Below are 57,671 nucleotides of genomic sequence, written 5' to 3'. Positions count from 1 at the left end.
TGCACCCTTGACTTCTTCAAGGGCTGCAATCGCAACATTGATGACTTCTTCACTGCTCATTTTTTGCTTTGTCATATAAAACTCATTCAGCTCGTATGTGTGGGACCGTTCAAACGCTTATCGATCAAAGCAGTTTCAGGACGACCCATCAGTGTTCGGCGCGCGGTAAAGTCCGCGTGCATCGATATAGGCCAGTACCGCGTCTGGCACCAGAAAACGTACCGACTTACCGCTGGCCAGCAGTTGACGGATCTGGGTGGCAGACACCGATAAAGGCGTCTGCCAGACGAATGTAATGTGTCCACCCGGCCCTTTCAGGGCCTTGGGGTCGCTGACCGCGCGTGCCGCCAGCAGATTGCGCATGGCATCCGGCGACTCGCTGTCCGCGTCCGGGCGTTGCAGCACCACGATATGGCAGTGCTCCAGCAGTTCTTCCCACCTGTGCCAGGTCGGCAGCCCGCAAAAGGCATCCCAACCCAGCAACAGGAACAGCTGGTCCTGAGGCGCCAGTTCGGCGCGCATCGACTCCAGTGTGTCGAGGGTATACGACGGTTTGTCCCGTTTCAGTTCACGGTCATCCACCGTCAAGGGCGACACGCCCGCAACCGCGCTCTGAACCATCGCCAGACGGTCCTCGGCGGTGACACTCGGCATGTCACGATGCGGAGGCCTGGCGCTGGGCGTCAGGCGCAACTCATCGAGTTCCAGCAGTTCGGCCACTTCAAGCGCACCGCGCAAGTGACCGATATGAACCGGGTCAAACGTACCCCCAAGCATACCGATACGTCTGGGCAGCGCTGTCGTGGGGTTGTTCAAGTCAGGCTTGTCCGCGCAATTGACCATCACCGATCACGATGTACTTCTCGCAGGTCAACCCTTCAAGCCCGACTGGACCGCGGGCGTGCAGCTTATCAGTAGAAATGCCGATCTCGGCACCCAATCCGTATTCGAACCCGTCCGCAAAGCTGGTCGGTGCATTGACCATGACCGAACTGGAATCGACCTCGGCCATGAACCGGCGAATCTGACTTTGATGGTCGGAAACGATGGCATCGCTGTGATGCGAACCATAATGGTTGATGTGCTCGATGGCTTCGTCCAGCCCTGAAACGACGCGAATCGACAGGATTGCAGCCAGGTATTCGGTGTGCCAGTCGTCTTCGGTGGACGGAATTACGTCGATCAGGTCACGGGTGCGCTCGCAACCGCGCAACTCGACGCCCTTCTCGCGAAACTGCGCGGCCATGGCGGGCAGGAAATCGGCGGCGATGGTTTGATCGACCAGCAGGGTTTCCATCGCGCCGCAGATCCCGTAGCGGTACGTCTTGGCATTGAAGGCAATCTTCTGCGCCTTGGCCAGATCGGCGTGGGCACTGACATACACATGGCAGATGCCGTCCAGATGCTTGATGACCGGCACGCGCGCATCGCGGCTGACCCGCTCGATCAGGCCCTTGCCCCCACGCGGAACGATGACGTCAACGTACTCGGGCATGGTGATCAATGCGCCAACCGCTGCACGGTCGGTGGTTTCAACCACCTGCACCACAGCAGCAGGCAGCCCGGCCTCGGCCAGACCACGCTCGATGCAGGCGGCAATGGCACGATTGGAATGAATGGCTTCGGAACCGCCACGCAGGATAGTCGCGTTACCGGACTTCAAGCACAGACTGGCCGCATCGATGGTCACATTCGGACGCGACTCGTAGATGATTCCCACAACACCCAGCGGCACACGCATCTTGCCGACCTGAATACCCGACGGCCGATAGCTCATGTCGCGGATCGCACCGACCGGGTCTGCCAGACCTGCTACCTGACGCAACCCGACGATCATGCTGTCGATACGCGCGGGGGTCAGGGCCAGTCGTTCCAGCATTGCCGGCTCAAGGCCATTGGCCTGACCATTGGCCAGGTCCAGCGCATTGGCGGCAGACAGCTCGGCGCGCGCTTCATCCAGAGCAGCGGCAGTGGCTTGCAGGGCGCGGTTCTTCTGCGCAGTGCTGGCACGACCGATCACTCGCGAGGCTTCGCGGGCGGCGCGACCCAGGCGGGTCATGTAGTCAAGAACGGACTCAGTCATGGTCTCAGAGGTCTTGGCAAAGAGGAAAGCGGCTGATTATAGCTGTCGTGCCGCACGAACGACAGCGCAGACAGGCGGATGGTCGATATCAGTGCGCAGATTTATTGCGCAGACCGATGCCTATCCCCCTCAGCCCTCATCGTTACATACAAAGTCCGCTTTTGATTCTGGCCGAAAGCCATAGGAGCGGACTTGTCCGCGAAGGGGCCGTGACATCCGCAGGAGGTGTATCGCCCGAAATAAAGCTTTCGCGAACAAGTTCGCTCCCACGCCCTGCGGGCAGAAGCCTGAACGCCACCATTTATCACGCTCAGCCCTCATCGTTATACGCAAGTCCGCTTTTGATTCTGGCCGAAAGCCGTAGGAGCAGACTTGTCCGCGAAGGGGCCGTGACATCCGCAGGAGATGTGTCGCCCGAAATAAAGCTTTCGCGAACAAGTTCGCTCCCACGCCCTGCGGGCAGAAGCCTGAACGCCACCATTTATCACGCTCAGCCCTCATCGTTATACGCAAGTCCGCTTTTGATTCTGGCCGAAAGCCGTAGGAGCGGACTTATCCGCGAAGGGGCCGTGACATCCGCAGGAGGTGTATCGCCCGAAATAAAGCTTTCGCGAACAAGTTCGCTCCCACGCCCTGTGGGCAGAAGCCTGAACGCCACCATTTATCACGCTCAGCCTTCATCGTTATAAACAAGTCCGCTTTTGATTCTGGCCGAAAGCCGTAGGAGCGGACTTGTCCGCGAAAGGGCCGTGAAATCCGCAGGAGATGTGTCGCCCGAAATAAAGCTTTCGCGAACAAGTTCGCTCCCACGCCCTGCGGGCAGAAGCCTGAACGCCACCGTTTATCACCCTCAGCCCTCATCGTTATACACAAGTCCGCTTTTGATTCTGGCCGAAAGCCGTAGGAGCGGACTTGTCCGCGAAAGGGCCGTGACATCCGCAGGAGATGTATCGCCCGAAATAAAGCTTTCGCGAACAAGTTCGCTCCCACGCCCTGCGGGCAGAAGCCTGAACACCCCCATCTATCACGCTCAGCCCTCATCGTTATACACAAGTCCGCTTTTGATTCTGGCCGAAAGCCGTAGGAGCGGACTTGTCCGCGAAGGGGCCGTGACATCCGCAGGAGGTGTATCGCCCGAAATAAAGCTTTCGCGAACAAGTTCGCTCCCACGCCCTGCGGGCAGAAGCCTGAACACCCCCATTTTCCGGGCTCTTCAGGATTTGTGCATAACGATGAGCGCTCAGCCTGCGCGCCCTCTCGACCAGCGTCGCAGGGAAACGCACGCACAAAACGCTCTTATGGGTTAACCGGTTTATCATGCCTCAGTCACTTTCAGAAACAACAAAGCCGCTAATCCAGACACATTCAGCTGCAATTAAAGTTGCGCTTGTTATTATCGGGCACCTTCTCAACGTACCTGCCTGACTATGCCTGCTGCTCTTCCGGATCATTTCTTCCATCGCGATGCCCAGTTACTGGCCCGCGATCTGCTGGGCAAGGTCATTCGGCATAAAGTGGGCGAGCTGTGGCTGGCCGCCCGCATCATCGAAACAGAAGCGTACTACTGCGCTGAAAAAGGCAGCCATGCTTCGCTGGGCTATACCGAAAAGCGCAAAGCGCTGTTCCTCGACGGCGGGCACATCTATATGTACTACGCGCGCGGCGGTGACTCGCTGAATTTCAGCGCCGAGGGGCCGGGCAATGCGGTGCTGATCAAATCGGCATTTCCCTGGACCGACGCAACCAGCGACGAAAACGCCCTGGCGCAGATGCAGTTGAACAACCCCGACGCCAGCGGCGCAATCCGCCCGCCGCAACGGCTCTGCGCTGGCCAGACGCTACTGTGCAAGGCACTTGGCTTGAAAGTACCGGAGTGGGACGCCAGACGCTTCGACCCACAGAGGTTGCTGGTCGAAGACATCGGCCAGGCACCCGAGCGCATTATCCAGACCACCCGTCTGGGCATTCCTGCCGGGCGCGATGAGCACTTGATGTATCGCTTCGTGGATGCCGGTTACGCCCGTTTCTGCACACGGAACCCTCTCAGACGCGGTCAGGTCGAAGGCCGCGACTACTTATTTCTCGATCAAGGAAACTGACCGATGGGCGATCTGCTCAATGGCATGACCGGCTGGCTGACAGCGAATCCTTCCTGGGTGGCTGTCGCGATCTTTTTGGTGGCCTTCACTGAATGCGTCGCGATCGTCGGGATCGTCGTGCCGGGCACGGTCATCATGTTTGCCATCGCCGCCTTGGCGGGCAGCGGCATACTGCCGTTGAGCGAAGTGCTGTTACTGGGTTTTCTCGGCGGGCTGTTGGGGGACGCAGTGTCGTACTTCATAGGCCGGCGCTTTCATCAGAATATCCGTCAGTTGCCCGGCTTGCGCACGCACCCGGAGTGGATGGAAGGTGCGGAAAAATACTTCCACCGTTACGGCATCGCCAGTTTGCTGGTCGGGCGCTTCATCGGACCGCTACGCCCGATGCTGCCAATGATTGCCGGCATGTGCGACATGCCGCTCCCGCGCTTTGCGGCCGTCAGTGTACTGGCCGCGGCAGGCTGGTCGATTGCCTACCTGATGCCGGGCTGGGCGGCGGGCGCGGCCATTCGCCTGCCGCTGCCGGAAGGCTTCTGGCCTGAGGCGGCAGTGGTCGGTGCCGGTCTGGCGATTCTGTTCGGGCTGAGTATTCAGAGCAGCATTCGCCAGAAGCGCTATGCAACCAAACTTATTTCCGTGCTCAGCCTGACGCTGGTCGCGGCGCTGTTCATCGGCTGGCCTTATCTGGCGGACTTCGACAACGGCCTGATGACGCTCATTCAGGAGCATCGCAGCGAGGCCGCACAGAACATCGTGATCTTCGTCACCAGCATCGGCGACTTCAAGGCCCAGTTGCTGGCGGCCTCCCTGCTGATCATCGTGCTGGCCGTTGCCAGACAATGGCGTCACGCAGCTTTTGCCCTGACCGCAACACTGGGTACCGCGATTGCCAATGGCACCCTGAAAACGTTCTTCGCCCGCACTCGCCCGGACGTTCTGGTAGAGCCGCTGACCACTTACAGCATGCCCAGTGGCCACAGTTCTGCGGCCTTTGCGCTGTTCATGACGCTGGCGGTGCTGGCCGGACGCGGCCAGCCCGTGCGCCTGCGCCTGAGCTGGATGCTGGTCGGTGGCATTCCGGCACTGGCCATCGCGTTTTCCAGGGTTTACCTCGGCGTTCACTGGCCAACCGACATCCTCGCTGGAATGCTCCTGGCGTTCTGTGTCTGCGCCGCCAGCCTGGCGTTCATTCAGCGCAACGCCCCCTTGCCCGCCATGTCGGTCCGGGTATGGTGGCTCATCGTCCCGGCAATGACCGCGCTGCTCGGCATTTTTGCGGTGCGCGCCCTCTCGCACGCAGTACTGCGTTACCAGTACTGATCGGCATACCTGATCGCGCCCGTACAAATCGGGTGCGACACTTCTCAAATCTGGCACCTTGCCAGTGCTCTTTCGAGGCGTTGACTACACTCCCCTGAAGCAGGTGAGTGAGCAACGGCGTGGCCGAAGGAGTGCTGATGTCCCCACTGGATGGTTATACGGCAATGCCCGCCCGGCAACGCGGCGCCATAGGCATGATGGCCGCGCTCACATTGGGATTGGCGCTGCTGTGCACACTGATAGTGGTCGACAGCGGCAGGCTGTATCTGGAGAAACGCTCGTTGCAGCGGGTTGCGGACATCGCCGCCCTGGAAGCTGCGGGGCGCAGGGGAACGTGCAGCGGGGCGGCCACCGCCCCCGGTTTCGCCACACAAAGTGCCACGCGTAACGGCTTTACCCCGAATACCGGAGGTCGAACGCTAACCACCCTCTGCGGCACCCTTACAGTGGGCCTGCAGAGCCAGCGCGTATTTGTCGCGGACTCCACCCAGGCACTGGCCATTCAAGTGGTCGCGGCGCATCCGGTGCCACGAAGTATTGCTGCCGGTATTGTTGCCCTGTTCGAAAAAACTCCCTCCCCTGCGAACATCACGATCAGCGCCACAGCCGTGGCTGCCAGTGCCGCGCCACTGGCGGCACTGACCATTCGCAGTGCGGCCGTAACAATGGACAGCACTCGGGCGGCCATTCTGAACCCGCTCATCGGCAGCCTGCTCGGAGGCACACTCAACCTGAGCGTAGCGAACTGGCAGGGCCTCGCCAGCACCGACCTCAGCCTGTTGAGCTATCTGAACCGACTCAAGACCGACCTTAACCTGACTGCGGTCGGTTACAGCGAGGTGCTCAACACATCGGTTTCTGTCAGCCAGTTGATCCAGAGTGCTATCAATGTGCTCGACCCCGGCGCGACCTTGAACGGCACGGCCACCATCGCGGGCCTGCAGGCATTGAAGCTGGCGGCTGGCGCAACCACTGTGTTGCTCGGCGACTTGCTGTCAATCCAAGGCAGTTCGGACCTCGCTGCATTGAATACCAACCTGCGCCTTCTGGACCTGGTTCAAGGCCTTGCGCAACTGGCCAACGACAAGACCGGCATATCGACATCTGCGCAGATAAATGTAGGCACCCTGGCACAGGTCACCACTCGATTTCAGGTCGTTGAGCCGCCTCAGTTATCGGCCATCGGCGACCCGAGCAAGATCGACCCACTCAATCCCAAAACCGGTGCCAACCGGATCTACGTGCGCACCGCGCAGATGCGTGCGCTGGTGTCGATCAATCTGCCGGTGCTGGGCACCATCACGTCATTGGCCAACACTGCGGGCTCGGTGGTCGGCAGCCTGACACCGATCCTCAATAGCGCGTTGAGCCTGAACATCGCGGGCCTGGTGACATCAGCCACCTGCGCCGTAGGGCTAAACAGTTGCATGGTCACCGATTTCAAGTTTCTGACCTCGGACTCTTCTGCCAGCGCCGGCCCCAGGATAGATCTGAGCCTGTCGCTGGCCAGCGCCGACACCTATGTCACCGGCTACACCTGTACCAGCAATACCAGCAAAACCTTGAGTGTCAAAACAGATGCAGGATTGCTCAGCGCCAAGGTTGGCTGGATTGACAGCACGGCAGCGTTTCCTGCCAGCACTGACCCCTCGGCAATCACCGCACTGCCTCTACCGGTGCTGGATATAGGCACCAAGACCTGCCAGAAGATAGCGGGACTGTTGGGCAACTGCACCGCCCGTACCCCCTTCGGCGGTGGCGGCATAGGTCTCACGTTCGACACGGTAAGCCAGTCGCCGCTGGGCAGCTCACCGGTCGTCAGTACAACCTTCAGCTCGCCCAATCTGCCGGAAATCAACAGCGCGCCTTATTTCCTGACGAGCGTTGCGCACACCAAACCCAGTACGTTGCTGAACGGCACGGTTTCCAGCGTAAAGGTGAATGTCTATAAACCTGCGACCAGCAATGTGCTAGGCAACGTCATTACTGGAGCAGCTGCAACGCTGAACAGCCTGACCGTTGCGCTGGACGCTATTGTGGAGAACACGCTGACCGGCTTGCTGACATCAGTCGTCGACCCGCTGTTCGAGTCACTTGGCCTGAGTCTGGGTGCCACCGATGTGGGTGCCAATTTAAGCTGCAACATCGGTCAGGCGACGCTGATTATCTAACCGGCGTTGAATATCGGCAGCTCGATCTGGAAACGAGCGCCCTCCCCGACGTTTCCGACGCTGAGCTGGCCGCCCATCTGGTCGACGATGCCGTAGCTGACAGACAAGCCCAGTCCGGTGCCGACACCGACAGGCTTGGTGGTGAAGAAAGGCTCGAAAATGCGCTCCAGCAAACGCGGATCAATCCCCCCGCCGTTGTCCTGAACCGCCAGCCGGATGATATTTTCGTCCCGCTCGGCCTCGACGCTGATCCACGGTTCGAAATCCCGGTCTTTTTCCCGACGTGACAACAACGCATCACGGGCGTTGACCATCAGGTTGATCAGCACCTGCTCAAGCTGATCGACATGCCCGCGAACCTGCACGTCTTCGATCATGGTGCCGACCCGCAACTGCACACCCTTGCCTTTCATGCCTTCGGCCAGCATCGAGAGGGTGCCTTCCACCGCCTGCGCCGGATCGAACAGCCGCTCCTCCACTTCGGAGCGCCGCCCGAATACCCTCATGTGGTCCACCACGCGGGCAGCGCGCTGTACCTGCGTGTCGATACGGTTGAGCTTTTCGGTGAGGTATTCGATGTCCACGTCCCCGCGCCCAAGACGCTTGAGGACGTTGACCACCGCCATGCGCATAACATTGAGGGGCTGATTTATCTCATGGGCGAGGCCTGTGGACATTTCGCCAAGCGTGGCCATTTTCGCGCTCTGGTTCAATTGCATCCTGGAGCGGCGCACATCCGTGTTATCACGGCCCACGGCCTGAACCTCGACCAGCGTGCCGTGCTCGTCGAATATTCCCCGGTCGGCCCAGACCCACCAGGCATACTCACGGCCGGGCAGCTCGATACAGATTTCTTCGGTGCTCACCGGCGCTTGCGGGGTGAGTTGACCAATGCGCCGAATGAACGCCTCGCGCTGCTCGTCCGAAAGCCAGTCCCCCAGATTGATCCCGGTCAGTTGTTCCGGCGTGCATTCCATGTAATTGGCCAGTGGACGGTTGCCGAAACTCAGTACCAGATCCGGAGAATAGCGGCAGATCATGGCCGGTGAGTCTTCGACCAGAATGCGGTATCGCTCTTCGCTCTGGCGCACGTGCTCGGCCGCCAGAGTGGCTTCGGTCACGTCCAGCCACAGGCCGACCGCCTCCACGGGCATGCCGAGGTCGTCACGCAGCAATCGCGCTTCGTCCAGCAACCAATGGTAGTGGCCGTTCTTGTTGCGCAACCTGTAACGCCGACTGACAACGCCTCCGCGCAACAGCTGCCGGTTACGCTCGAACCAGATGTCGCGGTCTTCGGGGTGAATGTATTCCGCCAGCTGGCCGTCTACGCAGTCAGCCAGCGTCCAGCCCAGCAAGGGCGTGAGACTGTCACTGAAAAAGGTTGGCTCAAGGTTGCCGTGATCGTAGCGCTGCACGTAAATCACGGCCGGCGAGCTGGCAATGAGGTTATCCAGCCGGGCGTGAGCGGCCGCTGCTTCGGTTTCCTGATTCTTGATATCACTGACATCGAGCATGAAACCCAACACTCGCTGAACCTGACCACTGATCAGCGCCTGGCCCTGAATACGGTACCAGAGGGTTTCCTGGGCGGGATCGCTCTGTGCCAGACGCACGCAAAGCAGCAGCGGCGTGCCTTTGTCACGTAACTGCGCCAGACGACTGGAAAGCTCTTGTCGATCAGCCGGATGAATCAACGCCAGCCAGTCTTGACGCGACAGACTTTCGACCCGGTCACCCAGACGCAGACTGCGCGCCAGTTGCGGTGCCAGCAGGATTTCGTCACGAGCAGGCATCAGCTCCCACCAACCGGTGCCCAGTAGATCCTGAAGCACCGCCAGGCGCTCTACATGGTGACGGTTGTGCTGCTCGGACAAGCGAAAAAGCACCGGCCCGGCCAGCGCCGAACACAGGTTGAGCCACTCGCGCTCACCAAGATCCGGAGCCTGCTGTTGCGGGTTATAGAAACCGAACATCAGCCATGCTTTAGCAACGTTGTCACGGCTGTGGGGGATCAGAAAACCGTCCGCGTTGCCGAAGGCACTCTGCAACGGCCCTTGGTCGACGCCGCCGCCAAACCTGAGTTGATGGGTGATATTGGCATCGAATCGATCCAGCGCATTGCCCAGTCGCTGCCCAACCTGCCATAACTCCGGCGCGGTGTGGGCGCTGTACTGGCAGTAGACACGCCAGCCAGCGCCGCTGACTTCCGGCAGTACCAGCGCCAGACAGGGAACGCGCCATAGCTGCGCCAGTTCCTCGAGTTGCTCGGTCACCACGGCAGTCAGCCGGTCCACGTTGCACACGCGCAAACGCTCGGCCATTTGCCCGGCAAAGCGCAGGCATTGCTGGCGGCTGCGGGCGGCACTGGCCTCCTCCATCAAGTCGCTGATATCCAGCAGCTGCAACAGCCAGCCCTTGCCATGCGCCTGCACCCAGCCACGGGCGTGCAAGGTATGCGCATCGGCACTCTTGAAATCCAGATCCAGCATGTGCCCCAGCCAGTCATGCGGCACGCCTTCAATGACCAGCGCGCTGTTTGGCAGCAACAGGTTCATCAAACGCTGCGCAGCTGACAGCGGAGCGGCAATGCCCAACCGCGCAAGCAACTGCGGGCTGATGCTCTGTATCCGTCCTTCGTCATCGAGCAGCACATAAAGGTCGACCCCGACCGGTCCCGGCTCGCTCGAAACGGGCACAGCCTGGGATACCGGCGGCGCTTCACCACGGCCCAGCCAACGGCTCAGACGATTTTTTTCAAGGGGCAAGTTGCAGACTCGCTTGTGCAGTAAGGTTGGTCGGCAAGCGCGGGACCTCGCCGATGCCAGGGAGCGTCAATAACGGGAGTACCTGGGTCAATCGGGTCTTGGGGTACTGGATGGTCACCGTCAGAACACCGGCGGTGTAGGTCACGTTGGTATAACTGGCGTTGAAACCCAGCGCAGGCGGCATCCATGACAGCTGATTCATGACGACACTTTGCGCCTGGCTGACCAACAGAGTGTTATAGCCACTCACTGTCGGGCTAAGGGCGACACTTCGGCGCACGGCTTCACTGGCCGCCGCATTGAAAGACTGCATCATAAGCAACGGCAGGCTATAACTCACCACGCCATAGAACACGGCAAAGAAAACAACGAACACCGCAGCGAACTCAATAGCGGCGGCACCTTGCTGCCGATGAGGCAAGGCATGCTGCAGAACGGTTTTCATATCAACGTCTACCCTGACATTTACGGCTTCAACAGAGCATAGATTCTTTCCGGAAAACAGGATGTTTTTTGCTTGATGAAATTATTTCTTCTGCTTGTCTGGTTTGTAATTTGCGCCGAACAGGATGCGCGACGCAAGCACATTTCAAACGGGCTGACACTGGGCGCAGCAGCACTGGCGGCCGCCTGGCTGGCAGGCACCGGAACGACCTGGCTAGGCGCCCCGCCACTGGAAGCCGCGCTGGCACTGGCGCTGGCACTGGGCTTGACATTGCCTGGTTATGCGCTCGGCAAGCTGGGCGCCGGAGACGTCAAGCTGATGGCCGCACTCGCGCTCGCCTCCGACAGCGTCTATTTACTGTGCACATTTATCGGCGCAGGCATCGCCGTGCTGACCTGGGTGTTGCTCGCCAGGAAAGTGCAGCATCATATAAACCAACGAGTTGCGCGGCGTTACGCCTATATGTTCCCTGACGCGCCAGATAAATATCCTTTTTCACCTTTTTTATTGGCGGGCTTGCTGCTGACAGTAGCGTTGCTCCATTAGTCGACTCTCGGCCAATTGAAAGTTTAATGCTATGTACATAGTCGGAAAGTACGACTACGGTTAACACATCGCTGTGACGTACTGTCATTGAACTACCCGAAACGGGTCATACAACGCTTAATCATGTTTTGCTGAATGGATAAAGGTTCCGGTCTGCCGGCCTTAACAGCATGGAGTTGCATGTGGATAACTACCCGGTCACGAAAGTTCTGGTGGTCGACGACCAGCCTCTTATTGTTGAAGAACTCTGTGAGTTTCTGGAGAGCAACGGCTATGCGTGCGTGCGCTGCCATTCAAGCCTTGAGGCCATCGAGCATTTCAGCAGCGACAGCGCTATTGGCATCGTACTCTGCGACCTGGAAATGCCAGGCATGAATGGGATCGAGATGGTCGAAGCCATGAAGATGGCTGGCGGCAAGACGCATCTGTTCGAGGCTATCATGCTGACCGGACAAGCCGAGAAAAAGGACGTCATCAAGGCTCTGCGAGCCGGCATCGCCGATTACTACCAGAAGCCGGTCAACCTTGAAGAGTTGCTTGAGGGTGTCCAGTTGCAGGTGGAAGCGCTGCACGAACGGCAGAAAAACCGTCAGCAATTGGGCCTGCTCAACGAGAAACTTCAGTTTCTGGCCGCATCCATAGACGACCCCTATCAAAATCTGGATAACGTTCAGAACAGGGCGCAGTCCGAGCGCAAAACCAGCTTCGAGAGTGATGCACAGATGCCCGTATCGCTGGCCAAATTGTCACCCCGCCAGCTTGACGTCGCGCGCCTGGTCAGCAAGGGGCTGACCAATTACCAGATTGCCTGCGAACTGGGCATTACCGAAAACACTGTCAAACTCTACGTGTCCCAAGTGCTGCGCTTGACCCACATGCATAACCGCACCCAACTGGCCTTGGCATTTTCACCCGGCAAATCGGCAGAGCGGCAAAAGCTGATCGAAAGCCAGGACTGAAACCGAATCAGGCCTCGATTTCCGTCAACACGACGTGATAGGGCACATCCACCAGGGCCGAATGCACCTGATTGCGACCCGCGTGCTTGGCGCAGTACAACGCAGTATCCGCCTGTGACGCAAGGCTCAGACTGTCGTCATTAGCCCCCAGAGAAACGACCCCGGCGCTGAAAGTGCAAAACAGATCGGTCGGCTGCGCGGGGTAATGGATCTCCGCAAAGCGATGGCGGATCTCATCAAGCACTTTATGGGCACTTTGAATGTCGGTATCCGGCATGACGATGGCAAACTCCTCACCACCGTAACGACCGATGAAGTCGGTCTTGCGCAGGCGCTGCTTGAGAAACAGCGCCAGGCTTTTGATGACGCGATCTCCCATCGGGTGACCGTGGCTGTCGTTGACCTTCTTGAAGTGGTCGATATCGAGCATGGCAAAACACAGCGGCTTACCCTCGCGTCGCGAGCGAAAGCTGCAATCTTCCAGCAGTTGCAGGATGTGCGTGTGATTGTAGAGCCCGGTCAGGCTGTCACGAACCATGCGCGCCTTGAGGCTGCGGGCTCTGGCGGCGCGATTGCGAACCGTGGTGATCAGGTGGCGTGGCTTGATCGGCTTGGTGAGGAAGTCATCGCCGCCCTCGCTCATGGCGTCAAGCTGCTTGTCCTGGTCATCCTCGGCCGACAGGTAAATGATCGGCACGCTGACATAGCGGTCATTATGGCGAATGACCTTGGCCAGCTCAGTGCCGGTGCAACCAGGCATGTACATGTCGAGAATGATCAGGTCCGGCTGAAACTCCGCCAGTTCGGACATTGCCTGAATCGGGTCGAGCAGAACCCGCGTAACAATTCCGGCTGCATTCAGAATGCGTTCGGTGTGCATTGCCTGAGCGCGGGAATCGTCGATGATCAGCACTTTATAGGGTTCGTATTGAGCGACGCAGGTCAGAACTTCGATTTTTTCCAGCAGACTCGACGCTTCCAGCGCGCCGGTCAAAAACTCTTCGCCACCGGCCCGCACTGCTGCGAGGCGGGTGGGCGTATCGGTTTCGTTAAGGCTGAAAAACAATAGCGGAAGCTTCTGCTCCAGGCCTTCCTGAGCCTGTGAGGCCAGCTTCAGACCCTGACCGGCCCCGCTGAAATCGACATCCATGACAATCGCCGCCGGATGCCGTTGCGCCATTGCGCGCTGAAACTCGGCAACACTGTGCAACGACAGGGCTGCCAGACCGAAAAACTCCAGCTGCTTGGCCAGACGCTCGGCCCGCTCATGATCCTGAAGCACCACATAGACCGGCTTGCGCAGCGGAGGCAGCGACGTTTGCTCAAGCTGGTCGCCATGCCGCAGCCCGGTGCGGGAGAGACGTTGCATCAGACGATTGAGGTCAGTGATGACGCTGCTGTTGAGGCGACCGCGATTGGCTTCGACAGCCTCAAGTGCCTGGTTGATGTCATGCGCCAGTGAAATGTGTTCAACCTGCTCGAAGCGCTCGGCAAAGCGCAGTAACCGCAATGTCGATTCCTTGAGCTCAGCCATGTCGCCAGCCGACCACTCGGCTTTCTGCAGACGTTGCCACGTCTCCAGAATCTGGCGTGCCTGGTGGATGACCCTTTGGGCAAAATGATGCTTCAGGCGATCTCGGCTAGGGTCTTCTGGCTCGGTCATATTGAGACTACTGTGGTTTTACTGAGCGATACGGCTGATGGCGCTATGCTAGCACCTCCGTTACAACAGAACAGTGCCGTAAGTCACTTATTTGACAACATTTTGATGGCTCTTAGCCATTACTCAAAATCAATCGACTGATAGAGCCTGGCTATAGGCCTTGAGTTGCACCTGGAAGTTGAAAGCAATTCGCTTTTGGCTTGAAGCTCGAAGCTTGCAGCTGCCCCGATCGCACCTTAGGGTAAGGTTGCGGTCGAACCCCACGTGAAGCATTCAACTCAAGATCGAAAGGACCCTACCATGCTGGATTGGAAGAACCGCGCAGGCAGCGCGGGTGAGCGCACCGCTGACACTTCATCGGTCAAACGCCGCGGTTACCTGGGTAGCCTGTTCTATAGCCGCGCTCTGGGCGCCTTGATCTTGATTTACCTGCTGGTTGCACTGGTAGTCGGCTGGTACTGGAGCAAAGAGCCTGCACTGTTCCCGGTACAACAGAACGCTCAAGCCGCCGCCGAGCGCGAAGGCAAGCCAATGGTTATCGGCTACACGACGGTTGAAACGCTCAAGACCGTGGCTGGCACCCTGCTCAACAAGCGCGGTGGATATCTGTCCAACGACCGCATGCCACCGGGCTTGTGGCTGGACAACATTCCAAGCTGGGAATACGGCGTACTGGTGCAGGTGCGCGACTTGAGTCGTGCGCTGCGCAAGGACTTTGCCCGTTCCCAGTCTCAATCTGCCGAAGATGGCGATCTGGCTCGCGCCGAGCCGCTGTTCAACTTCAACAATCGCAGCTGGATCCTGCCTTCCAGCGAGTCGCAATACGCCGAAGGTATCAACTCTCTGAGTCGCTACCAGGCACGTTTGTCCGACCCGAACCAGAAAGGCGCGCTGTTCTATGCCCGCGCCGACAACTTGAACAACTGGCTGGGTGATGTCGGCACCCGCCTGGGCTCGCTGTCGCAACGCCTTTCGGCCAGTGTCGGTCGGGTCAAACTCAACAGCACGCTGAAAACCGAGGCCGCTGTTTCGGTCAAGCCTGGCGAAGTACCGCAGGTAGACGAGGAAATCGTCGAGACCCCGTGGCTGGAAGTGGACAACGTGTTCTATGAAGCGCGCGGTCAGGCCTGGGCTCTGTCGCATCTGCTGCGCGCCATCGAGGTCGACTTCGCCGATGTACTGGCCAAGAAGAATGCGACCGTCAGCGTGCGTCAGATCATTCGTGAGCTGGAAGCGTCCCAGGAACCGCTGTGGAGCCCGATGATTCTGAATGGCAGCCCGTTCGGTGTGTTCGCCAACCACTCGCTGGTCATGGCCAACTACATCTCGCGTGCCAACGCCGCGGTCATCGACCTGCGCCAGTTGCTGAATCAAGGCTGATGTCTATTCCTGCCAACGAGGCCGCGCACCGCGCCGCCTCGGATGCCGAGCAGATCGCCTGGGTCGACGAGCAGGACCGACTGCTCGGCTCGCGGGTCCGCGCCGATTTGCGTGAACGCGGATTGATCGGGCGCGGCACCTATATCCTGCTGTTCAACAGTGCCGGTGAGCTGTGCGTGCACCGGCGCACACTGAGCAAAGCGATTTATCCCGGTTATTGGGATGTCGCGGCGGGCGACATGGTGCAGGCGGATGAAAGCTATGACGAGTCCGCTGCCCGGGAGCTGGAAGAAGAGCTGGGCGTCAGTGGCGTACCGTTGCAGGCCCACGAAAGGTTTTTCTTCGATCAGCCGGGCAACCGGCTCTGGTGCGCCGTGTTTTCGGCCGTGTGGGACGGGCCCTTGAGACTGCAGCCCGAAGAAGTACTGGAAGCGCGCTTCATGCCCATCGCCGACGTTCTGCATCAGGCTGAAAAAATCCCTTACTGCCCGGACTCGCTCGCGGCGCTGAAACGCTACCTGCAGCAGATAGAGAATGCTCAGTAAGCCAGTGTTCAGAAATTGGCGCATCCAGCCCCTTAGCAACCGGTCTGTTTGCCGTTACACTGCGCGACCTTTTCAAACTGGACCGGCCCTGCCGTTTCAGTAGCGCTGCCCCTGCCAGAGTGGGGCTTCGCGGTCGATGGCTCGTGTGAGCCCGACCCATCTTCAGTCCTCAACAAGAGGATTTTTGCGTGGCTAAAAAAGCCGCTTCTCTCGCCGCCCTCGGTGGCCTGGTGTTTTCAACCGACGCAGGGCGTCACTGCCCGGATTGTCGTCAGCCCGTTGCCGACTGCACCTGCAAACAGACCGCCATCCCCGAAGGAGACGGTATTGCCCGCGTGCGCCGGGAAAGCAAAGGCCGTGGCGGCAAGACCGTCACCACCATCAGTGGTGTCCCGCTGGCCGAAGAGCCGCTCAAAGACCTCGCCAAGGCCCTCAAACAGCGCTGCGGCACTGGCGGATCGCTCAAGGACGGCGTGATCGAGATTCAGGGCGATCACGTCGAACTGCTATTGGCAGAGCTGATCAAAAAAGGCTTCAAGGCTAAAAAGTCCGGCGGCTGAACCCGCGTAGCGGGCAGCGAATCAAATCGTCATTTCAACTCATTACACTGCGCCCAGCTGGCTATTGGCTGGCGCAACGACTTCTTTATAGGGGACTTCGATGTCCGTACGACGCACACGCAAAGACGATGGCAGCCAATGGACAGTTGCGGACAGCCGCAGCGTTTATGGTATTCGCCATTGGGGCGCGGGTTATTTTGCAATCAACGAAGCAGGTCGCGTTGAAGTCCGTCCCAATGGGCCGGACAGCTCGCCCATCGACCTTTATGAACAGGTCGACAACCTGCGCAAGAGCGGTCTGTCGCTGCCCTTGCTGGTGCGCTTCCCCGACATTCTGCAAGACCGTGTGCGTCAACTGACCGGTGCATTCGACAGCAACATCGCGCGCCTGGAATACCAGAGCCAATACACCGCGCTGTACCCGATCAAGGTCAACCAGCAGGAAGCGGTGGTGGAAAACATCATCGCCACGCAGAACGTCTCCATCGGTCTGGAAGCGGGTTCCAAACCGGAGCTGATGGCCGTGCTGGCATTGGCGCCCAAAGGCGGCACCATCGTCTGCAACGGTTACAAGGACCGTGAGTTCATCCGTCTGGCGCTGATGGGCCAGAAGCTGGGCCACAACGTATTCATCGTCATCGAGAAAGAATCCGAAGTCGAGCTGGTGATCGAAGAAGCCGCCGAGCTGAAAGTCGCCCCTCAGGTAGGCCTGCGCGTGCGTCTGTCTTCCCTGGCGTCGAGCAAATGGGCGGACACCGGCGGCGAGAAATCCAAGTTCGGTCTGTCGGCCGCACAATTGCTGTCGGTGGTCGAGCGCTTCCGCAAGGCCGGGCTCGATCAGGGCATCCGCCTGCTGCACTTCCACATGGGCTCGCAGATCGCCAACCTGGCTGATTACCAGCACGGCTTCAAAGAGGCTATCCGCTATTACGGTGAGCTGCGCAAACTCGGCCTGCCGGTGGATTACATCGATGTCGGCGGCGGTCTGGGCGTCGACTACGACGGCACCCACTCACGCAACGCCAGCTCGATCAACTACGACATGGACGATTACGCAGGTGTGGTGGTCGGCATGCTCAAGGAGTTCTGCGATGCGCAAAGCCTGCCGCACCCGCATATCTTCTCGGAAAGCGGCCGCTCGCTGACCGCCCACCACGCCATGCTGGTGGTCCAGGTGACCGACGTCGAGAAGCATAACGACGAAGTGCCGGAAATCTCCGACAAGGAAAGCCTGCCGGAAACCGTGCAGTGGCTGGTGGACCTGCTGGGTCCGACCGACATAGAAATGGTCACCGAAACCTACTGGCGCGCCACGCACTACATGAGCGACATCGCTACCCAGTACGCCGATGGCAAAATCAGCCTGGCGGAGAAAGCACTCGGCGAACAATGCTACTTCGCCGTCTGCCGCCGCCTGTACAACTCGCTGAAGGCACGTCAACGCTCACACCGTCAGGTGCTCGACGAACTCAACGACAAGCTGGCCGACAAGTACATCTGCAACTTCTCGGTGTTCCAGAGCCTGCCCGATACCTGGGCCATCGGCCAGGTGCTGCCGATTCTGCCCTTGCACCGTCTGGACGAAGAGCCGGTGCGCCGCGCCGTGCTTCAGGACCTGACCTGCGATTCCGACGGCAAGATCAAGCAGTACGTCGATGAGCAGAGCATAGAGACCAGCATGCCGGTGCACTCGTTGAACGAAGGCGAAGACTATCTGCTGGGGATCTTCCTGGTAGGCGCCTATCAGGAAATTCTGGGGGACATGCACAACCTGTTCGGTGATACCGACTCGGTGAACATCTACCAGAACCCGGACGGCAGCGTTTACCACGCGGGCATCGAAACCCACGACACCATCGAAGACATGCTGCGCTACGTGCATTTGTCGCCGGAAGAACTGATGACCCATTACCGGGACAAGGTCGCCAGCGCCAAGATTACCCCGCGCGAGCGTACCTACTTCCTCGACGCCCTGCGCCTGGGGCTGACACGCTCTTCGTACCTGTCGTCCTGATTCCAGGATTTGCGATGGGGCCTGCAATTGGGGCCCCATCTACTGTGACTGTGGTGCCAATGCTGTGCGTTGGCGCGATGGTCATGCGCACATCGTAAGCCGCTACCAACATTCCTTGTAGGCAATGTCCTGTTCTACCTGCAGCCCTCTACCCTGCCCGTTTTCTGCGCCAGAATTCTCGGTCGCATTCCCGGTAGAGAAGCACTCCATCATGCCCGACCCCACCAGCGCGCCGCTCTTTCGTCTGGAAATTGCCCGCCTGCACCGCTGCTTCACTGTCATATCGTTCAGCGCAAGCGAGGCGATCAGCCAGCCTTTTACATTTGAACTGGACATTCTTGGCGACGGCCTGGATCTGGACCTGACCAGCCTGATGTACAAACCTGCCTCGCTGAGCTTCGGAAACCGGAAGAACTTTCACGGTCAGATTCAAGGCGCGACACGCAAGCATTACCAACCCGGCCCGGCGTGTTACACGCTGATAATGGGGCCTCGACTGGCCTGTCTCGGGTTACGCCACCAGTCGCGCATCTTTCAGCACATGACCGCCACCCGGATCATCCCCCAGGTGCTCGAAGAACATGGCCTGAAGAACTGTTTCCGTTTTGACCTGCCGACCGAGTGCCGCGAACGCGACTGTTGCGTGCAGTATCAGGAATCCGACCTGCAACTGGTCCAGCGCCTGTGCGCAGAAGAAGGCATTCACTACCACTTTGTCCATTCACGGCATCGCCACGAACTGGTGTTCGGCGCCAACCTGCACGGGTTTGCGCGCAGCCCTGTCGCACGCTGGCGTCAATTCGCGCAGCAGTCCGGGGTGACCCGGTTTGCCGTCACCGAGCATGCAACGGATCTGCCCGGCAGCCGCGCAGCCCAGCACGCGACAGGCGAGAGTACCTTGCCGTTCGTGACTTGCGCAGAACTGCTGCCGCTGGCCGACCATCCCGAGAAGAACTGGAACCACATGTGGCTGATCACCGAAGTCCGGCATCGCTTTGGCATCGTTGATGGCAATGACCGCGGTGCATCGGAACGCTACTCGAACCAGTTCAAGGCCATACCATGGGAAGTCGGCTTCAGAACGCCTGCCCCGGCACCGCGCGCGCCCGTTGCGCAACTTCAGCGAGGCTGGATCATCGGCATCAGCGGCGAACCGGCAAGGCTTGATGCGTCAGGCCGGGTGCACGTCCGGCTGGAGTGGGAATGGCAACACCCGAATGATCCCGGTGGTGGCTGCTGGCTGCATCTGGCACCGGGGCTGGATATCGAATGTCGCGCCGGCATGTCAGTGGCGGTGAGCTTTTCTGTGGATGACACACACCCACCACTGATCATCGGCGGTCTGCCGTCTCAGGAGGTGCGCCGCGAGAATGATCCAGCGCCTGTCGATAACGTCCTAATGCACCTCGACCGACAAATATTCATCGGGCCTGACCGACTGCTGCAACTCGCAGACGGGGTCTGCCTATACCTTGGCAAAGGCAGCAAAGTCACGCTGGATGCGGGGCCCAGCACGGTGCAGATCGACGATGATGGCCTGACACTGAGCAGCCCGCGCATCGGCTTTGCCAGCAAGGCGAATGGCCGCTCTTCGGGTGATCCGGACGCTATTGAATGAAATAGCACCAACCATGCGGCACTTGGGCGAATCGCGACGGTCCAAGGCGTGTCCGAATCATCTGCCAGAGCACTTCCCTTATGATACGAGTGATTTTCCTGACTCTGATGACGGGTGCCGTACTGGCGGCATTGTCCGGCTGCTCTCCCCTGAAGCTGCTCAACACGTTGAATCCGACCGGCCCTGTCGATCATGTCTACGGGCTGGCCTACGGGCAGGATCCACGCAACACGCTGGACGTTTACACCCCACAGACTAAACCGGCCAATGCGCCAGTCGTATTGTTTTTCTATGGCGGCAGCTGGAACACCGGTTCGAAAGCCAATTACGCCTTCATCGGCGAAGCATTGGCTGCGCGTGGCATGGTCGTCGTGATTGCCGACTACAGGCTCTATCCGCAAGTGCGCTATCCAAGCTTTCTGGAAGATTCGGCCAAAGCGCTGGCCTGGGCGCACAAACATGCAAAAACCTACGGTGGCGATCCTGACCGCTTGTACGTGATGGGCCACAGCGCAGGTGCCTATAACGCTGCGATGCTGGCGCTCGACCCGCGCTGGCTGGCCCGTGAAGGCTTATCGCCGTCCATTCTCAGCGGCTGGATCGGGCTGGCCGGGCCGTACGACTTTCTGCCTATCGAGGAGGCCGATGTGAAACCGGTATTCTTTTACCCCGACTCACCGCCTGACTCGCAACCCATCAACCACGTCAGTTCCAGCGCACCTCCTGCGTTGCTGATGGCATCGCGTACGGACTCGGTGGTCAACCCCGAACGCAACACCGGTGGCCTGGCGCGGGTATTGCGCGAGGCAGGTGTGCCAGTACGCGATCTGTACTTCTCGCGCACTAACCACGGCACGCTGGTCGGTGTATTTGCCAAGCTGTTAAGCGGCCTGGCACCGGTGGTCGACGAGGTCGACATGTTCGTCAATCACACCCCGCCAAGGCTCGCGGAAAAGAACCGTGCGGCCTTGAAGACTCAGTGAACGAACCAGCCGTCCCGGCGCGTCAATCGCCAGGCAATGGCGCCAAGGCTCAGGCCGCGCAGCAGGGTAAAAGCCAGAAACGTCAGCCATAGCGCGTGATTGCCGTGGCTGGAAGCCACATAAGCCACCGGCGCGATGCCTGCTGCGCTGAACAGCATCGCGTTGCGCATTTCACGGGCACGGGTGGCACCGATGAACAGCCCGTCCAGCAGGTAACTCCAGACGGCCAGCAGTGGCATCAGCGCCAGATATGGCAGATAGGTCATGGCCGTTGCGCGAACCTCGGGAATATCGGTCTGCACGCTGACGAACCCATGCCCGCCCACCAGAAACAACAGCGCAAATGCCACGCTGGCAATCAGTGACCAGCCTCCCGCGACCACCAGCGAGCGCCGCAGCGTATCCCGGTCACGCGCACCAATGGCATGGCCGCACAGCGCCTCGACCGCATGCGCCAGCCCGTCCAGTGCATGGGCAGTCAACAGCAGGCCGTTGAGCAGCAACGCGTTGGCGGCAACCGTTGCGTCACCCAGACGAGCGCCCTGCACGGTGATCAGGAACATCACCGATTGCAGCGCCAGTGTGCGCAGAAAGATGTCTCGATTGACCGCCAGCAAGGGTCTCCAGTTGCTCCATAGCCTCAGGGCTGACCAGACGATCTGCCCCGGCCAGGCGCGTAAGGTCTTGCGGGCCAGCAGCAGACCGAGCACTACGCCGGTCCACTCTGCCAACACCGAGGCACGCGCCGAACCGACTACGCCCCAGTCCAGGCCGATGACAAACCATAGGTTGAGCGCGATATTGACCAGATTGGTGATGAGCAGAATGGCCAGTGGCGCTCTGGCGTTTTGCGCGCCGAGAAACCAGCCGACCAGCGCATAACTGGCCAGCGCCGCAGGCAGGCCGAACAGCCGGGTGTGAAAGAAATCCAGGGTCATTTGCTGCAGATCGGCAGACGGCTGCATCATCGCCAGCGCCAGATGGCTGAACGGCAAGGCGATCACACCCAGCAACAACGCCAGCCCGATGGCCAGCAACAGCCCCTGCAACAGGATCCGGCGCAGCGCAGCACTGTCATTGCGCCCCGCCGCCTGCGCAGCAAAACCGGTGGTGCCCATGCGTAGAAAACCCATGGCCCAGGCAAGGAAGGTATAAAGCGTCGACCCGACCGCGACGGAACCCAACTGATGCGCGTGCGGCAGATGACCGATCACTGCGCTGTCGACCAGCGCTACCAGCGGAACGGAAATATTCGACAGAATCATCGGCGCAGCCAGCGCCCAGACACGACGATGGGTTGAGCGATGACGCCAATCGTTGAGCAACGTGGACATGAGAACTCCCGGCAAGGCGAGCATTGTAGCCAGAGCGCCAAGGCTTTGCTGTGCAGATGATGGTGGCAAGGTCGTGAATGTGCGGCGCGGCGAACATTTGTGACGCGGAGCGTCACCCAAGGCATTCCCACGCTGGAGCGTGAGGAACGATAGCCATGCCCTACGTCCTGCGCTGGCATGTGAGGAATGCCAGGGACTACCTGTTCAATCTGACAGTAATACTTGTCATCACGACTGTTATATAGTCGCACCCTCTCTACCGTTGCCGATGAGTGCCACTATGTTCAACAAAGGATTGTTTCTGGCTTGCGCGCTTGCGTTGCTGAGCGCCTGCGATTCCTCCTCCCCGGATAAACCCGCGCCAGCCGCGGCAGCAACGACCCAGGCAGCGGTTACCGATACAAAGCCCAAACCCGCAGTCGACCTCGCCGCGCTGAGCAAGCGCTACGCAGGGCGCGAACTGACCGTCATCGACGTGTCGGAAATCCAGATCGACGGCGCAAGCGCTTTGTCGGTGAGCTTTTCCGTGCCGCTCGACCCGGAGCAGAAGTTCGGCGAAAAACTTCATCTGGTGGACAGCAAGAACGGCAAGGTCGACGGTGCCTGGGAGCTGTCGGACAACCTCATGGAACTGCGCCTGCGCCACCTTGAGCCGCAGCGCAAACTGGTGCTGGCCGTCGATGCCGGTCTGCAGGCCGTCAACAAGGCCACGCTCGCGGCCGAATACATCAGCCGTCTGGAAACCCGTGACCTGCAAGCCACCGTCGGCTTCGCCAGCCGTGGCAGCCTTTTGCCGACGCGGCTGGCCGAGGGCTTGCCGGTCATAGCCCTGAACGTCGACAAGGTGGATGTCGAATTCTTCCGCGTCAAACCCGACTCGATGCCCAACTTCCTCGCCCAGTGGGACGGCGCGTCGAGCCTGTCCAGCTACAGCTCCGAAGAACTGCTGCCCATGGCCGAACTGGTCTACAGCGGTCGTTTCAACCTCAAGCCTGCGCGCAATACCCGTGAAACCCTGCTGCTGCCGATTGCCGGTATCAAACCTCTGCAACAGCCGGGTGTTTATCTGGCAGTCATGCGCGCGTCGGGGACCTACAGCTACTCGCAGCCAGCTACCCTGTTCACCCTCAGTGATATCGGTCTGTCGGTACACCGTTACAGCAACCGTCTGGACGTCTTCACTCAGGCGCTCGAGGGCGGCAAGGCCCTGAGCGATGTGAGCATCGACGTGTACGACGACAGCGGCAAGGTTGTCGCCCAGGGCAAGACCGACAGCGACGGCCATACTCAACTGCCGCTGCCAGCCAAGGCCGCAGTGGTGCTGGCGCACAAGGACGAACAGACCAGCATGCTGCGCCTGAACAGCTCGGCGCTGGACCTGGCCGAGTTCGACATCTCCGGCCCGCAGGCTCACCCGCTGCAATTCTTCATTTTCGGCCCGCGTGACCTGTATCGCCCCGGTGAAACCGTGCTGCTCAACGGCCTGCTGCGTGACAGCGACGGCAAGAACGTCAAGCCACAACCCATCACCGTCGAAGTGCGCCGCCCTGATGATCAGGTCAGCCGCAAATTCGTCTGGGAAGCCGACGGCAGCGGTTTCTACCAGTATCAATTGCAACTCGCCGACGAAGCGCCCACCGGTCGCTGGCAACTGGTGTTCGACCTGGGCGACGGCAAACCGCAGCTTTATGAATTCAAGGTTGAAGACTTCCTGCCCGAGCGCCTGGCTCTGGAACTCAAGGGCAGCGACACACCGGTTGCGCCTGCTGACAACCCCGAGTTCGATATCACTGGCCGCTACCTGTACGGCGCGCCCGCCTCGGGCAATACCCTGACCGGTCAGGTCTACGTGCGTCCGCTGCGCGAAGCCGTGCCGAAACTGCCGGGCTATCAGTTCGGTTCGATCACCGAAGAAGACCTCAAGCATGACCTGGAGCTTGAGCCAGTTACGCTCGACGCCGAAGGCCACTCGACGCTCGCCGTGCAGAGCGAATGGGCGCAAGCCAAATCGCCACTGCAACTGATTCTGCAAGCCAGCCTGCAAGAGTCCGGCGGACGTCCGATCACCCGTCGTCTGGTGCAGCCGATCTGGCCTACCGAGCATTTGCCCGGCGTGCGTGCGTTGTTCGGCAGCAGTACCGGCAGCGATGACTACGACGACGAAGCCGACAAGGGCGAGGCGCAGACCAACGGCGACGGCCCGGCCGAATTTGAAATCGTGATGGCCGATGCCGCTGGCAACAAACTGGCTGCTGATAACGTAAAAGTCCGGTTGATTCGTGAGCGCCGCGACTACTACTGGAATTATTCGGCCAACGATGGCTGGAGCTACCACTTCAACGAGAAATTCCTCAACCTGAACGAGGAAACCCTCAACATCACCAAGGACTCGACGGCCAAAATCAGCTTCCCGGTCGAGTGGGGTCCGTACCGTGTCGAAGTGGAAGACCCGTCCACCGGCATGGTCAGCAGCCTGCGCTTCTGGGCGGGCTATCGTTGGCAGGACAACACCGATGGCGGCGCGGTCAGGCCGGACCAGGTCAAGCTGGCGCTGGACAAACCGGCCTACAACGACGGCGACACCGCCACGGTGACCGTCACGCCACCCGCAGCGGGCAAGGGCTATCTGCTGGTCGAGTCCAGCGAAGGCCCATTGTGGTGGAAGGAAATCGACGTGCCGGCCGAGGGCAAATCGTATGAAATCCCGCTGGACAAAAAGTGGGCGCGCCACGATCTGTACGTCACTGCTCTGGTCATACGGCCCGGCGAGCGCAAGGCCAACGTCACGCCGAAGCGCGCCGTGGGTGTACTGCACCTACCGCTGGACCGTGCGCAACGCAAATTGGCGCTGACGGTCACCGCACCAGAGAAAATGCGCCCCAAACAGCCGCTTAAACTCAAGATTGTCGCCAAAAATGCTGATGGCAGCGTGCCAAGGCAGGTGCAAGTGCTGGTGTCGGCAGTGGACGTCGGCATTCTCAACATCACCCGCTACGCCACGCCTGACCCGTTTGCCAGCCTGTTTGGCCGCAAGCAGTATGGCGCGGACCAACTGGATATCTATGGTCAGTTGATCGAAGCCGGTCAGGGACGCCTGGCCAGCATGGCGTTCGGTGGCGATGCGCTGGCCAAAGGCGGCAAGCGTCCGGACACCAGCGTGACCATCGTGGCACTGCAAAGCGCACCGGTTACCCTGAACGACGCGGGTGAAGGCGAGGCGAGTGTCGACATTCCAGACTTCAACGGCGAACTGCGGGTCATGGCTCAGGCCTGGACCGACGACCGCTATGGCATGGCCGAGGCAAAAACAATCGTTGCTGCGCCGATCATCGCCGAGCTGTCGACGCCGCGCTTCCTCGCAGGTGGCGACCAGACCAGCGTCGCGCTGGATGTCTTCAACCTGTCGGGCAAAGCGCAAAAGCTGGACGTGAAGATCAGCGCTGAAGGCCAGTTGAGCATTCCTGGCGGCGATCAGAGCAAACCCTTGCAACTCAAAGAGGGTCAGCGCGTCACCCTTAAAGTGCCGGTACTGGCGCAGGGTGGACTGGGTCAGGGCAAAATCAAAGTGCTGATCGAAGGTCTGGACCTGCCCGGTGAAACCCTGCCCGCCTTCACTCGCGAGTGGAACATCGGTGTACGCCCAGCCTACCCGGCGATGCTCAGGCATTATCGCGCCACTCTCAACGAGCAAAGCTGGAGCCTGCCGGACGGTGCACTTGAAGCCTTCGAGCCTGCCGGTCGCGAAGCCATGCTGTCGCTGTCGAGCCGTCCGCCGCTGAACATCGGTGAACAGATTCGGGCACTGAAAGCCTACCCTTACGGTTGTCTGGAGCAGACCGCCAGCGGCCTGTATCCATCGCTGTATGCCGACGCGGCGACCCTCAAGCGCCTGGGCCTGACCGGCGAACCGGATGCCGAACGCAAGCGCAAGGTCGAAATCGGCATCGAGCGCCTGCTGGGCATGCAACGTTACAACGGCAGCTTTGGCCTTTGGGGTTCGGACAGCGACGAGGAATACTGGCTGACTGCCTATGTCACCGACTTCCTGCTGCGCGCCCGCGATCAGGGCTTTGCCGTACCACCGGACGCGCTGAAGAAAGCCAGTGAACGTCTGCTGCGTTATTTGCAGGATGCCAATTACAGCCAGAACGCCGAACATACGCGCTTTGCCGTGCAAGCCTACGCGGGGCTGGTGCTGTCACGCAGCCAACAGGCTCCGCTGGCGGCCTTGCGCAGCCTGTTCGACCGACGCAGTGACGCCCGCTCCGGGCTGCCGCTGGTACAACTGGCGGTCGCATTGGAGAAGATGGGCGACAAACCGCGTGCCGATCTGGCCCTGAGCGCCGGCCTGGCAGTCAGCCGCAAAAATGAATGGCTGGCCGACTACGGCAGCTCGCTGCGTGATCAGGCACTGATTCTGGCCTTGCTGGAAGAAAATGATCTCGCCAGGGAAAGGCGTGACGAGCGCCTGTTTGCCCTGGCAGATGAAGTGGCCGCCAATCGCTACCTGTCCACTCAGGAAAGCAACTCGCTGTTCCTTGCCGGTCGTAACCTGCTGGGTAAAGCGGAGAAGGACTGGACCGCCAGCCTCACCAGCGGCACTCAAACCCGCGAGTTGAGCAACAAACAGCCGGGCCTCAAGCTGGACGGTGCGCTGCTGGCCTCGCCGCTTTCAGTACACAATCAAGGCAGCGAACCGCTTTATCAGCAACTGACCGTCTCCGGTTATCCAACCCAGACGCCTGCAGCCGGTGGCGAAAACCTGAGCATTCGTCGCGAATACCTGAGCCTGAGCGGCGCGCCACTGAACGTCGGAGCCCTGAAAACCGGGCAGCTGGTGCTGGTACATCTGGAGATTGGTGCCAAACAGCGCGTACCGGATGCGTTGGTGGTGGACTTGCTGCCTGCGGGCCTGGAGCTGGAAAACCAGAACCTGGCGCAAAGCTCGGCAAGCCTGGAAGACGCCAGTGAAGAAGTAAAGACGATCCGCGAGTCGATGGAAAACGCCGGGATCAAGCATCAGGAATACCGCGGTGATCGTTACGTGGCGGCGCTGGATATCGACGGCAGCAGCACCGTGCACCTGCTCTACCTGGCCCGCGCAGTCACGCCGGGAACATACCGCGTGCCGCCGCCGCAGGTCGAATCGATGTACCGCCCGAACTGGCAGGCGCTGGGTGATGCACCCGCGCAGATGGTGGTAAAGGGCAAATGATCGCTGACTGACTGATTGGTTGGTTGGAATGCGTACCTGTGGGAGCGACCGGGGCGGCGATCCGCATTGTTCGCGAAGGGGACGATACATCCGCTGAAGATGTATCGTCAGGAATAAAGCCTTCGCGAACAAGTTCGCTCCCACAAAGAGTGCGCGTTATCTCAAAAGATTCCGGTCGCTCCCAAATATGGATGCGCAGTGGTGGTGAAGGGCAAATGCTTGACTGGAATGCGTACCCGTGGGATCGACCGGGGCGGCGATCCGCATTGTTCGCGAAGGGGACGATACATCCACTGAGGATGTATCTTCAGGAACAAAGCCTTCGCGAACAAGTTCGCTCCCACAAAGGCACGCGCTTAAGGCGTGGAGGCGGAGTTAGCGCATCAATGAATGATCCAGCTCAGCAACCACAGGCCCAGCGCCAGCCAGATGATCCCGAGGATGATCGAGGCGCGCATGAATGCCCGGACAGCCGAGTAAAGCAGCATCAGGCCGATGATCAGTGCGACGATGCTGATCAGTGAAGTGTCCATGCCCAGCGTGCGGGACAGGCCATCGACAAAATTTCCTCCAGCATGGGTAAACCCGTTGAACAACCACGCCAGACCGTCGACGAAGAAGCGAATCACCGCGCCGATGGCCTGCCCGAGCCATTCAAAAAAGCCTTCTACCTGCATATGTACGTCCTGATTGGAGTCGTGAAGAAAATGATCTGTCCGCTTTGGCCGTCGCAAGGCGTGTCAGGTTCCGTGGATCATAAAGGCTCTTTGCGTTGAAACCTGAATTTCTTCTGCGCCTGCGGCAAAAACTCAAGTGGCTGGCAGGCGCGATCATGCTGCTGATCGCCCTGCTTTGGCTGGCGGATCGCCTGTGGCCGTTGCCACTGCCCAAAGACGATCTGGCCCGCGTCGTGCTGGCCGAGGACGGCACACCGCTGTGGCGCTTTGCCGATGCCAATGGCGTGTGGCGCTATCCGGTCAGCAACGAGCAGGTTTCGCCTTATTACCTTGAAGCCCTGCTGACCTACGAAGACCGCTGGTTCTACAGCCATCCTGGCGTAAACCCGCTGGCGCTGGTGCGCGCCACCTGGCAAAACCTCAATGGCGCGCGCGTGGTCTCCGGTGGCAGTACGCTGTCAATGCAGGTGGCGCGGCTACTCGACCCGCACTCGCGAACCTTATCCGGCAAGTTTCGCCAGTTGTGGCGCACCTTGCAGCTTGAGTGGCACCTGTCCAAGGATGAAATCCTCAGCCTGTACCTCAATCGCGCGCCGTTTGGCGGCACGTTGCAAGGGGTGGCGGCCGCCAGTTGGGCATATCTGGGCAAATCCCCACACAATCTGACTCGCGCTGAGGCTGCATTGCTGGCGGTGCTGCCACAGGCGCCCAGCCGTCTGCGTCCGGACCGTCATCCACAACGGGCGCAAGCTGCGCGCGACAAAGTGCTGAGGCGTCTCGCCGAGTTTCAGGTATGGCCGCAAGCCAGCGTGGACGAGGCTCTGGAAGAGCCGTTATGGCTGGCACCGCGACAGGAACCCAGCCTTGCGCCGCTGCTGGCCCGACGCCTTAATCGCCCCAACAGCCCGCCGCTGATCCGCACCACGCTGGATGCCTCACTGCAACGGCGCATGGAAGACCTGCTGATGGGCTGGCGCGCGCGCCTTCCGGAACGGACCTCGGCAGCGATTCTGGTGGTCGAGGCAGAAAACATGGCCGTGCGCGCTTATGTGGGTTCAGTGGACATCAACGACGCCAAACGTTTCGGGCATGTGGACATGGTGACGGCGCTGCGTTCGCCCGGCTCCACCCTCAAGCCATTCCTGTACGGCATGGCATTGGATGCCGGACTGATTCACTCCGAATCACTGATGCAGGACGTCCCGCGTCGCTATGGCGACTACCGGCCGGGCAACTTTTCGACCGGTTTCGGCGGGCCGGTGGCAGCCAGCTCGGCGCTGTCGATGTCGCTCAACCTGCCTGCCGTGCAGTTACTGGAGGTCTATGGACCGAAACGCTTCGCCGCCGAACTGCGCAATGGCGGCGTACCGCTGACCCTGCCGCCGCTGGCCGAGCCGAATCTGGCGCTGATTCTGGGAGGTGCGGGCAGTCGGCTGGAGGATTTGGTGACGGGATACAGCGCCTTCGCTCGTGGCGGGCGAAGCGCCGATGTTCGCTTGCAACCGCAGGACCGATTGCGCGAACGGCAGATGATATCGCCAGGGGCCGCGTGGATCATCCGGCGCATCCTCAGCGGCCAGTCGCGTCCGGACATAGACCCGCGCGCCGAGCTGGTGCAGCGCCCGCAACTGGCCTGGAAGACCGGCACCAGCTATGGCTTCCGCGATGCGTGGGCGATTGGTGTGGGGCCGCGTTTTCTGGTCGGTGTATGGATCGGTCGCCCGGACGGCACACCGGTGCCGGGGCAGTTCGGGCTGGCGTCGGCAGCGCCACTGATGCTTCAGGTTCATGATGTGCTGGTCAATCGCGACAGCCAGCGCGGGATCGCTGCGCCGGTGCAACCGGTGCCGCTGAATGTCGGCGTGGCAGCGATCTGCTGGCCGCTGGGGCAACCGATGAGCAAAAGCGACCCGAACTGCCGTCGACAGCGCTTCGCCTGGACACTGGACGGCACCACGCCGCCAACCTTGCAGGCGGCCGATCAACCGCTCGGCCTGGGCTTGCAGGAACGTGTCTGGATCAACGCCAAGGGGTTACGCGTGGCTGCCGGTTGCCCGGACGCTCAAGCACAGGACATTGCGCTTTGGCCTGCCCCTCTGGAACCCTGGCTGCCCAGGGCCGAACGACGCGAAGCCCGCCTGCCACCCGCCGACCCGGACTGTCCACCACAGAACCTCAACCTGGCACCGCCGCTTAGCATCGTCGGCGTGCGCGAAGGCGATAACCTGCGCCTGCCAGAGAGCAGCCGTCAGGCGCTGCGCCTCAGACTCTCGGTCCTGGGCGGCAGCGGACATCGCTGGTGGTTCATTGACGGCGCGCCACTGGCGGACACCGACACCCGGCAAGACTTCACCCCGACCCTGAGCAAGCCGGGCCGTTATCAATTAAGCGTACTGGACGAAAGCGGCCAGACCGCGAGGGTTGAATTCAGCGTGGTGGAGTGAAGGGTACGAAAACGCTGTGGTCACTGAACCTGAAAGATTTTCGGCTCGGGGAACAGGTTATTGAGCGTTTCCAGCAGACGAACGTGGTAGATGGGTTTGCGGAACAGGTCCAGCACATGCAGGCGCAACAGGTCGCTGACGTCGTCCATGTCGGCGTGCCCTGAGGTCACGATGACAGGCAGGTGTTGACGCGATGTGTGCTCGCGCAGGTGGCGGATCAACTGGATACCGCTTTCCTCCGGCATCCGCAGATCGGTAATCACCAGCGCGATGTCCGGATGGGCTGTCAGCTGGTGCAGGGCCATTTTCACGGACGACGCCGTGAAACAGCAGAACCCCTCGCCTTCGAGCAGTTCTGCAAGCTCCTCGTTCGCGTCCTCTTCGTCATCAACCAACAGCAGCTGTTGGCGGGTAGGATGGACAGCCATTTTGACACCTTTAAACGTGAATAAATGCGATCAGGATATCCAGATTACTCCTGTTGAAAAAGGCTATCTACTGACATATTTCCATCTGTGCTCAACTCACAACGCATTCTGAATAGTTGTAAACATTGCAGTGATCCTGCCGCTTATCGTGGGAACAAAAGCAACGATAGCCACTGCAACCATCGCTGCGATCAAGGCGTACTCTATACCCGAAGCGGCTTCACGATCTTTGATAAAGGATTTAACCCGGATATAGGTACCTACGTATAGCCGTGTAAGGGACATCTCATTTCTCCTTGTGCCTTCTAGGCGCGAACATGCGTGTCACATGCGAAACTGTCTGCCTGCACAGCATTGTCTCCAATCCGTAAACCCACAATCTCAACAAAGCATTAACCGGAAAGTTATAAGACTGGCCATCTCCTGCGTCTGGCGTGGTCAAACGCTATGTTGTTCATGCAACAGCATTTTTATACCAAAGCACAATGGCATTCTGAGAGCCATGAGCTAACGTCACATAACGGACGGGAACGTCGTCCGCCGCGCCACATTGCGAAGTTGTCGCACCAGTTTGAAGTTGTCCTGCAATGACAGAGGGAACGTTGCCATGAGCAGTCGCATTACCATGGTGCTTGCTGTCCTGTTTTTGCTGGGAGCGTTGATTGCCGGTTATCTGGGAATCGCCGTCAGCAAACCGGCCGAGGCACCTGCAGTTGTTACGCCGCCAACGGTGCCTGTCGCCACCGAAATATCGACTCAAACGCCCCCGACTCCGCCCGTCGAGGATGCGCTGCGCCACAACGTAGTGGTTTTGGCCCGGGACGTACCGGCCTATACCCCCATCACGGCTGAAGACCTGACCGTAGAGCGCCTCAAGGTCGCGCCGCCTGGAAGTTTCGAGCACATCGACAAACTGGTGGGCCGCAGCACTTGGCGAACACTGACGGCCGGAACCTGGCTTAGCGAGAACAGTTTTGAAGCAGGCGGCACACTGGCGCGGATGATTCACCCTCATGAACGAGCGCTGGCGTTGCAGGTTGACGAGGTGATTGGCGCATCCGGGCAGCTCAGCCCAGGCGACTATGTGGATGTGCTGCTTTACCTGCCCGAGGACACCAGCAACCTGAATCGCTCCAGCCAGGTGGTCGTACCCGCCCTGCGAGTTCTTGGAATTGGCGGGCTGCTCGGCCCGGATCGCAACGGCAAGCCGGTGCAGGACATCAACGCTGACGAACGCCTTAAACAGGAACAGCTGCGGATCAACGCGCGAACCGTCACCGTCGCGGTGCCGGAAGCGTTGCTGGCACGGCTGATGCTGGCGTCGCAAACCGGTGTCCTGCGTCTGGCCGTGCGCAGCGCCGACGAGGGCAACCTTCAGAATTACTGGGCGAGCGAAGCCGGTAGCCGTGATGCCGCCGAACGACTGGACTCTGCCAACCGCCAACTGGTCAGCTTCAGACAATTGAGCCTGGGCCCGGCCAACTCGCCGACACAGGGCGCAGCCACTCGCACGCCTCGCGCAGTCGAGGTCATACGCGGTAACCAGATCACGCAACAAACTCCCTGATTGAGCAAGGATTGCATTTGATGAGCTGTTGTTCCGTGCCAGTAACAAAACCCCGGCTGCTGGCGTTAGCCTTGGCGGCGCTGTCTGCACAATCAGCCTGGGCCGCTTCCGGCAGTTGTGCAGGACTTGCTGCAATGCCAGCGGCGGTGGAAATCGATCAAGGCATTCAGCAGGAAGTGCGCTCACCTGTGGCCATCACCAGCATTGCCGTCGGCGACCCGAAAATTGCCGATGTGCATGTCAACGGTACGGATGGTTTTCTGTTGACGGGCGTTGCGCAGGGCACGACCAGCCTGATGGTCTGGACCGCCTGCGCCACCGCCCCGCGCCAGAGCATGGTATTTGTACGCGGCCGGGCCACGGCATCGATGATAGAGAGCGTCACTGCGCCATCTGCTGATGCGGAGTTACCCAGCCAGGTGCAGACCGACATCCGCTTTATCGAAGTCAGCCGCACCAAACTCAAGGAGGCCAGTACCTCGATATTCGGCAAGGGCTCGAACAACTTTCTGTTCGGCGCGCCTGGTACGGTTCCCGGCGTAAACGTCACCCCCGGTACGGTGAGTGGCACAAGGCCGAGCATTCCGCTGAACAACAGCAATTTCAATATTGTCTGGGGCGGCGGCAGCAGCAGCAAAGTGCTGGGCATGCTCAACGCCATGGAAAACAGCGGCTACGCCTACACCCTGGCCCGCCCCAGCCTTGTTGCGCTCAATGGGCAAAGTGCAAGCTTTCTGGCAGGGGGCGAGTTCCCGGTGCCTGTGCCCAATGGCGAGGGCAATGGTATTTCCATCGAGTACAAGGAATTTGGCGTACGCCTGACCCTGACGCCGACAGTAGTGGGCCGTGACCGAATCCTGCTAAAAGTTGCCCCCGAAGTCAGCGAACTGGATTTCTCCGCCGGTATCACCATCGCCGGCACAAACGTGCCGGCGCTTAACATACGGCGTACCGACACCAGTATCGCGCTTGCCGACGGAGAAAGCTTTGTGGTCAGTGGGCTGATCAGCTCCAGCAACGTCGGCTCGGTAGGCAAATTTCCCGGTCTGGGTGACATCCCCATTCTCGGCGCGTTTTTCCGCAACTCGCAAATCCAGCGCGATGAACGCGAACTGCTGATGATCGTCACCCCGCACCTGGTTCAACCGCTGGCCGCAAACGCGCAATTGCCCTCGCTGCCGGGTGAGGGGCTGCGCACCTACGATCCAAGCTTTCCGCGCCTGTATTTTCTGGAAAACGGCGACTTTGACCGTCGCGACGGGTTATCCAAATGAGCCAGAGCCTGAGCCAGACCTTCCTGGCAATCACCCGTAACAACGTTGATCTGGAATGGCTGCAAAGTGCCTTGGGCTCACTGGGCCAAGTGGTCAGCGCAGGCACCGGCAGCCTCGACGATCTGCTCGCACTGGTGGACGTGACCTTTGCCAGTGTGGTGTTCGTCGGGCTGGACCGTGAGCATCTGATGACCCAGAGCGCCCTGATCGAGAGCGCGCTGGAAGCCAAGCCGATGCTGGCCATCGTCGCGCTTGGCGATGGTATGGATAACCAGCTGGTGCTCAACGCCATGCGTGCCGGGGCGCGGGATTTCGTCGCTTACGGCTCTCGTTCGAGTGAGGTCGCCGGCCTGGTCAGACGCTTGAGCAAGCGCTTGCCTGCCGTGACGCCCAACCCGAACATGAGCGGCCTGTCAGTGCTGTATGGCGCGCAAGGCGATGACGACGGAGCCTTGATCGCAACGCACCTGGCGATGGTGGTGCACAAGACCGGGCAACGCACGCTGCTGCTGGACCTCGGCCTGCCGCGCGGCGACAGCCTGCTGATGCTCGGCCTTGAATCCACATTCAGCTTTGGCGATGCCCTGCGCCACTTGCGCAGGCTCGATGCAACGCTGATCGACAGTGCGTTCACCACCAGTGAAAGCGGTCTGCGCATTCTGGCGTACAGCGAAGCCGACGATCATCTGGAGCAGTCCAGCGCAGCGGAGCTTTATATGCTGCTCAGCGCCCTGCGCCAGCACTTTCAACATGTGGTCGTGAACCTCGTGGGCCAGCCGGACAGCGAGGCACTGCGCTCGCTGGTCAGCCATTGCGATCAGTTGCTGTGGTACGCCGACCAGAGCGTACTGGGCTGTCGACGCAACCTGACGGTGCTTAATAACTGGCGTGAGAAAGGCATGAGAATGCAACATGCTAGCCTGCTGATTGATCGCTATCAGCGCTCGGTCGCACCCAATTCGGAAACCGTGGCCAAGACCTTCGGCCTGCCGGTGCAGGCCGTATTGCCGCTGGCACCAGAGCTGCGCCTCAACGCCAAAAACCAGGGAGTGACGCTGTTCGAGCTGGCCTCACGCGACGCGTTGTGTTCCGGGCTGCGTCGGCTTGGCGAGCATCTGGCACGCAATACCGAGGCTCACGACAAACCCGATCAGGGCTGGCTCGCTCGACTGTGGGGGAACAGGTAATGGCGGAAAAACTGTTTGGCGTCTCGTCGCGTGGCAGCGGGCAAGCCGATGATGGCCAAGGCCTGAAACTGGTGTTGCACCGTTACATCATCGACGGCATCGAAGAAAGCGGCAAAAACCTGCTCGAAGGCTCACGACCGGCACTGGCGCAATTTGTCATCGACAAGGTGGCCGAATACGTTGCGCGACTGCGGCTGGCTATTTCGCGCTATGAAATGGAGCGACTGGCCGAAGAGCTGGTCGATGAGCTGACCGGTTTCGGCCCGCTTGAAGTGTTGCTGCGCGACACGTCGGTCACGGAAATTCTGGTCAACGGGCCGGGCAAGGTATTTGTCGAACGTGATGGCGTGCTGCACCACACCGACCTGCGCTTTATCGACTCGCACCACGTCGAGCGCGTGATGCAGCGCATCCTCGCGCCACTCGGGCGGCGCCTGGATGAATCTTCGCCTATGGTCGATGCGCGTCTGCCCGACGGCAGCCGGGTCAATGCCATCATCCCGCCGATTGCGCTGGATGGCCCTTGCCTGTCGATCCGGAAATTTCGCAAGGACATGCTCAAGAGCGCAGATCTGGTGGCCATGCAAACCATCGATCAGTCCATTTTCGAATTTTTTCAGGAAGCGGTCGGCAAACGCTGCAACATCCTCGTCAGCGGCGGTACCGGCACAGGCAAGACCACCATGCTCAACGTGCTGAGCCAGTTGATCGACAGCAACCAGCGCCTGGTCACTATCGAGGACGTTGCCGAGCTGCAGCTCAGCCACCCGCACGTGGTGCGTCTGGAAACCCGCCCGCCCAATGCCGAGGGGCATGGCGAGGTGCGCGCCAGCGACCTGATTCGCAACTCGCTGCGGATGCGCCCGGACCGCATCATCCTCGGCGAGATCCGTGGTGTCGAAGTGCTCGATGTATTGACGGCGATGAACACCGGCCACGACGGTTCCATGAGTACCGTTCACGCCAACAATGCTCAGGATGCTCTGCTGCGCCTGGAAACGCTGGTTGGCCTGACCGGGCGACTGATACCGGAAAAAACCCTGCGCCAGATGGTCTGCGCGGCGCTGGATGTGATTATCCAGCTGGCGCGCCTGCCTGATGGCCGACGCTGTGTCAGCGAAGTGGTGGAGGTAGTCGGCATACGCGATGACATCTATGTCACCAATACATTGTTCCGCCTTGATCGCCGCACCGGGGTCGGCTTCATGCGCGAAGCTGCACACGCCGCAGGCGACAAGCTGCGGCCAGGCTACTGACGTGCTCAGGGAGGCGGCGCAATGAATGCATCACTGGTACTCGGCCTGATCTCCTTGCTGCTGCTGACTGCGTCCATTCGCATGTTCTACCTCGCGCTCAATCAGGGCGCCAGCGAACGGGTCAGGCAGCGTCTGACCGCCGGACAGGTTCAGCCTGTGGTTGAAAAGGCTGGATGGACCTACCTGGATCGGGCCTTTTTGCGTGCAGGGTTGGGTCGACCGACCGAGCGCATGGGCTTGGCTTTGTCGCTCTATGCCTTGTTGATCCTGATCGGCTACGGACTGGGCGGCGGCATCGGCGCGGTAAGCGCGCTGCTGGCGGTGCCGCTGACCCTGCGCCTATTCGTGTCGTGGCGCTATGAGGTGCGTGTGCGCCGCATGATCCAGCAATTGCCGCAACTGCTCGACCATACCGTACGAAGCCTCAAATCAGGCAGAACCCTCGCCGACGCGGTGCTGCACGGCATCGAAGCAACAGATCAGCCACTCAAGGACGGCATGAGCCGTATCGAGCGGAACGTGCAACTGGGCGTCAGCCTGCCGGATGCCGCGAGGGATTTCGCCGAGCTGTATGAACGCGACGAGTTTCATCTGTTTGCCCTTGGCTTGCGGGTCAATCATCGATATGGCGGCAATGCCAGCGAGCTGATGGAAAACCTGATCAAGCTGATTCGTGACCGGGAACAGGCCGGTCGCCAATTGCGCGCAATGACCGGTGAAACCCGCATGACAGCGCTAGTGCTGGCGCTGCTGCCGGTCGGCATGGCCGGCTACTTTCTGACCGTGAACCCCAGCTATCTGTTGCATATGTGGAACGATGACAGCGGGAAGATCATGTTGAGCATGGCCTTCGTCCTGCAGGCAACAGGGTGCGTGGTGCTGTGGCGCATGTTGAGGAGCATTTAGATGGAATTGTTACTCGCTGCCGTGATGCTCGCCGCTGCCGCATTTCTGCTGCTGTCCGGCATGGCTCGGCAACGCCGTAACGAACGCTTGGTGGCAAGACGATTGAGGGGCCAGGTGATTCGCGAAAGCCGCATCGGCAGCCTGTTGCGATTGCTCGGCGATACCCGCATTGGCCAGCGCAGCATCAGCCTGGACTCGGAAACCCAGATGTTGCTCAATCGAATCGGCTGGCGGCGCGCCAGCAAACGCTCATTGTTTGCCGCATGCCAGGTCGGCGTTCCGGTCGGCCTGATGGTCGTGGTCATTGTGGCCCAACTGCTGCTTTTCAAAGGCGTTGAGCAGCCACTCATAGCGCCGGTATTTGCCTTGGGAATCGGTTATCTGCTGCCCAAACGAATTCTCGCGGCCGTCGCTCAGCGCCGCCAGAAACAGGTGGTGGTGGAAATTTCTACGTTTATCCCGTTGCTGCGCATCCTGTTCGAGTCCGGCATGGCCGTCGAGCAGGCGCTACGCGTGCTGAGTCTTGAAGGTAAAGACTTGCTGCCGGTGCTGTCCGAGGAAATTCGCGTGGTACTGGTGCGGGTCGACTCAGGCCTGGAACTGGGCGAAGAACTGCGAAAAACCGCGGCCTTGCTGGCCGTCGATGAGTTGAGTGACACATGTGTGATCCTCAATCAGTTGATTCATCAGGGCGGCGGCGCATTGAAGTCTCTGCTCACGCTCAAGCAACTGATTGACGACCGACGCCTGACCCGCCTGCAGGAATATATTTCCAAACTGTCGGCAAAGATGTCGGTGGTCATGATGGTGTTTTTGTTTCCAGCCCTGCTGATCGTATTGGCGGGCCCTGGATTTATCGCCATAAGTCGCGCACTGGGCAGTTGAATCCAGTGTTACCCGTGCACGAAAGGACGCATTGCAATGAAACCAGTGATCGCACTACTCGGGCTGCTGTTGCTGAACGGATGTACCAGTGATGGCAGCGCGCTCTGGACACAAGCCACGGCTCAGCCCGGCCAATGCCCCAAACTGACATCGGATCAGGAGTTCTCCCTGAATCTGGCTCAGAACATGGCAGATGAGGGACGCTTGCATGCCAGCCTCGCCAATCTGGAAAGCCTGCCGGACAGCCTGGGCGAGGTTCGCCTGCGCAAGGCACGGGTATTGCGGCTGTTGGGCAGCAACGAAGCCGAGCCGCTGTATCGCAGCCTGCTGGGCACCTGCCGGGCAGCCGAGGGTGAGCATGGGCTGGGACAACTGGCTGCGGCGCGTGGCGACAACGTGCTGGCCCAGCAACATCTGCTCATGGCCAGCAAACTGCAACCGACTGACGAAAAAATCCGCAACGATCTGGGCGTTGTCTATCTCAACCAGTTGAAACTGGAACAGGCGCGCTTCCAGTTCCTCACCGCCATGGAGCTCAAACAGTCCGATCCGCTGGCGGCAATCAATCTGGCCACCTTGTTGATCTACCAGAACAAATGGACGCAAGCCGCCGAACTGGCCTCTCGCGCCGGGTTGACACCCGAGCAGATAACCGAGGCCCAGGCGCGAGCCGAAAAAATCGGAAAAACCCGCGCCACACCTCTCGCGTCCGCCAGTACAACAGGAGCACAACCATGAAAGGCGCACTCGTCGGCAGCATTTTCACCCTGTTTATCGTCAGCAGCGCCTGGGCTGCGAGCGACGAGCAATCACCTTACGCGCAGAAACAGACTGAAACCTGGCTGCAACTGCAAGCCAGCGGCAAGGCTGCATCGCCGACGCCGCAAATCAATACCGCCGCCGAGCGTGACCTGAGCCTGCAACGCTGGCTGGAAACCTACAAGTACAAAATCCCCGAGTACTACGAACAGGAGGCTGGCGGCAAGTTTTCAGCGGGTAGCAAATAGCCTCGCGGGGCGGTTCTGTTACCTGAATGACACCGCACCTTACAAACCTCCTGTCAGCAGGCCGCGAAACACTCCGCTATCATGCGCGGACTTTCGAGATTCGAGACTGCCATGCGCCGTTTGTTATGCCTGATGTTATTGATCCTGGCCCTGCCCGCCTCCGGTGCCGGTCTGCTGGACAGCCGCCCGTCGTCAACCCTGGGCGGCGGCTCGCTGGATAACAGCAAGGATTTTCTGCCAGTGCGTCAGGCTTTTCAGCTGAGCCTGATCGAAACCACACCAGAATCGATCAAGCTGAGGCTGGTCGCCACCGATGGCTATTATCTGTATCGCCATCGTTTCCAGTTTCGCACCGAGCCTGCTGATATCGGCCTGGGCGAAGCGCAACTGCCCAAGGGCGAACAGAAACACGACGAATACTTTGGCGATGTCGAGGTCTATCACGGCATTCTCGACATCGACCTGCCACGCAAACCCGGTGAACAACGCCCCTTTACGCTCGCTGTCACCTATCAGGGCTGCGCCGACAAGGGCCTGTGCTATCCGCCTGAAACCGAGCGTTTGAACATTGGCGATGTGGCCGCCAGCCCGGCCGCCTCGGCATCCGCCACTACAGCAGCCACCGCAGCCGCCTGGAGCTGGAAAGAACTGGCGCTGTTTTTCCTCGCAGGCGTAGGCCTGACCTTCACCCCCTGTGTACTGCCCATGCTGCCGATTCTGTCCGGCGTGGTGCTACGCGGCAAGGTTGGCGGCCTGCGCGGCCTTAGCCTGTCACTGGCTTACGTACTGCCGATGGCGGCCTGTTTTGCCTTGCTTGGCGCGCTGATGGGTATGTTTGGCGCGAGCCTGAATCTGCAGGCACGCCTGCAATCGGCCTGGGTTCTGGTGCCGTTTTCAGCGTTTTTCGTGATCTTTGCCATCGCCATGTTTGGCGCTTTCGAACTACGTCTGCCGCAGTCAATCAGTTCTCGTCTGGACCGTATCGCCGGCAAGACCGAAGGCGGATCACTGTGGGGCGCAGCCGTGCTGGGCGTGGTTTCCAGCCTGCTGGTCTCCCCCTGTGTTTCCGCCCCTCTGGCCGGTGCGCTGCTGTATATCAGCGCCAGCGGCGACGCTGTTGGTGGCGGGTTGAAACTGTTTGCGCTGGGCCTGGGCATGGGCGCGCCATTGCTGTTGATAGCCACCGGTGGTGCTGCATGGCTGCCGAAAAGCGGGCCTTGGCTGGTCACGGTGAAAAATGCAATCGGTGTACTGCTGCTGGCGCTGGCCATCGGTTTGCTGAGCCGCGTTTTGCCGGGCCAGGTCACCTTGTTGCTGGTCGGCCTGCTGTCTGCGGGTGTTGCGCTGTTTCTCGGCGCACTGGAGTTCACTGAAAAGACCACTCGGCAAAAGCTCGCTCAACTGCTCGGTCTGGCGCTGTTGGTTTATGCGCTGGCCAGCTGGTATGGCGCGCTGTCCGGACAAACCGACCCGCTGCGTCCGCTGGGCCGCGAATACGCCACGGCAAACAACCCAACAGTCACATCAAGCTCGAACCAATGGCAAACCATCACCACCTCAGCCGAACTGGACCGCGTGATGCAGGAAGCGCAAAACGCAGGCAAACCGCTGTTGCTCGACTGGTACGCTGACTGGTGCATCAGTTGCAAGGTCATCGAGCACGAAGTTCTGCCCGATCCTGGGGTCGTTGCCGGATTATCGGGTTACAGCCTGGTTCGCTTCGACATGACAGACAGCAATGCGGAGCAACGCGCCCTGCTCGACCGCTACAAGCTGTTCGGTCCTCCCGCGCTGCTGTTTTTCGCTAAAAACGGCGAAGAGCTGCAAAATGTGCGAGTCGTCGGCGAAATCGACGCCGCAGGCCTGATTGAACGCTTGAACAGGGCAAATGACCAAAACTAAACGGTGAGTCACAAACTTTGCGCGAATATCGCTCATCGTGCTGGCTACTGTTGTTAACTGGACAGTCCATTGCCCTTCCGGCATAGTCGCCGGGCGTAAACCGCTCGCAGACAATAAAAGGAACACGCAATGGCGACTATCCTGGTCCTTCACGGGCCCAACCTGAACCTGCTGGGCACTCGGGAACCCGGGGTCTACGGCACCATCACCCTGCCCCAGATCAATCAGGACCTGGAGCAACGCGCGCGCGATGCCGGTCACCACCTGATGTATCTGCAAAGCAATGCCGAGTATGAACTGATCGACCGTATTCACGCCGCGCGCGGTGAGGGTGTGGACTTTATTTTGATTAATCCGGCTGCTTTTACGCACACAAGCGTTGCAATACGTGACGCGCTGATGGGAGTGAGCATCCCATTCATCGAAGTGCATTTATCAAACGTGCACAAACGCGAACCTTTCCGCCATCACTCCTACTTTTCAGATGTCGCTGTAGGAGTGATCTGCGGCCTGGGAGCCAGCGGTTACCGCCTGGCCCTGGAAGCCGCCCTGGAACAACTGGCCGCCAGTGCCAAGCAATGACGAGTCCAGCCTGATGCTGACCACATCGCTTGAAACGGCCGACAAATTGCCCTTACAGAACCTTGGGAGTTGATTAATGGATATTCGCAAAGTCAAGAAGCTGATCGAATTGCTGGAAGAGTCCGGCATCGACGAGCTGGAAATTCGTGAAGGCGAAGAATCCGTACGGATCAGCCGTCACAGCAAGACTCCAGCGCAGCCTTACTACGCGCCAGCCCCGGTTGCTGCGCCTGTTGCAGCACCGGCGCCTGCAGCCGCTCCGGCCGCAGCAGAAGCACCATCGGCTCCGAAACTGAACGGCTTTGTGGTCAAGTCGCCAATGGTCGGTACGTTCTACCGCACCCCGGCACCTACTTCGCCTGCATTCGTCGAAGTGAGTCAGACCGTCAAGAAAGGCGACACCATCTGCATCGTTGAAGCGATGAAAATGATGAACCACATCCAGGCAGAAGCCAGCGGCGTGATCGAATCCATCCTGGTAGAAAACGGTCAGCCGGTTGAGTTTGACCAGCCGCTGTTCACAATCGTTTGACCCGGGGAGAGCCTGCGATGTTGGAAAAAGTTCTAATCGCCAACCGCGGCGAAATTGCCTTGCGCATCTTGCGTGCCTGTAAAGAACTGGGCATCAAGACCGTCGCTGTACACTCCACGGCAGATCGCGAGTTGATGCACCTGGGCCTGGCAGACGAAACCGTCTGCATTGGTCCGGCACCAGCCAATCTGTCCTACCTGAACATTCCGGCGATCATCTCGGCTGCCGAAGTGACCGGTGCCACGGCGATCCACCCTGGCTACGGCTTCCTCGCTGAAAACGCCGATTTCGCCGAACAGGTCGAAAAATCGGGTTTTGCCTTCATCGGCCCGAAAGCAGACACCATCCGCCTGATGGGCGACAAGGTTTCTGCCAAGGACGCCATGAAGCTGGCCAACGTGCCAACCGTTCCGGGCTCCGACGGCCCGCTGCCGGAAGACGAAGCAACCGCTCTGCGCATTGGTCGTGAAGTGGGTTACCCGGTGATCATCAAGGCCGCCGGTGGCGGTGGTGGTCGCGGCATGCGTGTGGTTCATCGCGAAGAAGACCTGATCGAAGCCGCCTCCCAGACCCGCGCCGAAGCTGCGGCCTGGTTCAGCAACCCGATGGTCTACCTGGAAAAATACCTGACTAACCCGCGTCACGTGGAAGTCCAGGTCATTTCCGACGGCCAGGGCCAGGCGATTCATCTGGGCGACCGCGACTGCTCGCTGCAGCGCCGTCACCAGAAGGTTCTGGAAGAAGCACCGGCACCGTTCATCGACGAACAGGCGCGTGCGGATGTTCTGGCTGCCTGCGTCAAGGCGTGTATCGATATCGGCTATCGCGGCGCGGGTACTTTCGAGTTCCTGTACGAGAACGGTCGTTTCTACTTCATCGAAATGAACACCCGTGTTCAGGTGGAGCACCCGGTATCCGAAATGGTCACCGGTATCGACATCGTCAAGGAGATGCTCAGCATCGCCGCCGGCAACAAACTGTCGTACACCCAGGATGACGTGGTCATCAAAGGGCATGCGCTGGAATGCCGGATCAACGCTGAAGACCCGAAAACCTTCGTTCCAAGCCCAGGTCTGGTCAAGCACTTCCACGCACCGGGCGGCAACGGTGTGCGGGTCGATTCGCACCTGTACAGCGGCTACAAGGTTCCGTCCAACTACGACTCGCTGATCGGCAAAGTGATCACTTGGGGCGCGACCCGCGAAGAAGCCATGGCACGCATGCGCAATGCCCTGGACGAAATCGTGGTCGACGGGATCAAGACCAATATCCCGCTGCACCGTGATCTGACCCGTGATGAAGGCTTCTGCGAAGGCGGAGTCAACATCCACTACCTGGAGCACAAACTGGCCAATCAATAAGCCAGTGTGTTTCAGAACGACAAAGCCGCAGCGATGCGGCTTTGTTGTTTGCAGCGCATAGCAGTAAACTTGCCCGCTTCCTGCGGCCGCGCCGGCCGTGCAAGCCGCACTTAATTTCCGAATCGAAGGTAATCCGCCATGCCTTGGCTGCAAGTCCGTCTCGCCATCAGCCCAGAACAAGCCGAAACCTACGAAGACGCCCTTCTTGAAGTCGGCGCCGTGTCCGTGACATTCATGGACGCCGAAGACCAGCCGATTTTCGAGCCTGAACTCAACACCACGCCGCTATGGACACACACCCATTTGCTGGCGCTGTTCGAAGCCGACACCAATGCCGAAATGGCCTTGGCACACCTGAGCCTGCTGACCGGCGAAGAACTGCCCGAGCACAGCGCCGAAGTCATCGAAGATCAGGACTGGGAGCGCAGCTGGATGGATAACTTCCAGCCAATGTGTTTCGGCAAGCGCCTGTGGATCGTGCCAAGCTGGCATGCTGCACCGCAACCGGATGCCGTGAACCTGCTGCTTGATCCTGGCCTGGCATTCGGCACCGGCACCCATCCGACCACCGCACTGTGCCTTGAATGGCTGGACGGCCAGGACCTCAAAGGCTGCAACGTGCTGGATTTCGGCTGCGGCTCGGGCATTCTGGCCATCGCCGCTCTGCTGCTGGGTGCCGAACAGGCCGTGGGCACTGACATCGACGTGCAGGCACTGGAAGCCTCTCGTGACAATGCCGGACGCAATAACATCGCTGCCGAGCGCTTCCCGCTGTACCTGCCCGAGGACCTGCCGCACCAGCAAGCCGATGTGCTGGTCGCCAACATTTTGGCTGGCCCGCTGGTTTCCCTGGCACCGCAACTGGCATCGCTGGTCAGGACCGGCGGTCGCCTGGCCCTGTCAGGCATCCTGGCCGAACAGGGTGAGGAAGTCGCTGCGGCCTATGCTGACAGCTTTGATCTGGACCCGATCGCAAACCGAGATGGCTGGGTACGCATCACGGGACGCCGCCGTTAACCGCCGCTTCAACCGGACAGCCGCATGACCGACAGTTTTGTCACCCAGTGCCCGCACTGCCAGACCAGTTTCAGAGTCAGCCACGCTCAACTGAGCGTGGCCCGCGGCGTGGTGCGATGTGGCGCCTGCCTGCAGGTTTTCAACGCAGCCCGGCAGTTGCTGGAGCAGCGCGCCATAGTCGACTCCGAAAAGGAGGCCCTGAGCGCCGCACCGGTGGTCATAGCGCCGCCCCAACCAGAGCCTGCGTCGACGCCTGCACCCGAATTGAAGCCTGAACCGGAAAAGGCCCATGAAGACGATGACCCCTGGCAGGTCAGCGAGCTGGATCTGGACAATCTGAACCTGGACGAAGAACTGGCTCGCCTCGAACAGCGCGAGACCCGACGACCCGACACCTTCGCCCGCCCGGCCAGCGACAACGGCACTGACGATGAGAACCTGACGGCGAAGCGTGACAATCGCCAGACCGACGAGGCTGCCTGGGTCGGCACGCTGCACAACGACGATGTCGAACGTCTGCCCGAGCTGCACGCCGAGGTCATCCCCGACCCGGATCCGCCCGAAGACCCAGAGGCTTTGCCCGACGACAAAAGGACCGAGCCCTCGCTGTCACTGGACAAGCACCTGGACGATGACGAACCCGTCGTGCTTGTTACCACACCGCGCAAGGCCCTGCCTGCGGAAAAAGTGCAACGCTGGTCAGCCGTGGATGACGACGAAGACCATGACGACGACGAACCAGAACCTGAACCTGAACCACGTGGCAGACGCAGCCGTAACGAACCTGCAGTGCGCGAGCAGGCACTGCTTGACCTGACTGACGACCCTTTGCAACTGGACTGGCAGCCGCCCAAACCGCGCTGGGGCCGCCGCTTTGCGTGGGGCCTGTTGATCGTACTGGCTTTGGCCGGTCTGGCAGGTCAATACGTCTGGTACCATTTCGATCAACTGGCGCGCCAGGATCAGTATCGCCCGTGGTTCCAGCAGATTTGCCCGCAAATTGGCTGCAAGGTGCCGACCAAGGTAGACATATCCCAGCTCAAGAGCAGCAACCTGGTGGTACGCAGCCATCCTGAGTTTCAAGGGGCTCTGGTGGTTGATGCGATCATCTACAACCGTGCCTCGTTTTCCCAGCCGTTCCCGCTGCTGGAGCTGCGTTTTTCCGATACCGGCGGTCAGTTGATTGCCAGTCGTCGGTTCAAGCCCGGTGAATACTTGAGCGGCGAAATGGCCGGCAAGGAAGAGATGCCACCGCAAACGCCGATCCATATCGCGCTGGATATCCTTGATCCAGGCGCCAAGGCCGTGAATTACAGCCTGAACTTCCGTTCGCCGGAATGACAGGCCTACTGCCATAACGTCGGCTTTACTTGATCCAATACAGGCTCGTTAGGCCAGGGAACGCTGCATGATCGCAGAATTTACAGTGCCAGATGCCGTGTAGTCGTTCTCTGCAAGCGCCACAACCAGCTGTTCAGATTTTATCCAATTCAGCCTTTATCCAGTCATCGAGAGCGGGTATCATGCCAACCCTTTTTCAAACTCTCGGTTCGATCTGACGGTGGCGCAAGCGGCTGGCGGGACGGGCCGTTGCAGACCGGGTGAAACGGTTTTTTACACGGCCTGCGGATGATTTGGCCTCCACAACAGGTAAGGCTATGTCGGCAGTACGCATCGGCCCATATACAGTGCAAAACGGCTTGGTCCTCGCCCCGATGGCGGGCGTCACCGACCAGCCTTTCCGTCAGCTGTGCCGACGACTCGGTGCCGGCCTGGTGGTTTCGGAGATGGTCACCAGCGACATGAGCCTGTGGAACAGCCGCAAATCGCGTCTGCGCATGATCCACGAAGGTGATCCCGAGCCGCGCTCGGTACAGATCGCCGGCGGTGATCCGCAGATGCTGGCAGACGCAGCACGTGCCAATGTCGAACTGGGTGCCCAGATCATCGACATCAACATGGGTTGCCCGGCCAAGAAGGTCTGTAACAAGGCAGCAGGTTCGGCGCTGTTGAAAGACGAGCAACTGGTGAACGACATCCTGCAAGCCGTCGTGGCTGCGGTCGATGTGCCGGTTACGCTGAAGATCCGCACCGGCTGGGATCGCGACAACCGGAACGGCCTGACAGTGGCGAAAATCGCCGAGCAGGCCGGTATTCAGGCACTGGCGGTACACGGGCGAACCCGTGCCGACCTTTACACCGGCGAAGCCGAGTACGACACCATTGCCATGATCAAACAGGCAGTGTCGATACCGGTGTTTGCCAATGGCGACATCGATTCACCCGAAAAAGCCCGGCGCGTGCTACAGGCCACCGGCGCAGACGGGTTACTGATTGGCAGGGCCGCCCAAGGGCGTCCCTGGATTTTTCGCGAGATAGAACACTTCCTGCGTACCGGAGAAAAACTCCCGGCTCCGCAGTCGAGTGAAGTGGAACGTATTCTGCTTGAGCATCTGGCAGCGCTCCACGTTTTCTATGGAGATGTGATGGGCGTGCGTATTGCACGCAAACACGTCAGTTGGTATCTCGCAACCCTGCCGGGCGCCAGAGAGTTTCGCGCCCACTTCAATCGTTTGGAAGATACGGAAGCACAGTGCGCCAACGTCCGGGAGTTCTTCAGCCAAGGCTGCAAGGGCCCGGATAACGAGAATGATAAAGAGGTGGCCGCATGACGATGATGACCGAGACTTTAGTGAGTGGAACAACACCCGTGAGCGACAACGTCAATTTGAAACAGCACCTCAACACGCCGAGCGAAGAGGGTCAGACCCTGCGCGGAAGTGTCGAGAAGGCGCTGCACAATTATTTCGCCCACCTCGAAGGCGCATCCGTTACTGACGTCTACAACCTGGTGTTGTCGGAAGTCGAGGCTCCGCTTCTGGAAAGCGTGATGAACTACGTCAAGGGCAACCAGACGAAGGCTTCCGAGCTGCTGGGACTGAACCGCGGCACGCTGCGCAAGAAACTCAAACAGTACGATCTGCTTTAAAGCATTCAAAACAGAAAAGGCGACCTTGCACCGCGGTCGCTTTTTTTTGCTGACTTCTTTTGCTTTTGATGGAAATCGAGATGACCGACCAGACTACCCGCCTGCCTATCCGTCGCGCCCTGATCAGCGTATCCGACAAGACAGGAATCCTTGAGTTTGCCCGCGAGCTTGAAGCGCTGGGCGTCGAGATTCTTTCCACTGGCGGTACGTTCAAACTGCTCAAGGACAACGGCGTCGCGGCAGTCGAAGTGGCTGACTATACCGGCTTCGCTGAAATGATGGATGGCCGGGTCAAGACTCTGCACCCGATGATCCACGGCGGCATTCTGGGTCGTCGCGGCATCGACGACGCCATCATGACCGAGCACGGCATCAAGCCGATCGATCTGGTTGCCGTCAATCTGTATCCGTTTGAAGCCACTGTCTCCAAACCGGGCTGCGACCTGCCGACCGCCATCGAAAACATCGATATCGGCGGCCCGACCATGGTCCGTTCCGCTGCGAAGAACCATAAAGATGTCGCAATCGTGGTCAACGCCAGTGACTACGGCCAGGTATTGGAAAGCCTCAAGGCTGGCGGCCTGACCTACGCACAGCGCTTCGACCTGATGCTCAAGGCGTTCGAGCACACCGCCGCCTACGACGGCATGATCGCCAACTACCTGGGCGGCGTCGACCAGACTGCCGAAACCCTGAGCACCGAAGGCCGCAGTCAGTTCCCGCGCACCTTCAACACCCAGTTCGTCAAGGCCCAGGAAATGCGCTACGGCGAGAACCCGCACCAGAGTGCGGCGTTCTACGTCGAAGCCAAACCTGCCGAGGTCGGCATCGCCACCGCCACCCAGCTGCAAGGCAAGGAACTGTCGTTCAACAACGTCGCCGATACCGACGCCGCGCTGGAATGCGTCAAGAGCTTCGTCAAACCGGCCTGCGTGATCGTCAAGCACGCCAACCCGTGCGGTGTCGCAGTCTGCCCGGATGATGAAGGCGGCATTCGTCAGGCTTACGAGCTGGCCTATGCCACCGACTCCGAATCGGCATTTGGCGGCATCATCGCCTTCAACCGCGAGCTGGACGCAGCAACGGCCAAGGCCATCGTCGAGCGCCAGTTCGTCGAAGTGATCATCGCGCCAAGCGTCAGCGCCGAAGCGCGTGCCATCGTGGCCAGCAAAGCCAATGTGCGCCTGCTGACCAGCGGCCAGTGGAGCGAGCGTCTGCCTGCCTGGGACTACAAACGCGTGAATGGCGGCTTGCTGGTACAGAGCCGTGATATCGGCATGATCACTCAGGCGGACCTCAAGGTCGTCACCCAGCGTGCCCCTACCGAACACGAAATGCATGACCTGATCTTTGCCTGGAAAGTCGCCAAATACGTCAAGTCCAACGCCATCGTCTACGCCCGCAACCGCCAGACCGTCGGCGTCGGTGCAGGTCAGATGAGCCGCGTGAACTCGGCACGCATCGCCGCCATCAAGGCCGAGCATGCCGGGCTGCAGGTGCAGGGCGCAGTCATGGCCTCCGATGCGTTCTTCCCGTTCCGTGACGGTATCGACAACGCGGCCAAGGTCGGCATCACTGCCGTCATCCAGCCCGGCGGTTCGATGCGTGACAACGAAGTGATTGCAGCAGCAGATGAAGCAGGCATAGCGATGGTCTTCACCGGCATGCGCCATTTCAGGCACTAATCAGAAAAACGGTCGCACTGGCGCAGGCGTCTGCTGCGCCATTACGGCCTCGTACGGCGGTTGGGTCGCCTCAGGCACACCGCGTACTCCAGAATCAGCGTCATCGAGGTTTTTGAAATGAATGTTTTGATCATTGGCAGCGGCGGTCGTGAACACGCCCTGGCGTGGAAAGTCGCTCAGGACCCACGTGTGCAGAAGGTGTTCGTCGCACCGGGCAACGCAGGCACGGCGATCGAAGCCAAATGCGAGAACGTGGCTATCGACGTTCTGGCACTGGAGCAACTGGCGGATTTCGCTGAAAAGAACGTTTCACTGACCATCGTCGGTCCTGAAGTGCCGCTGGTTGCAGGCGTTGTCGACCTGTTCCGCAGCCGTGGTATGGACTGCTTCGGTCCGACCGCCGGCGCTGCGCAGCTTGAGGGTTCCAAGGCATTTACCAAGGACTTCCTGGCGCGCCACAAGATCCCTACTGCCGACTATCAGAACTTCACCGAGATCGAGCCTGCCCTGGCCTATCTGCGCGAAAAAGGCGCTCCGATAGTCATCAAGGCCGACGGCCTTGCAGCTGGCAAGGGCGTGATCGTCGCCATGACCCTGGCAGAAGCCGAAGATGCCGTGCGTGACATGCTCGCTGGCAACGCCTTTGGCGAAGCCGGTTCCCGCGTCGTTATCGAAGAGTTTCTCGATGGCGAAGAAGCCAGCTTCATTGTCATGGTCGACGGCAAGAATGTGTTGCCCATGGCCACCAGCCAGGATCACAAGCGCGTCGGCGACGGCGACACCGGCCCGAACACCGGTGGCATGGGGGCCTACTCCCCTGCCCCGGTGGTCACCGCCGAAGTTCATCAACGTGTCATGGATCTGGTTATCTGGCCGACCGTCAGGGGGATGGCTGATGAAGGCAATGTTTACACCGGATTCCTCTATGCTGGTCTGATGATCGACAAAGCTGGCAACCCGAAGGTCATCGAATTCAATTGCCGCTTCGGCGACCCGGAAACCCAGCCGGTCATGCTGCGCCTGCAATCAAGTCTGGTACTGCTGGTTGAAGCAGCGCTGGCGCAGGCGCTGGACAAGATCGAAGCACAGTGGGACCCCCGTCCAAGCCTGGGGATCGTCCTGGCCGCTGGTGGCTACCCCGGCGATTACGCCAAAGGCGCAGTTATCGAAGGCCTGGAAGCTGCTGCACAGTTGGAAGGCAAGATATTCCACGCAGGCACTGCCTTGCAGGATGATCGTGTCGTGACCAGCGGCGGTCGTGTACTGTGTGCTACGGCACTGGGTGACAGTGTTGGCAATGCGCAGCAAAATGCCTATGCGTTGGCTGCCAAGGTTGATTGGCAAGGATGTTTCTATCGCAAGGACATTGGCTACCGTGCCATTGCCCGTGAGCGTGGCGAAGCGCTGGAATAACCGATCAGGCCTGCCTCTTCAATCAGAGGCAGGCCGATTGACCCGGCATTCGCGGTTTTACCAGGCATTCACTCACGAAGGGATTTCATTGTGCGCTGGCTCAGGATTGCCATAGCCTCAATCGCTGGACTGCTGACCCTGCTGTTCATGCTTTCGGCACAGGCCGAGCATGGCGCAGGTTGGTCGACGCTGCTCGACGAAAAGGCCCACCTGACGCTGGATGAAATTCGTTCGGCGCGCTATCAGAATCAATTCAGTCCTACCGAGCTGGAACGAGTCACTGCAGCGGAACGTGACAGTGCGGTATGGCTGCATTACCGCCTGCTGCCTACCCAGCACGAGCAGCTTCTGCGCATCTTCGCTCCGGACCTCGCCAGCGCGGACATGTATGTCATGGATGGCGATCAACAGATCGATCACCTGCGCACCGGCAACGAGGTGCCCAAGGAAGATCAGCGTCTGCCTTCTAACGATTTCCTGCTGCCGATCCCGCAGAGTTCGAACACGCTGGATATCTACCTGAAGCTGGTCTCCACCCAGAAAATGCGCCCCAGCATTAGCCTGGAGCCGGCCATCAAAAGCGCCGCCGACGAGACCGAGCCGTTCCTGTTCGGGCTGCTTTTCGGTGCACTGTCGATGCTCATCGTGCAGAACCTGACGCGCTACGGGCATACACGTTCGCGTAGCAATCTATGGCTCGCCTCCTGTGAAGCACTGCTCGGGCTCAGTGCCCTGTTGCTGCTTAACCTGCTGCGCCCGATTGACCCGTGGAATATCGCACAGACCCCCAGTGCGCACATTGCGCTGTTGCTGGCGGCTGTCGCAGGCCTGATCTACACCTACTGCTTCTTCGTCCATCGCAACGCCCGCAAACTGGATCGTCTATTGCTGGGCAACGCCGTGCTCATGGGCATCGGTACTGTGCTGGTACTGCTGGACGACAGACTGCCGATCAATATTCTGACTTTCGGCCTGGTCTCGTTGACGACGTTGAGCATTCTGGCGGTGTCGATGTGGCACTGGCAGAAAGGCTATCGTTCGGCGCGCCTGTTTGTCCTCGGGATGATCATTTTCAACATTGGTTACATGGTGGTTCTGCCGGGCCTGCTGTGGCTGAGTCTGGTGCCGCCACAGTGGCTGATACTCGCGCTGCTCAGCGTGTTCTGCATCAGCGGTCTGTCGATGAGCCTGGCCCTTAGCGAACGCCATCGCAGCATCACCGAAGACCGTTTCAGCCTCAGCCGTGATCAGGCTGCGAGTACCGCCGAAATCAACGCCAAAGCCGAATTTCTGGCCAAGATCAGTCACGAGATTCGCACCCCCATGAATGGCGTGCTGGGCATGACCGAACTGCTGCTCGGTACGCCGCTGTCAGTCAAGCAGCGCGACTATGTGCAGACCATTCACAGTGCCGGTAACGAACTGCTGACGCTGATCAACGAGATTCTGGACATCACCAAGCTCGAGTCAGGGCAGATAGAACTGGACGATGTGCAGTTCGACATCGGCGCGCTGGTCGAGGACTGCCTGAACATTTTCCGCGCCAAGGCCGAGCAGCAGCAGGTCGAGCTGATCAGCCAGATCCAGCCCCAGGTGCCAAGGGTTATCAATGGTGACCCGACTCGCCTGCGCCAGACGCTGTTGAGCCTTCTGGAAAATGCCCTGAAGAAGACTGACGAAGGTGAAATTCTTCTGGCCGTCGCCCTTGAGTCTTCGAAAAACGGAAAGACGCGTTTGCGTATTTCGGTGCAGGACAGCGGTGAATCGCTTTCCGACGAAGAACGTGAAGAGTTGCTGCACGCCGAACTGCACAGCCGGAATTTCCTGGCCAGCAGCAGGCTCGGTGGTCACCTGGGGCTGGTCATCGCCCGCCAGTTGATCATCCTGATGGACGGTGAATTCGGTATTCAGAACAGCGGCACCCAGGGCAACACGTTATGGCTGAACCTGCCGCTGGACGCAAAGCTGCTGGAGCAGCCGACCATCGATCTGGACAGCCCGCTGAAAGATGCCAGAGTGCTGGTGGTTGACGACAACGATACCTGCCGCAAGGTGCTGGTCCAGCAATGCAGCGCCTGGGGTCTGAATGTCAGTGCAGTGGCGTCCGGCAAGGAGGCACTGGCCTTGCTGCGGACCAAGGCGCATCTGCGCGACTATTTCGATGTGGTCCTGCTCGACCAGAACATGCCCGGCATGACCGGCATGCAACTGGCCGCCAAGATCAAGGAAGACCCAAGTCTGAATCATGACATTCTGTTGATCATGCTTACCGGTATCAGCAATGCCCCAAGCAAGATCATTGCTCGCAACTCCGGTATCAAGCGCATTCTGGCCAAACCGGTGGCGGGCTACACGCTCAAGACGACGCTGGCAGATGAACTGACCCAGTTGAACAAGGGCGTTGCTGCACAAAAGCCTGGCCCGGTCATCAATACGCCGGTCAGCGTACCGGGCGACTTCCGGATTCTGGTAGCCGAAGACAACAGCATTTCGACCAAAGTGATCCGCGGCATGCTCGGCAAGCTCAACCTGAATCCCGATACGGCGAGCAACGGCGAAGAAGCGCTACGTGCCATGAAGGCGCAGCGTTATGACCTGGTACTGATGGACTGTGAAATGCCGATACTCGACGGTTTCTCGGCAACCGAGCAGTTGCGTGCCTGGGAAGTCGGTAATCAGCGGGTGCGCACACCGGTCGTTGCACTGACTGCGCACATTCTCACTGAGCACAAGGATCGTGCACGCCAGGCAGGTATGGACGGTCACATGGCCAAACCTATCGAGCTGTCGCAACTGCGCGAACTGGTCGAACACTGGGTAGCACACCGCGACAAGGCTCGCGGACTGCCTTCGGACGGTGAGCAGTATCGAAGAAACTGACAGCAACGGGAAAGGCACACAGTGGCCTGATAGACTGGCGCTGCCATCCACCTGCTGCTGTGAGTCGAAGCCATGCTTCACGCGTTGTTCAGCGTCTATCTGAAAATGCTGGTGCTTTACAGCCCGTTTTTCGTTCTTTCCTGCTTCATCAGCCTGACCCGCGGTCACTCGCGCAAGGAACAGCGGCGTCTGGCCTGGAAGGTAGCGCTGGCGACACTGATTTCCAGCATCTTGCTGTATCTGTTCGGTAGAGTGATTTTCGATGTATTCGGAATCACGGTCGATGCCTTCAGGATTGGGGCTGGCAGCGTGCTGTTCATATCCGCGCTGGGTATGGCCCAAGGCAAATCGGCCGTCCAGACCGATAATATCCAGCAGGATGTGACCATTGTTCCGCTGACCATTCCCCTTACCGTCGGCCCCGGCACCATCGGTGCGCTACTGGTCATGGGCGTCAGTCAGCCTCATTGGGATGACAAACTCACTGCCATCCTGAGTATTGCACTGGCCAGCCTCACGGTTGGCGTGGTGCTTTACCTCTCCAACCGCATCGAACGTATCCTGGGCGATCAGGGTTTGCAGATTGTCAGCCGCCTGATGGGGTTGTTCGTCTGTGCGTTGGCGGCACAAATCATCTTTACCGGTATAAGGGGCTATCTGCTGCCCTGATACAACTCAGATACGTGCAGCCCGCACCAGCCCTTGCGCCCTGCCGTCCAGATACCGCGTTACACCATTACGATATGCGGCGTAAATCTTGCGGTCAAAGATGTAACTGCCGCCCTTGAAGTGAAACAGCAGCCGTCGGCTACCCGCCGCGTGCTCGTCCACGCTCAGATGCAGACTGCACAGCAACAGAAGTACCCGATCAGGTTCATACTTCTCGCAGGGCACTACCTGGAAGCTGCCCAGACGGCCTTGTTCAAAGCCGTTTTTAAAGTAAGACTCTGCCGCCTGATTCACTCCCAATGCTGCGACAGCGCGCTGCACCATGCCGCCAAGGCGCTTGCGGTCCGCTGGACTGCTGACCTTGAAGGTCGCCTGTAACAAATCATCGACATTGCTTACGACCAGTGAGTCGCCCAGAACCACGCCTTTTTGCTGTATGCCACGGGTCTTGAGCCGGCTGCGGTAGTAATGCATCCAACTGCTCCACTGCATCTTGAAATCAAACTGCTTACCTGCGAACAACTGCGCATCCAGAAGTACATCCTGAATGTCCGTGCGCTCCTCACTTGTAAGCCCCGGAAGAAACGTCACCATACTGGGGATATCGCCCAGATACGCCGCATTGCCTGTGCCTGCTTTCATTTGAGTGACTCCCTTCCATGGGAACTTGACCGTCGTTATAAATTGATGATTTCAGCGGCAGCACGATCAGCCAGCATGTCCTGAACAGTCTGGCGAAAAGGTTCGAAGCTCTTGCGACTGAACCGAAACGCAGTACCAACAGCATGTACTTGCATTTCTCCGCCAAGAACCTGCCAGAAATAAAGCGCTGGCCTCGACGCAACGGTGGTCATCTGCAGGCTGCACAACAGGATCATCACCTCGTCTTCGCTGTGCATTGCACAAGGCATGAGTTGAAAGCTTTCAGAACGTCCAGACGTAAACCAGCTGCTGAAAAATGTCTTCGCATGATCACTGCTCAGCAGCCTGTCGAGTGAGCTGCGATAGAGCCGGCGAAGCTCGACGGAGTTATTGACCATTGGAAGCTGCAATTTGCCAATGTCCCTGAAACTGTGAATTCTCAAGCGCACGTCGTTAATCACCGCGCTGCGCCGTCCACCCGTTGCAAGAATGGCTTGCTGGTAAGCGTCCAGCCATGAACGCCAGGCCATGCGCGGGGAATGCTGGTCATCGGCGACAAGTCTCGCGTGATGCAGACAGTCCTGTACGTCCTGACGCAAACCGGGCTCGACGTTACGGGCGAACGACAGGAGATTGGCCCCTGCCAGCAGGGTCTCATCCAGATCAGACATAAGGCGTTTCCCCAAGCGACATGATCATGCCGGGACGCCTGCTCGACAACGCCGTGTCGATGTCATCGCGAAACTGCGAATAGACCTGTTCAATCAATTGCATTTTATAAACGGTCACAGCGATGTTGCCGTAGACACTTTGCGGTTCGAGTACTTCGAAAAGAAAACCGGATGGCAACGGCTGACGTGTGGCGAACTGAAGCTGCGCCAGCGTCAGGTTGTGCTGATCGTCGAAGAACCCCAGTTGCAGGACCACGCCGACCTGCAATTTTCCCGCATGATTCAAACCGCTCTGTACCGTCTGGCTACGCAGCAACTGAAGCGCCGTGTTACGAGCCGATTGCTTGCACACTTTACGCATCAATGTTTCTGCGTCCTGCAGGGTCTGCGCTGACACTGAGGGTGCAAGGGCACGCTCGAGGCAACTCCATACGGTTCGGACAGCATCTACCGGCAAAGGCTCGCTGACGTGTTCGCTGGCATTCAGCACCCAGCCGAAACGCAGAGCCGCAGCAAGGCGGGTTTCATTCCATTTTTCGAACTCGGCGAACCTGGGGTGCTGCTTCGATGCTGCCAACTGCACATACAGCATCGAGTCCAACACATCGTTTTTCGGCGCGACCTGCTGCGACGTGGGGAAAAACAGCAAACAGCCGGCGTTGACGACTGCGGCATCCAATTCCTGCTTCATGGGAGAAATTCCTTTTTATCCCGAAAGCGGAGGCAACCCGTGCCTCCGCAAATAACCCGATCAGATTTCAAACTCTTCGATCGCGCTCTTGGCGTTGTCGCTCAGCTTTTGCTGGATCAGGTCGCGATGGCGCGAATACAGGCTCGTGTTGAGCACCAGGTTGTCCTCGCCTTTCCAGGTTTCAACGTTTGTGTCCTGCCATTCCCAGAACAGGACATTGGTGACATCACTGTCGGTATGGAAGCTGACCGCGCCCATGGACAGAGTCACGGTCTTGTCATCGGACTCGATGCACGAGGCAATACGGAAACTGCCTCCGCGGTGGGTTTTTGTCTGGCCTTCAAACAGGCGCAGAGGCTCTTTTTTAGCTTTCAGTGCAGCGATGGCATCCGCAGCGACCTTGAGCATCAGCAGCGATGCAGGCCCAGGCAAAGCGGCAGCCGCAACAGCCGAGCCAAGGATCTCAAGGCCGACTTCGTCCATGGTGAAACGCTGCTGGGTAGCACGATAGCGGGCATAGTTCCAATGGGTGGAAAGCCAGCCAACCTTCGAGAGTACTTCGTTGAATTTGTCGTACCACTGATAACCCTGGGTTTCAGGGCTGAACGCCTTGTTGGCCACAAGGGTGGCAAACAGAAAGGAGTCCATGACGTCTTGCTTGCTCTGCCGCGAAACGCCCTGGGCAAATGCCAGCAGACTGCTTGCAACCACAGCACCCTTGGCAGCTTCATCGCCTGGGTCAAAGTCAGTCTCGTCACTGGCCAGAAGCAATTCAGGCTTTATGGCTGCTGCGTGGGCGATGGACGAAGCAGGGCATTCAGCCAGCTCACAAGCGGCAATGTAATCTAGGTTGTCGGTCATGCTCATCGTATTGTCCTGTTTCATTTCATTTAGTCCTTTAATTCGTGAGTCCTTGTGGACAGATACGAGACTAATCAAATAAATCAGGCCGTTTTTCCGGCACTTTCGAGCGGTCTATTGATGGCTTTTTCAACTGCCGCGGCAACACTCGATGGCGCGCGCAAAACTCAAGCTGTGCTCAGCCCTCGGTAAACAGCGGGCGAAAGAAAAATCCGTGGCAGGACAGAGAAAAAAGCCACAAGCCTGGCAACTTGAAGAACATCCGTTCGCGCAAGCAGCCAGGCCGAAAACTCGGCCTGAATGCCTGTTGATACGCAGAGGTTTCAGCACTTTCCCACAGTAAATTCGATACAGGTACGACAAGCCTATGGGCTCAGGCTGTAGGTTTCGCGCCATACCAGCGGGGCGTGTAGACCCAATTGCCGCCTTCGTTGCGAGGAAAGGT

At 59.5% G+C, this 57,671-nt stretch carries 48 protein-coding genes (2 of these 48 cut by a window edge); 33 read left to right on the top strand and 15 right to left on the bottom strand.

Annotation, left to right across the window (positions count from 1 at the left end):
- The 3 genes in view from rsfS to LJU29_RS04385 are tightly spaced (at most 60 nt apart) and all read right to left on the bottom strand, a layout consistent with a single transcriptional unit that may run on beyond the window.
- Window positions 1–75, bottom strand: partial view of a ribosome silencing factor gene (rsfS, locus tag LJU29_RS04395; RefSeq protein WP_257111706.1) — the beginning only. It extends 318 nt beyond the left edge of the window; 75 of the gene's 393 nt are visible here — the first part of the coding sequence; its start codon is at window positions 73–75; its stop codon lies beyond the left edge, outside the window.
- A gap of 60 nt (window positions 76–135) precedes the next feature.
- The gene (gene nadD, locus LJU29_RS04390; protein WP_161794688.1) at window positions 136–795 is read right to left on the bottom strand and encodes a nicotinate-nucleotide adenylyltransferase; all 660 of its coding nucleotides are present in this window, start codon (window positions 793–795) and stop codon (window positions 136–138) included.
- A gap of 22 nt (window positions 796–817) precedes the next feature.
- Window positions 818–2,083 carry a glutamate-5-semialdehyde dehydrogenase gene (locus tag LJU29_RS04385; RefSeq protein ID WP_054995804.1) on the bottom strand — a complete coding sequence of 422 codons (1,266 nt, stop codon included), beginning with the start codon at window positions 2,081–2,083 and terminating at the stop codon, window positions 818–820.
- Window positions 2,084–3,510: 1,427 nt separating this feature from the next.
- Between LJU29_RS04385 and LJU29_RS04380 the strand changes: the two genes are divergently transcribed.
- From LJU29_RS04380 to LJU29_RS04370, 3 genes are all read left to right on the top strand, one after another.
- The gene (locus tag LJU29_RS04380; RefSeq protein WP_004655663.1) at window positions 3,511–4,182 is read left to right on the top strand and encodes a DNA-3-methyladenine glycosylase; all 672 of its coding nucleotides are present in this window, start codon (window positions 3,511–3,513) and stop codon (window positions 4,180–4,182) included.
- 3 nt (window positions 4,183–4,185) lie between these two features.
- Window positions 4,186–5,502 (top strand): bifunctional DedA family/phosphatase PAP2 family protein, encoded by a 1,317-nt coding sequence (locus LJU29_RS04375; RefSeq protein ID WP_057454326.1) that lies wholly within the window; start codon window positions 4,186–4,188, stop codon window positions 5,500–5,502.
- A gap of 137 nt (window positions 5,503–5,639) precedes the next feature.
- Window positions 5,640–7,673: a pilus assembly protein TadG-related protein gene (locus LJU29_RS04370; RefSeq protein ID WP_122321468.1), complete on the top strand. Its 2,034-nt coding sequence runs from the start codon at window positions 5,640–5,642 to the stop codon at window positions 7,671–7,673.
- Here LJU29_RS04370 and LJU29_RS04365 read toward each other — a convergent pair.
- Window positions 7,670–10,438: a PAS domain-containing sensor histidine kinase gene (locus tag LJU29_RS04365; RefSeq protein ID WP_257111705.1), complete on the bottom strand. Its 2,769-nt coding sequence runs from the start codon at window positions 10,436–10,438 to the stop codon at window positions 7,670–7,672. The genes LJU29_RS04370 and LJU29_RS04365 overlap by 4 nt on opposite strands.
- Complete coding sequence (locus LJU29_RS04360; RefSeq protein ID WP_005732180.1) at window positions 10,428–10,883, bottom strand: TadE/TadG family type IV pilus assembly protein; 456 nt, start codon at window positions 10,881–10,883, stop codon at window positions 10,428–10,430. The genes LJU29_RS04365 and LJU29_RS04360 overlap by 11 nt, the downstream gene beginning before the upstream one ends.
- Before the next feature lie 75 nt (window positions 10,884–10,958).
- On the opposite strand from LJU29_RS04360, the gene LJU29_RS04355 reads away from it, so the two are divergent.
- Together LJU29_RS04355 and LJU29_RS04350 are read left to right on the top strand one after the other, a co-directional pair.
- Window positions 10,959–11,429 (top strand): prepilin peptidase, encoded by a 471-nt coding sequence (locus LJU29_RS04355; protein WP_005745378.1) that lies wholly within the window; start codon window positions 10,959–10,961, stop codon window positions 11,427–11,429.
- Window positions 11,430–11,599: 170 nt separating this feature from the next.
- Window positions 11,600–12,388 (top strand): response regulator transcription factor, encoded by a 789-nt coding sequence (locus tag LJU29_RS04350; RefSeq protein ID WP_257111704.1) that lies wholly within the window; start codon window positions 11,600–11,602, stop codon window positions 12,386–12,388.
- Between the two features lie 7 nt (window positions 12,389–12,395).
- On the opposite strand, the gene LJU29_RS04345 is transcribed toward LJU29_RS04350, so the two are convergent.
- A complete protein-coding gene (locus LJU29_RS04345) occupies window positions 12,396–14,051 on the bottom strand; it encodes a response regulator (protein WP_005782131.1) in 1,656 nt (551 codons plus the stop codon).
- A gap of 300 nt (window positions 14,052–14,351) precedes the next feature.
- On the opposite strand from LJU29_RS04345, the gene LJU29_RS04340 reads away from it, so the two are divergent.
- The 6 genes from LJU29_RS04340 (at window position 14,352) to LJU29_RS04315 (ending at window position 21,151) form a co-directional block, all read left to right on the top strand.
- The gene (locus LJU29_RS04340; RefSeq protein ID WP_054995800.1) at window positions 14,352–15,431 is read left to right on the top strand and encodes a DUF2333 family protein; all 1,080 of its coding nucleotides are present in this window, start codon (window positions 14,352–14,354) and stop codon (window positions 15,429–15,431) included.
- Window positions 15,431–15,976 (top strand): NUDIX hydrolase, encoded by a 546-nt coding sequence (locus LJU29_RS04335; protein WP_257111703.1) that lies wholly within the window; start codon window positions 15,431–15,433, stop codon window positions 15,974–15,976. The genes LJU29_RS04340 and LJU29_RS04335 overlap by 1 nt, the downstream gene beginning before the upstream one ends.
- A gap of 188 nt (window positions 15,977–16,164) precedes the next feature.
- The gene (locus tag LJU29_RS04330) at window positions 16,165–16,536 is read left to right on the top strand and encodes a translation initiation factor Sui1 (protein WP_004655683.1); all 372 of its coding nucleotides are present in this window, start codon (window positions 16,165–16,167) and stop codon (window positions 16,534–16,536) included.
- A gap of 100 nt (window positions 16,537–16,636) precedes the next feature.
- Window positions 16,637–18,550, top strand: a complete 1,914-nt coding sequence (gene speA / locus LJU29_RS04325) for an arginine decarboxylase (protein ID WP_004666294.1) — start codon at window positions 16,637–16,639, stop codon at window positions 18,548–18,550.
- Between the two features lie 211 nt (window positions 18,551–18,761).
- Window positions 18,762–20,168 carry a type VI secretion system Vgr family protein gene (locus LJU29_RS04320; protein ID WP_257111702.1) on the top strand — a complete coding sequence of 469 codons (1,407 nt, stop codon included), beginning with the start codon at window positions 18,762–18,764 and terminating at the stop codon, window positions 20,166–20,168.
- 80 nt (window positions 20,169–20,248) lie between these two features.
- Window positions 20,249–21,151, top strand: a complete 903-nt coding sequence (locus LJU29_RS04315; protein ID WP_257111701.1) for an alpha/beta hydrolase — start codon at window positions 20,249–20,251, stop codon at window positions 21,149–21,151.
- Here the strand turns inward: LJU29_RS04315 and LJU29_RS04310 are convergent.
- The gene (locus LJU29_RS04310; RefSeq protein WP_257111700.1) at window positions 21,145–22,485 is read right to left on the bottom strand and encodes an MATE family efflux transporter; all 1,341 of its coding nucleotides are present in this window, start codon (window positions 22,483–22,485) and stop codon (window positions 21,145–21,147) included. The genes LJU29_RS04315 and LJU29_RS04310 overlap by 7 nt on opposite strands.
- A gap of 280 nt (window positions 22,486–22,765) precedes the next feature.
- On the opposite strand from LJU29_RS04310, the gene LJU29_RS04305 reads away from it, so the two are divergent.
- Window positions 22,766–27,700 carry an alpha-2-macroglobulin gene (locus LJU29_RS04305; RefSeq protein ID WP_257111699.1) on the top strand — a complete coding sequence of 1,645 codons (4,935 nt, stop codon included), beginning with the start codon at window positions 22,766–22,768 and terminating at the stop codon, window positions 27,698–27,700.
- A 383-nt stretch (window positions 27,701–28,083) separates the two neighbouring features.
- On the opposite strand, the gene LJU29_RS04300 is transcribed toward LJU29_RS04305, so the two are convergent.
- The gene (locus LJU29_RS04300; RefSeq protein WP_002555356.1) at window positions 28,084–28,377 is read right to left on the bottom strand and encodes a hypothetical protein; all 294 of its coding nucleotides are present in this window, start codon (window positions 28,375–28,377) and stop codon (window positions 28,084–28,086) included.
- A gap of 95 nt (window positions 28,378–28,472) precedes the next feature.
- Here LJU29_RS04300 and pbpC point away from each other — a divergent pair, with 95 nt between their 5' ends.
- Window positions 28,473–30,821 (top strand): peptidoglycan glycosyltransferase PbpC, encoded by a 2,349-nt coding sequence (gene pbpC / locus LJU29_RS04295; protein WP_257111698.1) that lies wholly within the window; start codon window positions 28,473–28,475, stop codon window positions 30,819–30,821.
- A 20-nt stretch (window positions 30,822–30,841) separates the two neighbouring features.
- Here pbpC and LJU29_RS04290 read toward each other — a convergent pair whose 3' ends face one another.
- Together LJU29_RS04290 and LJU29_RS04285 are read right to left on the bottom strand one after the other, a co-directional pair.
- The gene (locus tag LJU29_RS04290) at window positions 30,842–31,249 is read right to left on the bottom strand and encodes a response regulator (RefSeq protein WP_002555358.1); all 408 of its coding nucleotides are present in this window, start codon (window positions 31,247–31,249) and stop codon (window positions 30,842–30,844) included.
- A gap of 96 nt (window positions 31,250–31,345) precedes the next feature.
- Complete coding sequence (locus LJU29_RS04285) at window positions 31,346–31,534, bottom strand: Flp family type IVb pilin (protein ID WP_002555359.1); 189 nt, start codon at window positions 31,532–31,534, stop codon at window positions 31,346–31,348.
- A 322-nt stretch (window positions 31,535–31,856) separates the two neighbouring features.
- Here LJU29_RS04285 and cpaB point away from each other — a divergent pair, with 322 nt between their 5' ends.
- From cpaB to tspR, 20 genes are all read left to right on the top strand, one after another.
- Window positions 31,857–32,816, top strand: coding sequence for a Flp pilus assembly protein CpaB (gene cpaB / locus LJU29_RS04280; RefSeq protein ID WP_257111697.1), 960 nt, complete (start codon window positions 31,857–31,859; stop codon window positions 32,814–32,816).
- A gap of 20 nt (window positions 32,817–32,836) precedes the next feature.
- On the top strand, window positions 32,837–34,090 hold the full coding sequence (locus LJU29_RS04275; protein ID WP_257111696.1) for a type II and III secretion system protein family protein: 1,254 nt from the start codon (window positions 32,837–32,839) through the stop codon (window positions 34,088–34,090).
- A complete protein-coding gene (locus LJU29_RS04270; RefSeq protein WP_057453045.1) occupies window positions 34,087–35,277 on the top strand; it encodes a CpaE/TadZ family protein in 1,191 nt (396 codons plus the stop codon). The genes LJU29_RS04275 and LJU29_RS04270 overlap by 4 nt, the downstream gene beginning before the upstream one ends.
- Window positions 35,277–36,533 carry a TadA family conjugal transfer-associated ATPase gene (locus LJU29_RS04265; RefSeq protein ID WP_002555363.1) on the top strand — a complete coding sequence of 419 codons (1,257 nt, stop codon included), beginning with the start codon at window positions 35,277–35,279 and terminating at the stop codon, window positions 36,531–36,533. Before LJU29_RS04270 ends, LJU29_RS04265 begins: the two co-directional genes overlap by 1 nt.
- Before the next feature lie 21 nt (window positions 36,534–36,554).
- Window positions 36,555–37,439, top strand: a complete 885-nt coding sequence (locus tag LJU29_RS04260) for a type II secretion system F family protein (protein WP_002555364.1) — start codon at window positions 36,555–36,557, stop codon at window positions 37,437–37,439.
- Window positions 37,440–38,324, top strand: coding sequence for a type II secretion system F family protein (locus tag LJU29_RS04255; protein WP_002555365.1), 885 nt, complete (start codon window positions 37,440–37,442; stop codon window positions 38,322–38,324). It begins immediately after the preceding gene.
- A 36-nt stretch (window positions 38,325–38,360) separates the two neighbouring features.
- Window positions 38,361–39,062, top strand: a complete 702-nt coding sequence (locus LJU29_RS04250; RefSeq protein ID WP_057453047.1) for a tetratricopeptide repeat protein — start codon at window positions 38,361–38,363, stop codon at window positions 39,060–39,062.
- Entirely contained in the window at window positions 39,059–39,331 is a 273-nt protein-coding gene (locus LJU29_RS04245) for a DUF3613 domain-containing protein (RefSeq protein ID WP_005753139.1), read from the top strand. Before LJU29_RS04250 ends, LJU29_RS04245 begins: the two co-directional genes overlap by 4 nt.
- Before the next feature lie 111 nt (window positions 39,332–39,442).
- Window positions 39,443–41,233 (top strand): protein-disulfide reductase DsbD, encoded by a 1,791-nt coding sequence (locus LJU29_RS04240; RefSeq protein WP_257111695.1) that lies wholly within the window; start codon window positions 39,443–39,445, stop codon window positions 41,231–41,233.
- A gap of 129 nt (window positions 41,234–41,362) precedes the next feature.
- Window positions 41,363–41,815: a type II 3-dehydroquinate dehydratase gene (gene aroQ / locus LJU29_RS04235; protein ID WP_005753140.1), complete on the top strand. Its 453-nt coding sequence runs from the start codon at window positions 41,363–41,365 to the stop codon at window positions 41,813–41,815.
- Window positions 41,816–41,891: 76 nt separating this feature from the next.
- On the top strand, window positions 41,892–42,347 hold the full coding sequence (gene accB, locus LJU29_RS04230) for an acetyl-CoA carboxylase biotin carboxyl carrier protein (protein ID WP_257111694.1): 456 nt from the start codon (window positions 41,892–41,894) through the stop codon (window positions 42,345–42,347).
- A gap of 17 nt (window positions 42,348–42,364) precedes the next feature.
- Window positions 42,365–43,708, top strand: a complete 1,344-nt coding sequence (gene accC, locus LJU29_RS04225; RefSeq protein WP_002555371.1) for an acetyl-CoA carboxylase biotin carboxylase subunit — start codon at window positions 42,365–42,367, stop codon at window positions 43,706–43,708.
- Window positions 43,709–43,846: 138 nt separating this feature from the next.
- On the top strand, window positions 43,847–44,725 hold the full coding sequence (gene prmA / locus LJU29_RS04220) for a 50S ribosomal protein L11 methyltransferase (protein ID WP_005746710.1): 879 nt from the start codon (window positions 43,847–43,849) through the stop codon (window positions 44,723–44,725).
- Between the two features lie 24 nt (window positions 44,726–44,749).
- Window positions 44,750–46,066, top strand: coding sequence for a DUF3426 domain-containing protein (locus LJU29_RS04215; RefSeq protein WP_257111693.1), 1,317 nt, complete (start codon window positions 44,750–44,752; stop codon window positions 46,064–46,066).
- A gap of 317 nt (window positions 46,067–46,383) precedes the next feature.
- Window positions 46,384–47,397 carry a tRNA dihydrouridine synthase DusB gene (dusB, locus tag LJU29_RS04210; RefSeq protein WP_004666305.1) on the top strand — a complete coding sequence of 338 codons (1,014 nt, stop codon included), beginning with the start codon at window positions 46,384–46,386 and terminating at the stop codon, window positions 47,395–47,397.
- Window positions 47,394–47,714: a DNA-binding transcriptional regulator Fis gene (fis, locus tag LJU29_RS04205; protein WP_002555375.1), complete on the top strand. Its 321-nt coding sequence runs from the start codon at window positions 47,394–47,396 to the stop codon at window positions 47,712–47,714. The genes dusB and fis overlap by 4 nt, the downstream gene beginning before the upstream one ends.
- A gap of 80 nt (window positions 47,715–47,794) precedes the next feature.
- A complete protein-coding gene (purH, locus tag LJU29_RS04200) occupies window positions 47,795–49,399 on the top strand; it encodes a bifunctional phosphoribosylaminoimidazolecarboxamide formyltransferase/IMP cyclohydrolase (RefSeq protein WP_005732154.1) in 1,605 nt (534 codons plus the stop codon).
- A 117-nt stretch (window positions 49,400–49,516) separates the two neighbouring features.
- Window positions 49,517–50,812 (top strand): phosphoribosylamine--glycine ligase, encoded by a 1,296-nt coding sequence (purD, locus tag LJU29_RS04195; RefSeq protein WP_257111692.1) that lies wholly within the window; start codon window positions 49,517–49,519, stop codon window positions 50,810–50,812.
- 90 nt (window positions 50,813–50,902) lie between these two features.
- Entirely contained in the window at window positions 50,903–53,692 is a 2,790-nt protein-coding gene (gene retS, locus LJU29_RS04190; RefSeq protein ID WP_005753150.1) for a hybrid sensor histidine kinase/response regulator RetS, read from the top strand.
- A gap of 72 nt (window positions 53,693–53,764) precedes the next feature.
- Window positions 53,765–54,361: a type III secretion system genes modulator TspR gene (tspR, locus tag LJU29_RS04185; RefSeq protein ID WP_057422722.1), complete on the top strand. Its 597-nt coding sequence runs from the start codon at window positions 53,765–53,767 to the stop codon at window positions 54,359–54,361.
- Window positions 54,362–54,367: 6 nt separating this feature from the next.
- Here the strand turns inward: tspR and LJU29_RS04180 are convergent, their stop codons facing one another.
- The 5 genes from LJU29_RS04180 to cobJ form a co-directional block, all read right to left on the bottom strand.
- The gene (locus LJU29_RS04180; protein WP_057422720.1) at window positions 54,368–55,003 is read right to left on the bottom strand and encodes a hypothetical protein; all 636 of its coding nucleotides are present in this window, start codon (window positions 55,001–55,003) and stop codon (window positions 54,368–54,370) included.
- 35 nt (window positions 55,004–55,038) lie between these two features.
- Window positions 55,039–55,674 carry a hypothetical protein gene (locus LJU29_RS04175; protein ID WP_005753153.1) on the bottom strand — a complete coding sequence of 212 codons (636 nt, stop codon included), beginning with the start codon at window positions 55,672–55,674 and terminating at the stop codon, window positions 55,039–55,041.
- Window positions 55,667–56,365 carry a hypothetical protein gene (locus LJU29_RS04170; protein ID WP_005753154.1) on the bottom strand — a complete coding sequence of 233 codons (699 nt, stop codon included), beginning with the start codon at window positions 56,363–56,365 and terminating at the stop codon, window positions 55,667–55,669. The genes LJU29_RS04175 and LJU29_RS04170 overlap by 8 nt, the downstream gene beginning before the upstream one ends.
- Before the next feature lie 60 nt (window positions 56,366–56,425).
- A complete protein-coding gene (locus LJU29_RS04165) occupies window positions 56,426–57,250 on the bottom strand; it encodes a hypothetical protein (RefSeq protein WP_057422718.1) in 825 nt (274 codons plus the stop codon).
- 349 nt (window positions 57,251–57,599) lie between these two features.
- On the bottom strand, window positions 57,600–57,671 hold the 3' portion of the coding sequence (gene cobJ / locus LJU29_RS04160; RefSeq protein WP_005753157.1) for a precorrin-3B C(17)-methyltransferase. 1,629 nt of this gene lie beyond the right edge of the window; only the last 72 of its 1,701 coding nucleotides appear in the window; its start codon lies beyond the right edge, outside the window; it ends in the stop codon at window positions 57,600–57,602.

Origin of the sequence: Pseudomonas ficuserectae (genome assembly GCF_024584585.1) — a bacterium.
Lineage (GTDB): Bacteria > Pseudomonadota > Gammaproteobacteria > Pseudomonadales > Pseudomonadaceae > Aquipseudomonas > Aquipseudomonas amygdali.
Note: the sequence above shows the minus strand (reverse complement) of the source record. Positions and strands in the feature narration are given on the sequence as shown.

Excerpts from the sequence above, each read along its gene's own strand:
- purH (WP_005732154.1), top strand. The coding sequence starts at position 47,795 with ATGACCGACCAGACTACCCGCCTGCCTATCCGTCGCGCCCTGATCAGC.
- LJU29_RS04240 (WP_257111695.1), top strand. The coding sequence starts at position 39,443 with ATGCGCCGTTTGTTATGCCTGATGTTATTGATCCTGGCCCTGCCCGCC.
- LJU29_RS04215 (WP_257111693.1), top strand. The coding sequence starts at position 44,750 with ATGACCGACAGTTTTGTCACCCAGTGCCCGCACTGCCAGACCAGTTTC.
- LJU29_RS04165 (WP_057422718.1), bottom strand. The coding sequence starts at position 57,250 with ATGAAACAGGACAATACGATGAGCATGACCGACAACCTAGATTACATT.
- LJU29_RS04305 (WP_257111699.1), top strand. The coding sequence starts at position 22,766 with ATGTTCAACAAAGGATTGTTTCTGGCTTGCGCGCTTGCGTTGCTGAGC.
- LJU29_RS04175 (WP_005753153.1), bottom strand. The coding sequence starts at position 55,674 with ATGTCTGATCTGGATGAGACCCTGCTGGCAGGGGCCAATCTCCTGTCG.
- LJU29_RS04370 (WP_122321468.1), top strand. The coding sequence starts at position 5,640 with ATGTCCCCACTGGATGGTTATACGGCAATGCCCGCCCGGCAACGCGGC.
- LJU29_RS04170 (WP_005753154.1), bottom strand. The coding sequence starts at position 56,365 with ATGAAGCAGGAATTGGATGCCGCAGTCGTCAACGCCGGCTGTTTGCTG.
- LJU29_RS04320 (WP_257111702.1), top strand. The coding sequence starts at position 18,762 with ATGCCCGACCCCACCAGCGCGCCGCTCTTTCGTCTGGAAATTGCCCGC.
- aroQ (WP_005753140.1), top strand. The coding sequence starts at position 41,363 with ATGGCGACTATCCTGGTCCTTCACGGGCCCAACCTGAACCTGCTGGGC.
- LJU29_RS04375 (WP_057454326.1), top strand. The coding sequence starts at position 4,186 with ATGGGCGATCTGCTCAATGGCATGACCGGCTGGCTGACAGCGAATCCT.
- LJU29_RS04380 (WP_004655663.1), top strand. The coding sequence starts at position 3,511 with ATGCCTGCTGCTCTTCCGGATCATTTCTTCCATCGCGATGCCCAGTTA.
- LJU29_RS04360 (WP_005732180.1), bottom strand. The coding sequence starts at position 10,883 with ATGAAAACCGTTCTGCAGCATGCCTTGCCTCATCGGCAGCAAGGTGCC.
- LJU29_RS04315 (WP_257111701.1), top strand. The coding sequence starts at position 20,249 with ATGATACGAGTGATTTTCCTGACTCTGATGACGGGTGCCGTACTGGCG.
- accB (WP_257111694.1), top strand. The coding sequence starts at position 41,892 with ATGGATATTCGCAAAGTCAAGAAGCTGATCGAATTGCTGGAAGAGTCC.
- LJU29_RS04340 (WP_054995800.1), top strand. The coding sequence starts at position 14,352 with ATGCTGGATTGGAAGAACCGCGCAGGCAGCGCGGGTGAGCGCACCGCT.
- cpaB (WP_257111697.1), top strand. The coding sequence starts at position 31,857 with ATGAGCAGTCGCATTACCATGGTGCTTGCTGTCCTGTTTTTGCTGGGA.
- LJU29_RS04275 (WP_257111696.1), top strand. The coding sequence starts at position 32,837 with ATGAGCTGTTGTTCCGTGCCAGTAACAAAACCCCGGCTGCTGGCGTTA.
- speA (WP_004666294.1), top strand. The coding sequence starts at position 16,637 with ATGTCCGTACGACGCACACGCAAAGACGATGGCAGCCAATGGACAGTT.
- LJU29_RS04335 (WP_257111703.1), top strand. The coding sequence starts at position 15,431 with ATGTCTATTCCTGCCAACGAGGCCGCGCACCGCGCCGCCTCGGATGCC.
- LJU29_RS04355 (WP_005745378.1), top strand. The coding sequence starts at position 10,959 with ATGAAATTATTTCTTCTGCTTGTCTGGTTTGTAATTTGCGCCGAACAG.
- LJU29_RS04350 (WP_257111704.1), top strand. The coding sequence starts at position 11,600 with ATGGAGTTGCATGTGGATAACTACCCGGTCACGAAAGTTCTGGTGGTC.
- LJU29_RS04245 (WP_005753139.1), top strand. The coding sequence starts at position 39,059 with ATGAAAGGCGCACTCGTCGGCAGCATTTTCACCCTGTTTATCGTCAGC.
- LJU29_RS04250 (WP_057453047.1), top strand. The coding sequence starts at position 38,361 with ATGAAACCAGTGATCGCACTACTCGGGCTGCTGTTGCTGAACGGATGT.
- LJU29_RS04285 (WP_002555359.1), bottom strand. The coding sequence starts at position 31,534 with ATGTCCCTTACACGGCTATACGTAGGTACCTATATCCGGGTTAAATCC.
- LJU29_RS04180 (WP_057422720.1), bottom strand. The coding sequence starts at position 55,003 with ATGAAAGCAGGCACAGGCAATGCGGCGTATCTGGGCGATATCCCCAGT.
- purD (WP_257111692.1), top strand. The coding sequence starts at position 49,517 with ATGAATGTTTTGATCATTGGCAGCGGCGGTCGTGAACACGCCCTGGCG.
- LJU29_RS04385 (WP_054995804.1), bottom strand. The coding sequence starts at position 2,083 with ATGACTGAGTCCGTTCTTGACTACATGACCCGCCTGGGTCGCGCCGCC.
- LJU29_RS04260 (WP_002555364.1), top strand. The coding sequence starts at position 36,555 with ATGAATGCATCACTGGTACTCGGCCTGATCTCCTTGCTGCTGCTGACT.
- LJU29_RS04255 (WP_002555365.1), top strand. The coding sequence starts at position 37,440 with ATGGAATTGTTACTCGCTGCCGTGATGCTCGCCGCTGCCGCATTTCTG.
- accC (WP_002555371.1), top strand. The coding sequence starts at position 42,365 with ATGTTGGAAAAAGTTCTAATCGCCAACCGCGGCGAAATTGCCTTGCGC.
- prmA (WP_005746710.1), top strand. The coding sequence starts at position 43,847 with ATGCCTTGGCTGCAAGTCCGTCTCGCCATCAGCCCAGAACAAGCCGAA.
- LJU29_RS04310 (WP_257111700.1), bottom strand. The coding sequence starts at position 22,485 with ATGTCCACGTTGCTCAACGATTGGCGTCATCGCTCAACCCATCGTCGT.
- LJU29_RS04290 (WP_002555358.1), bottom strand. The coding sequence starts at position 31,249 with ATGGCTGTCCATCCTACCCGCCAACAGCTGCTGTTGGTTGATGACGAA.
- LJU29_RS04345 (WP_005782131.1), bottom strand. The coding sequence starts at position 14,051 with ATGACCGAGCCAGAAGACCCTAGCCGAGATCGCCTGAAGCATCATTTT.
- dusB (WP_004666305.1), top strand. The coding sequence starts at position 46,384 with ATGTCGGCAGTACGCATCGGCCCATATACAGTGCAAAACGGCTTGGTC.
- LJU29_RS04265 (WP_002555363.1), top strand. The coding sequence starts at position 35,277 with ATGGCGGAAAAACTGTTTGGCGTCTCGTCGCGTGGCAGCGGGCAAGCC.
- tspR (WP_057422722.1), top strand. The coding sequence starts at position 53,765 with ATGCTTCACGCGTTGTTCAGCGTCTATCTGAAAATGCTGGTGCTTTAC.
- fis (WP_002555375.1), top strand. The coding sequence starts at position 47,394 with ATGACGATGATGACCGAGACTTTAGTGAGTGGAACAACACCCGTGAGC.
- LJU29_RS04270 (WP_057453045.1), top strand. The coding sequence starts at position 34,087 with ATGAGCCAGAGCCTGAGCCAGACCTTCCTGGCAATCACCCGTAACAAC.
- LJU29_RS04300 (WP_002555356.1), bottom strand. The coding sequence starts at position 28,377 with ATGCAGGTAGAAGGCTTTTTTGAATGGCTCGGGCAGGCCATCGGCGCG.